This window comes from Herbidospora sp. RD11066 (assembly GCF_054661255.1).
The window spans coordinates 175,826-231,972 of record NZ_BAAGDO010000010.1; the positions used below are offsets into that span (position 1 = coordinate 175,826).

53 protein-coding genes and 1 riboswitch (2 of these 54 running past the window's edge) are annotated in these 56,147 nt (G+C 70.3%); of the genes, 33 read left to right on the forward strand and 20 right to left on the reverse strand.

The window, feature by feature from the left end:
- The 4 genes from ACYQ78_RS32165 to ACYQ78_RS32180 form a co-directional block, all read right to left on the reverse strand.
- A protein-coding gene (locus tag ACYQ78_RS32165; RefSeq protein ID WP_459804711.1) for a lipopolysaccharide biosynthesis protein crosses the window boundary here: on the reverse strand, window positions 1–2,358 show its 5' portion. The gene continues 1,410 nt to the left of window position 1, outside the view; only the first 2,358 of its 3,768 coding nucleotides appear in the window; its start codon is at window positions 2,356–2,358; its stop codon lies off the left edge, out of view.
- A gap of 99 nt (window positions 2,359–2,457) precedes the next feature.
- Window positions 2,458–3,183, reverse strand: a complete 726-nt coding sequence (locus tag ACYQ78_RS32170) for a glycosyltransferase family 2 protein (RefSeq protein ID WP_459804712.1) — start codon at window positions 3,181–3,183, stop codon at window positions 2,458–2,460.
- A gap of 447 nt (window positions 3,184–3,630) precedes the next feature.
- Window positions 3,631–4,425 carry a peptidoglycan recognition protein family protein gene (locus ACYQ78_RS32175; protein ID WP_459804713.1) on the reverse strand — a complete coding sequence of 265 codons (795 nt, stop codon included), beginning with the start codon at window positions 4,423–4,425 and terminating at the stop codon, window positions 3,631–3,633.
- Between the two features lie 94 nt (window positions 4,426–4,519).
- Window positions 4,520–4,993, reverse strand: coding sequence for a peptide deformylase (locus ACYQ78_RS32180; protein ID WP_459804714.1), 474 nt, complete (start codon window positions 4,991–4,993; stop codon window positions 4,520–4,522).
- A gap of 216 nt (window positions 4,994–5,209) precedes the next feature.
- Here ACYQ78_RS32180 and ACYQ78_RS32185 point away from each other — a divergent pair, with 216 nt between their 5' ends.
- The 6 genes from ACYQ78_RS32185 (at window position 5,210) to ACYQ78_RS32210 (ending at window position 11,957) form a co-directional block, all read left to right on the forward strand.
- On the forward strand, window positions 5,210–6,535 hold the full coding sequence (locus ACYQ78_RS32185; RefSeq protein WP_459804715.1) for an MFS transporter: 1,326 nt from the start codon (window positions 5,210–5,212) through the stop codon (window positions 6,533–6,535).
- 233 nt (window positions 6,536–6,768) lie between these two features.
- A complete protein-coding gene (locus tag ACYQ78_RS32190; protein WP_459804716.1) occupies window positions 6,769–7,272 on the forward strand; it encodes an FAD-dependent oxidoreductase in 504 nt (167 codons plus the stop codon).
- Window positions 7,269–9,683, forward strand: a complete 2,415-nt coding sequence (gene nirB / locus ACYQ78_RS32195) for a nitrite reductase large subunit NirB (RefSeq protein ID WP_459804717.1) — start codon at window positions 7,269–7,271, stop codon at window positions 9,681–9,683. The genes ACYQ78_RS32190 and nirB overlap by 4 nt, the downstream gene beginning before the upstream one ends.
- Complete coding sequence (gene nirD / locus ACYQ78_RS32200) at window positions 9,680–10,003, forward strand: nitrite reductase small subunit NirD (RefSeq protein WP_459804718.1); 324 nt, start codon at window positions 9,680–9,682, stop codon at window positions 10,001–10,003. Before nirB ends, nirD begins: the two co-directional genes overlap by 4 nt.
- Window positions 10,000–11,184 carry a uroporphyrinogen-III synthase gene (locus ACYQ78_RS32205; protein WP_459804719.1) on the forward strand — a complete coding sequence of 395 codons (1,185 nt, stop codon included), beginning with the start codon at window positions 10,000–10,002 and terminating at the stop codon, window positions 11,182–11,184. The genes nirD and ACYQ78_RS32205 overlap by 4 nt, the downstream gene beginning before the upstream one ends.
- A gap of 8 nt (window positions 11,185–11,192) precedes the next feature.
- A complete protein-coding gene (locus ACYQ78_RS32210; protein WP_459804720.1) occupies window positions 11,193–11,957 on the forward strand; it encodes a sirohydrochlorin chelatase in 765 nt (254 codons plus the stop codon).
- On the opposite strand, the gene ACYQ78_RS32215 is transcribed toward ACYQ78_RS32210, so the two are convergent.
- From ACYQ78_RS32215 to ACYQ78_RS32235, 5 genes are all read right to left on the reverse strand, one after another.
- Window positions 11,870–12,379: a hypothetical protein gene (locus ACYQ78_RS32215; protein WP_459804721.1), complete on the reverse strand. Its 510-nt coding sequence runs from the start codon at window positions 12,377–12,379 to the stop codon at window positions 11,870–11,872. The genes ACYQ78_RS32210 and ACYQ78_RS32215 overlap by 88 nt on opposite strands.
- 192 nt (window positions 12,380–12,571) lie before the next feature.
- Window positions 12,572–13,507: a CPBP family intramembrane glutamic endopeptidase gene (locus ACYQ78_RS32220; protein ID WP_459804722.1), complete on the reverse strand. Its 936-nt coding sequence runs from the start codon at window positions 13,505–13,507 to the stop codon at window positions 12,572–12,574.
- 102 nt (window positions 13,508–13,609) lie between these two features.
- Window positions 13,610–14,215, reverse strand: coding sequence for a response regulator transcription factor (locus ACYQ78_RS32225; protein ID WP_459804723.1), 606 nt, complete (start codon window positions 14,213–14,215; stop codon window positions 13,610–13,612).
- Window positions 14,216–14,291: 76 nt separating this feature from the next.
- Window positions 14,292–15,437, reverse strand: coding sequence for a sensor histidine kinase (locus ACYQ78_RS32230; RefSeq protein WP_459804724.1), 1,146 nt, complete (start codon window positions 15,435–15,437; stop codon window positions 14,292–14,294).
- Window positions 15,438–15,442: 5 nt separating this feature from the next.
- Window positions 15,443–16,300: a PAC2 family protein gene (locus ACYQ78_RS32235; RefSeq protein WP_459804725.1), complete on the reverse strand. Its 858-nt coding sequence runs from the start codon at window positions 16,298–16,300 to the stop codon at window positions 15,443–15,445.
- Between the two features lie 118 nt (window positions 16,301–16,418).
- On the opposite strand from ACYQ78_RS32235, the gene ACYQ78_RS32240 reads away from it, so the two are divergent.
- The gene (locus tag ACYQ78_RS32240; RefSeq protein ID WP_459804726.1) at window positions 16,419–17,069 is read left to right on the forward strand and encodes an HAD family hydrolase; all 651 of its coding nucleotides are present in this window, start codon (window positions 16,419–16,421) and stop codon (window positions 17,067–17,069) included.
- Between the two features lie 6 nt (window positions 17,070–17,075).
- Here ACYQ78_RS32240 and ACYQ78_RS32245 read toward each other — a convergent pair whose 3' ends face one another.
- On the reverse strand, window positions 17,076–18,182 hold the full coding sequence (locus tag ACYQ78_RS32245) for a helix-turn-helix transcriptional regulator (RefSeq protein WP_459804727.1): 1,107 nt from the start codon (window positions 18,180–18,182) through the stop codon (window positions 17,076–17,078).
- Between the two features lie 169 nt (window positions 18,183–18,351).
- Between ACYQ78_RS32245 and ACYQ78_RS32250 the strand changes: the two genes are divergently transcribed.
- From ACYQ78_RS32250 to ACYQ78_RS32275, 6 genes are all read left to right on the forward strand, one after another.
- Window positions 18,352–18,849, forward strand: coding sequence for a cellulose synthase (locus ACYQ78_RS32250; RefSeq protein WP_459804728.1), 498 nt, complete (start codon window positions 18,352–18,354; stop codon window positions 18,847–18,849).
- Between the two features lie 297 nt (window positions 18,850–19,146).
- Window positions 19,147–20,148, forward strand: coding sequence for an ABC transporter permease (locus ACYQ78_RS32255; protein ID WP_459804729.1), 1,002 nt, complete (start codon window positions 19,147–19,149; stop codon window positions 20,146–20,148).
- Between the two features lie 46 nt (window positions 20,149–20,194).
- Complete coding sequence (locus tag ACYQ78_RS32260; RefSeq protein WP_459804730.1) at window positions 20,195–21,958, forward strand: ABC transporter substrate-binding protein; 1,764 nt, start codon at window positions 20,195–20,197, stop codon at window positions 21,956–21,958.
- Between the two features lie 66 nt (window positions 21,959–22,024).
- The gene (locus ACYQ78_RS32265) at window positions 22,025–23,038 is read left to right on the forward strand and encodes an ABC transporter permease (RefSeq protein WP_459804731.1); all 1,014 of its coding nucleotides are present in this window, start codon (window positions 22,025–22,027) and stop codon (window positions 23,036–23,038) included.
- Window positions 23,035–24,057: an ABC transporter ATP-binding protein gene (locus ACYQ78_RS32270; RefSeq protein WP_459804732.1), complete on the forward strand. Its 1,023-nt coding sequence runs from the start codon at window positions 23,035–23,037 to the stop codon at window positions 24,055–24,057. The genes ACYQ78_RS32265 and ACYQ78_RS32270 overlap by 4 nt, the downstream gene beginning before the upstream one ends.
- Entirely contained in the window at window positions 24,057–25,070 is a 1,014-nt protein-coding gene (locus ACYQ78_RS32275) for an ABC transporter ATP-binding protein (protein WP_459804733.1), read from the forward strand. The genes ACYQ78_RS32270 and ACYQ78_RS32275 overlap by 1 nt, the downstream gene beginning before the upstream one ends.
- 3 nt (window positions 25,071–25,073) lie before the next feature.
- Here the strand turns inward: ACYQ78_RS32275 and ACYQ78_RS32280 are convergent, their stop codons facing one another.
- Window positions 25,074–25,748 (reverse strand): hypothetical protein, encoded by a 675-nt coding sequence (locus ACYQ78_RS32280; RefSeq protein WP_459804734.1) that lies wholly within the window; start codon window positions 25,746–25,748, stop codon window positions 25,074–25,076.
- 158 nt (window positions 25,749–25,906) lie between these two features.
- Here ACYQ78_RS32280 and ACYQ78_RS32285 point away from each other — a divergent pair, with 158 nt between their 5' ends.
- The 3 genes from ACYQ78_RS32285 to ACYQ78_RS32295 are packed head-to-tail and all read left to right on the forward strand — an operon-like array spanning window position 25,907 to window position 28,870.
- Window positions 25,907–26,761 carry an SCO3242 family prenyltransferase gene (locus ACYQ78_RS32285; protein WP_459804735.1) on the forward strand — a complete coding sequence of 285 codons (855 nt, stop codon included), beginning with the start codon at window positions 25,907–25,909 and terminating at the stop codon, window positions 26,759–26,761.
- The gene (locus ACYQ78_RS32290; protein WP_459804736.1) at window positions 26,758–27,567 is read left to right on the forward strand and encodes a sugar phosphate isomerase/epimerase family protein; all 810 of its coding nucleotides are present in this window, start codon (window positions 26,758–26,760) and stop codon (window positions 27,565–27,567) included. The genes ACYQ78_RS32285 and ACYQ78_RS32290 overlap by 4 nt, the downstream gene beginning before the upstream one ends.
- A 4-nt stretch (window positions 27,568–27,571) precedes the next feature.
- On the forward strand, window positions 27,572–28,870 hold the full coding sequence (locus tag ACYQ78_RS32295) for an alkaline phosphatase family protein (RefSeq protein WP_459804737.1): 1,299 nt from the start codon (window positions 27,572–27,574) through the stop codon (window positions 28,868–28,870).
- Between the two features lie 18 nt (window positions 28,871–28,888).
- Here ACYQ78_RS32295 and ACYQ78_RS32300 read toward each other — a convergent pair whose 3' ends face one another.
- The 3 genes from ACYQ78_RS32300 to ACYQ78_RS32310 form a co-directional block, all read right to left on the reverse strand.
- Window positions 28,889–29,572, reverse strand: coding sequence for a response regulator (locus ACYQ78_RS32300; RefSeq protein ID WP_066368353.1), 684 nt, complete (start codon window positions 29,570–29,572; stop codon window positions 28,889–28,891).
- Window positions 29,573–30,757 (reverse strand): sensor histidine kinase, encoded by a 1,185-nt coding sequence (locus ACYQ78_RS32305; RefSeq protein ID WP_459804738.1) that lies wholly within the window; start codon window positions 30,755–30,757, stop codon window positions 29,573–29,575.
- A 63-nt stretch (window positions 30,758–30,820) separates the two neighbouring features.
- Window positions 30,821–31,687 (reverse strand): RecB family exonuclease, encoded by an 867-nt coding sequence (locus ACYQ78_RS32310; protein ID WP_459804739.1) that lies wholly within the window; start codon window positions 31,685–31,687, stop codon window positions 30,821–30,823.
- 86 nt (window positions 31,688–31,773) lie between these two features.
- Here ACYQ78_RS32310 and ACYQ78_RS32315 point away from each other — a divergent pair, with 86 nt between their 5' ends.
- On the forward strand, window positions 31,774–32,892 hold the full coding sequence (locus tag ACYQ78_RS32315; RefSeq protein WP_459804740.1) for a site-2 protease family protein: 1,119 nt from the start codon (window positions 31,774–31,776) through the stop codon (window positions 32,890–32,892).
- Window positions 32,893–32,991: 99 nt separating this feature from the next.
- Window positions 32,992–34,362: an FHA domain-containing protein gene (locus tag ACYQ78_RS32320; RefSeq protein ID WP_459804741.1), complete on the forward strand. Its 1,371-nt coding sequence runs from the start codon at window positions 32,992–32,994 to the stop codon at window positions 34,360–34,362.
- 47 nt (window positions 34,363–34,409) lie between these two features.
- On the opposite strand, the gene ACYQ78_RS32325 is transcribed toward ACYQ78_RS32320, so the two are convergent.
- Window positions 34,410–34,994: a TetR/AcrR family transcriptional regulator gene (locus tag ACYQ78_RS32325; protein WP_459804742.1), complete on the reverse strand. Its 585-nt coding sequence runs from the start codon at window positions 34,992–34,994 to the stop codon at window positions 34,410–34,412.
- A 39-nt stretch (window positions 34,995–35,033) separates the two neighbouring features.
- Between ACYQ78_RS32325 and ACYQ78_RS32330 the strand changes: the two genes are divergently transcribed.
- Together ACYQ78_RS32330 and ACYQ78_RS32335 are read left to right on the forward strand one after the other, a co-directional pair.
- Window positions 35,034–35,942: a carbohydrate kinase family protein gene (locus ACYQ78_RS32330; RefSeq protein ID WP_459804743.1), complete on the forward strand. Its 909-nt coding sequence runs from the start codon at window positions 35,034–35,036 to the stop codon at window positions 35,940–35,942.
- Window positions 35,943–35,955: 13 nt separating this feature from the next.
- The gene (locus tag ACYQ78_RS32335; protein ID WP_459804744.1) at window positions 35,956–37,179 is read left to right on the forward strand and encodes an aminotransferase class III-fold pyridoxal phosphate-dependent enzyme; all 1,224 of its coding nucleotides are present in this window, start codon (window positions 35,956–35,958) and stop codon (window positions 37,177–37,179) included.
- On the opposite strand, the gene ACYQ78_RS32340 is transcribed toward ACYQ78_RS32335, so the two are convergent.
- Window positions 37,166–38,263, reverse strand: coding sequence for a GNAT family N-acetyltransferase (locus tag ACYQ78_RS32340; RefSeq protein WP_459804745.1), 1,098 nt, complete (start codon window positions 38,261–38,263; stop codon window positions 37,166–37,168). The genes ACYQ78_RS32335 and ACYQ78_RS32340 overlap by 14 nt on opposite strands.
- 61 nt (window positions 38,264–38,324) lie before the next feature.
- Here ACYQ78_RS32340 and ACYQ78_RS32345 point away from each other — a divergent pair, with 61 nt between their 5' ends.
- From ACYQ78_RS32345 to cobM, 13 genes are all read left to right on the forward strand, one after another.
- Window positions 38,325–39,185, forward strand: coding sequence for a tRNA (adenine-N1)-methyltransferase (locus tag ACYQ78_RS32345; RefSeq protein ID WP_459804746.1), 861 nt, complete (start codon window positions 38,325–38,327; stop codon window positions 39,183–39,185).
- A gap of 210 nt (window positions 39,186–39,395) precedes the next feature.
- Window positions 39,396–41,159: a proteasome ATPase gene (gene arc / locus ACYQ78_RS32350; RefSeq protein WP_459804747.1), complete on the forward strand. Its 1,764-nt coding sequence runs from the start codon at window positions 39,396–39,398 to the stop codon at window positions 41,157–41,159.
- A gap of 921 nt (window positions 41,160–42,080) precedes the next feature.
- Window positions 42,081–43,397: an acyltransferase family protein gene (locus ACYQ78_RS32355; RefSeq protein WP_459804748.1), complete on the forward strand. Its 1,317-nt coding sequence runs from the start codon at window positions 42,081–42,083 to the stop codon at window positions 43,395–43,397.
- Window positions 43,398–43,472: 75 nt separating this feature from the next.
- Entirely contained in the window at window positions 43,473–44,990 is a 1,518-nt protein-coding gene (gene dop / locus ACYQ78_RS32360) for a depupylase/deamidase Dop (protein ID WP_459804749.1), read from the forward strand.
- Window positions 44,991–45,157: 167 nt separating this feature from the next.
- Window positions 45,158–45,301: riboswitch (adenosylcobalamin (AdoCbl) riboswitch) on the forward strand.
- Between the two features lie 5 nt (window positions 45,302–45,306).
- Window positions 45,307–45,498: a CbtB domain-containing protein gene (locus ACYQ78_RS32365; protein ID WP_066368377.1), complete on the forward strand. Its 192-nt coding sequence runs from the start codon at window positions 45,307–45,309 to the stop codon at window positions 45,496–45,498.
- On the forward strand, window positions 45,498–46,178 hold the full coding sequence (locus ACYQ78_RS32370) for a CbtA family protein (RefSeq protein WP_459804750.1): 681 nt from the start codon (window positions 45,498–45,500) through the stop codon (window positions 46,176–46,178). Before ACYQ78_RS32365 ends, ACYQ78_RS32370 begins: the two co-directional genes overlap by 1 nt.
- Before the next feature lie 118 nt (window positions 46,179–46,296).
- Window positions 46,297–46,812, forward strand: coding sequence for a histidine phosphatase family protein (locus ACYQ78_RS32375; RefSeq protein WP_459804751.1), 516 nt, complete (start codon window positions 46,297–46,299; stop codon window positions 46,810–46,812).
- Window positions 46,813–46,838: 26 nt separating this feature from the next.
- A complete protein-coding gene (locus ACYQ78_RS32380; protein ID WP_459804825.1) occupies window positions 46,839–48,818 on the forward strand; it encodes a VWA domain-containing protein in 1,980 nt (659 codons plus the stop codon).
- A 1-nt stretch (window position 48,819) separates the two neighbouring features.
- The gene (cobO, locus tag ACYQ78_RS32385; protein ID WP_459804752.1) at window positions 48,820–49,410 is read left to right on the forward strand and encodes a cob(I)yrinic acid a,c-diamide adenosyltransferase; all 591 of its coding nucleotides are present in this window, start codon (window positions 48,820–48,822) and stop codon (window positions 49,408–49,410) included.
- Complete coding sequence (locus ACYQ78_RS32390; RefSeq protein WP_459804753.1) at window positions 49,404–50,837, forward strand: cobyrinate a,c-diamide synthase; 1,434 nt, start codon at window positions 49,404–49,406, stop codon at window positions 50,835–50,837. Before cobO ends, ACYQ78_RS32390 begins: the two co-directional genes overlap by 7 nt.
- Window positions 50,834–51,202, forward strand: a complete 369-nt coding sequence (locus tag ACYQ78_RS32395; RefSeq protein WP_459804754.1) for a PPOX class F420-dependent oxidoreductase — start codon at window positions 50,834–50,836, stop codon at window positions 51,200–51,202. Before ACYQ78_RS32390 ends, ACYQ78_RS32395 begins: the two co-directional genes overlap by 4 nt.
- Window positions 51,195–52,361, forward strand: coding sequence for a precorrin-6y C5,15-methyltransferase (decarboxylating) subunit CbiE (gene cbiE, locus ACYQ78_RS32400; RefSeq protein ID WP_459804755.1), 1,167 nt, complete (start codon window positions 51,195–51,197; stop codon window positions 52,359–52,361). Before ACYQ78_RS32395 ends, cbiE begins: the two co-directional genes overlap by 8 nt.
- Complete coding sequence (gene cobM / locus ACYQ78_RS32405; RefSeq protein WP_459804756.1) at window positions 52,358–53,095, forward strand: precorrin-4 C(11)-methyltransferase; 738 nt, start codon at window positions 52,358–52,360, stop codon at window positions 53,093–53,095. Before cbiE ends, cobM begins: the two co-directional genes overlap by 4 nt.
- A 6-nt stretch (window positions 53,096–53,101) precedes the next feature.
- On the opposite strand, the gene ACYQ78_RS32410 is transcribed toward cobM, so the two are convergent.
- The 4 genes in view from ACYQ78_RS32410 to ACYQ78_RS32425 are tightly spaced (each overlapping or abutting the next) and all read right to left on the reverse strand, a layout consistent with a single transcriptional unit that may run on beyond the window.
- On the reverse strand, window positions 53,102–53,824 hold the full coding sequence (locus ACYQ78_RS32410; protein WP_459804757.1) for a cobalt-precorrin-6A reductase: 723 nt from the start codon (window positions 53,822–53,824) through the stop codon (window positions 53,102–53,104).
- Entirely contained in the window at window positions 53,821–55,305 is a 1,485-nt protein-coding gene (locus ACYQ78_RS32415) for a precorrin-2 C(20)-methyltransferase (RefSeq protein WP_459804758.1), read from the reverse strand. The genes ACYQ78_RS32410 and ACYQ78_RS32415 overlap by 4 nt, the downstream gene beginning before the upstream one ends.
- Window positions 55,305–55,925: a precorrin-8X methylmutase gene (locus tag ACYQ78_RS32420; RefSeq protein WP_459804826.1), complete on the reverse strand. Its 621-nt coding sequence runs from the start codon at window positions 55,923–55,925 to the stop codon at window positions 55,305–55,307. The genes ACYQ78_RS32415 and ACYQ78_RS32420 overlap by 1 nt, the downstream gene beginning before the upstream one ends.
- Window positions 55,919–56,147: the 3' end of a hypothetical protein gene (locus ACYQ78_RS32425; protein ID WP_459804759.1), read on the reverse strand. It continues 773 nt past the right edge of the window; the window shows 229 of its 1,002 coding nt (coding positions 774–1,002); its start codon lies off the right edge, out of view — the gene reads right to left on this strand; the stop codon is at window positions 55,919–55,921. Before ACYQ78_RS32425 ends, ACYQ78_RS32420 begins: the two co-directional genes overlap by 7 nt.

The following is a 56,147-nucleotide window of genomic DNA, read 5'->3' on the forward strand; positions in this document are numbered from 1 at the left end:
GTAGAGCAGGTAGGTCATGCCCTGCGGGGAGAAGTAGTCCTGCCCGACCCACTGAGAGACCACGAAGATCATCAGGGCCAGCCACTTGGCCCGCCGGTCGGCCTGGAGCCGCCTGACGATGACGATCAGCGGGATCAGGTAGGCGACGTTCGAGATCAGCGGCCACCAGTTCAGCAGCGCCGCCGCGTCCTCGACGCCCGCAGCCCTGATCATGAACGCCGAGAAGACCGAGAAGCCGGGCCAGTTGAAGCGGGCGTCCAGGGCGACCAGGGTCTCGCCGGTACGGGCGATGTAGTCGACGAAGCCGCCGATCGTCCAGGCGACCGGGAACCTCGGGAGGGGTTCGACCAGGACCGCCGCGCCGTGCAGGGCGAACATGACGGCGAGGATCTGGAACAGCAGCAGGATCGGGCGGTTGCGCTTCTGGGTGAGGGTGTCGAAGAAGCTCAGGATCAGCAGGGCGATGGCGAACAGCGCCACGGGGGGCATGACCGAGATCAGGCCGAGGCCGGTCATCGCGTAGAGATCCACGCCGACCAGGCCGGTGGGGCGGGCCTTCATCGCCAGCACGTACATGACCAGGGCCTGGACCGTGATCGCGGCGCCCAGCCATTCGCGGGGCTGGCGTAACAGCACGACCAGGCCGCGCAGGCGGTGGGTGCGCGGGGGCGGGGTGACCCTTTCCGGGACCACCACGAGTTCACCGGCGGGGGCGACGTCCCAGCCCGGCGCGACGATCCGAAACTCCTGCGTCTTGAGGCCGAATTCGGAGTCGCTCCAGTCGACGTGCTTTTCTTCTTTTTCCTCGCCGAGGTCTTCGGCGGGGTCTTCAACGGGGTCTTCGGCGGGTTTTTCCGCCGGCTCCGCCATTTCGTCGGGCCGCTCATTCTCGGCCTTTTCTTCAGGCGGTTCTGTACGTAATGGCGCGTCGTCTGGATCATCGACGATCGGGTCGGTGATTCTGGAAGTCATCAGCCGGCGTATTCCGCCGAAGGGGAGGGCTGTGGGTCTGATGGTGTCCACCGCTTCGGAATCGTCGGAGGTGTGTCCGGGTGCGGAATCGGTTTCGTCCCCCCGCGGACGGCACAGGCGGATCAATGCGGGCGCCACCGCGGCCGCCGTCACACTCTGCGTGACCACCAGGGCGATCCCGACGCCCTCGATGCCGTAGCGGGGCAGCAGCAGCCACGTCAGCCCGAGAGCCAGCGCGCACCGCGCCGCCTGGATGTAGAGCAGCGCGCGGCCCCGCCCCATCGCCCGCAGCGCGCCCAGGTAGAGCTCGACGAACGCCCGCGCCAGCGTGGCCAGCGCGATCAGCCGCAGCAGGGTGGTGCCGTTGTCGGCGAACTCGGCGCCGAAGACGCTCAGCACCAGCGGCGCGGCCAGCACCACCAGGGCGATCATCGGGATGAGCACGGTCAGGCTGCGGTGCAGCGCCCGCCGGGTGTGGCGGCCCAGTTTGGCCGGGTCGAAGGAGCCCTCGACGGTCAGGCTGGTCGCCATCGTGAACGCGAAGATCTCCAGCAGGCCGCCGACGGTGACCGCGATGCCGTAATAGGCGTAGGTCTGGTGGGAGACCTGGGTGGCGACCACGACCGGGACCAGGTAGATCGCGGCCAGCGTGAACACCGAGCCGAAGTAGTCGCCTCCCGCGAAGCGGGCGATCCGCTTCAGCGTCGGGGGAGCGCGGTGGGCGGTCTCGGCGACGTGGCGCGGGATGACCCGGACGAACAGCAGGTAGTTGACCGGGAGCACGGCCAGCGCGCACGGGATGATCCAGGCCAGGAACACCTGCCACGAGACGACGTCGCCGCGCGCCGCGACCAGGAACGCGCAGGCCGCGACGGCGGTGACCTTGACGAACCCGACGGCGACGTTCACCACCGGCACCCACGTCGAGCGCCGCAGCGCCGACAGCACCACCTCTTGCAGCGTGTAGACCGACCACACGATCACGACCAGCGCGAACACCCCGGCGGGCAGCCAGCCCCACAGGATGCGGAACCCGGGTTCGTCCTTGGTGACCACGATGAAGACCGCCGTGGCGACCAGCCCGAGGGCGCCGCCGAGCAGGTAGACCGCCGCGACGAACCGCCCCGTCGCCCGCCCCGTCTCCGGCACGAACCGGGTCAGCGCCCCCACGAACCCGAACGAGGTCAGCGCCGCCAGCATCCGCATCGCGTTGATGAGCGCCTGGCCCTCGCCCACGTCGGAGGCGGGGAAGAGCCGGGCCGCGATGACCCAGTAGCCGACGCCGAGCGCCGCCCCGATGCCCGCGTTGACGATCAGGGCGTAGGCGTTGCGCAGCAGCGGATCCTGGAGGTCGGCGGGCAGCCGACGGCGGAGCGTCTCGGTCACCGGTTCTCAGTCATCACAGATCAGATCAGGCGGAGCGTGCTTTGAAGGGGCAGGTCAGGCGTGCGAGCAGGTCGGGCGCCTCCGGGCCGGGGCGTTCTGTCAGGCGGCGCCTTGGTCGGCGGGCACCCCGGCTTCGTCTTTCACCTCGGCGGGGGCGGTGGGCAGGCGGGTGTCGCGTTCGCGGAGGATCGTCTTGAGGACGCGCCAGCCGTCGCGGACGGTGCGGAGGTTGCTGGTGCCGTGGATGCGGCCGCGTTCGTGGCTGGGCACCTCGTGCACCTTTAGTCCGGCCTTGGCGGCGCGGATGTTCATCAGCGTCTCGACCTCGAACCCGGCGCAGTCGGGCGCCAGCACGTCGAGGGTGCTGGCCCAGAAGGCGTTGTAGCCGTAGCAGAGGTCGGTGTAGCGGGTCCGGTAGATCAGGTTGACCAGGCCGGACAGCATCAGGTTGCCCAGGCGGCGGCCGAAGGTGATGTCGTCGCTGCCGCCGCCGTTGGTGAAGCGCGAGCCCTTGGCGTAGTCGGCCCCGGCGACCAGCGCCGCGACGAACCGGACGATCTCCCGCCCGTCGGTCGACCCGTCGGCGTCGATCATCACGATGATCTCGCCGGTGCAGGCGGCGAAACCGGCGGCCAGCGCGTCGCCCTTGCCCCGGCCCGGCTGGGTGACCACCCGCAGGCCCGGCCGGAGCCGGCGGGCCACCGCGACGGTGTCGTCGGTCGAGGCGCCGTCGACCAGCACGACCTCATGAACCCACCGGGGCAGCGTCGCGAAGACGTGGGGCAGGTTCTCGGCCTCGTTCATCGCGGGGACCACAACGCTCACCCGGGGAGCGATAGCCATTAAAGGGGTGATCGTAGTAAATGACCCTAAATGGGATATAGGACGAGAAATGCTGCTCTCGGGATTCATGGTGCGGGGATCCTCCGGGGCAAGGTGCGTGCTGCGTCGGTGCAAAGGGGGCACGATTGCCTTCGCGTGCTGCGAGGACGGGAAACGTACCAGGGGTGGGCCCGTCTCGTCGGCCTTGCGCCGTCCGGATACATCCGGGCCGGAACGCGGCCGAAACGAGGAGCGCTAAGACGCTACATGTCCTGATCTCGTGCCGGGTGGAGATCCCGCTGAAACACGCCAGGACGTACGGAAGATCTTCATTTGGCCCCCACCTCATGTCACCCGGAAGATCCCTCGCAGGACGTTATGCCCGGATGCGTCCATATCCCGGATAAATACATCTGAACAACTTCGATCACCACAGTCAACTGCCGAGACCTATTCGGGACGGTTTTCCGAAAGGTCCGAAATGCCGATTGCGGGACCGTGGTCGAACACGCGTTCAGGCCGCTCGGCGAACAGCACGCCCCGGCGCGGCAGGCTCTGCTGCTCCAGCTTCCAGGCGGCCGGGCTGAACCGGCGGCCGACCATCCGGTGCCACACCCGCTCGCGCAGTTCGGGCAGCAGGTCGTAGAGGTAGTCGCCGGGGCAGCGGGTGTTGTTCAGGTCGCGGTGGCCGACGATCGCCTCGTAGGGGTTGAGGTCGTACTGCGCGCACAGCCACGCCGTCAGTTTCACCAGGGAGCCGAGCAGGGCCAGGGTCGGGCTGGTGCGGGCGTAGGTGCCCTCGTTCTCGATGCCGAGCGAGGTGCGGTTGTGGTCGGCGGTGTGGGCGCCGACGGCGTGCATGCCGCGGGAGAGCGCCAGGAGGGTGCGGTTGCGGCCCTCCATGATGTGGCCGCCGCGGCTGATGGTGAACTGCTCGCCGATGTCGTCCCAGCGGTTGCGGCGCATGTGGTGCTTCTGGATCGCCCGGGAGAGGCGGTGGGCGTGCTCCAGGGTCTCGTCCATCGTGTTGGACGTCGCCGTGTGGTGGATCACGATGTGCTCGGGGGCGCGGCGCAGGATCGTCGCGGTCTCGTGCGGCTCGCGGGCCTCCCATTCGAGGCGTTCGTGGATGCGGGGCCGGATCGGGCCGACCCCGGCCGCCGCCCTCGACGGGGTCAGGAGAGGGACCGCGGCCCCGGCGAGCGAGAGGCCGAGCGTCAGGGCGTGGCGGCGGTCCAGGGGCATGCGTGCTCCTCCGAAGGGGCGGGAGGAGAGGATTCGGTTACACAGCGTGACAGGTAGGAGGAATACCTCATTAACGGCGGGCCCAAACCGGGCATCACACCTGAGCCAGGAACTTCTCCCTTTCTTCGGGCGCCAGCCGGTCGCTGAAGAGCATGCCGTCGAGATGGTCGGCCTCGTGCTGGAGCACCCGGGCGAGCATGCCGATGGCCCGGACCGTGACCGGCTTGCCGAACATGTCGCGGCCACGCGCGGTGACCGAGAAGGAGCGTTCCAGGGGCCACCAGATCCCGGCGGCCGACAGGCACGCCTCGTCGGCGACCACCTTCCGCTCCGAGCTCTCCAGGCGGGGGTTCACGAGGTGACCCGCCCGTCCGTCGAGGTCGAAGGCGAACACCCGCAGCGGCACACCGAGCTGCGGCGCGGCCAGACCGGCCCGGCCGGCGCCCGCGCGCAGCGTCAGCGTGAGCGCTTTGACCACCTCGCGCAGTTCCTTGTCGAAGGTGGTCACGTGTTGGGCTACGGTCCGTAGCGATGGATCGGTGAACGGGACGATCCGATGAGCAGTCATGCACGCTCCCCGCGGCGACGGCGACACCAAGTCGAAATGCCCTGCATGCACTGGGCCTAATCGCGGTTAAATCCGTGTTGCGCCGGTGCGTCGTATGAGTTGCTTGTTTCGTACGTGCGACGCACTTAACGGGCGCACCGTCACCGATCGTCAGTGTGCGTAACGGCGGCCTCCTAGTTTCCAGGCAACCCTGGAAACCGAGGAAGGACCCCCCTCATGGCACGCTGGATCGCTGACTGGCGCCCCGACGACCCCGACTTCTGGGCCACCACCGGGCGCCCGGTCGCCCGCCGCAACCTCCTCTACTCGATCTTCGCCGAGCACCTCGGGTTCACGCTCTGGACGGTGTGGAGCATCGTCGCGGTGCGGCTGGGCGACTACAAGTTCACCACCGACCAGCTCTTCTGGATCGTCGCGCTGCCGAACCTGGTCGGGTCGGCGCTGCGGTTGCCGTACACCTTCGGGCCCGCGAAGTTCGGCGGGCGCAACTTCACGGTGGTCAGCGCGCTGCTGCTGCTCGTCCCCGCGGGGCTGCTCGCGGTCGCCGTCAACGACCCGGCGACGCCCTATTGGATGTTCCTCGTCATCGCCGCCACGGCCGGGCTCGGCGGCGGCAACTTCGCCTCCAGCATGGCCAACATCACCTACTTCTACCCGCAGTCGCGGCAGGGCGCCGCGCTCGGGCTGAACGCGGCGGGCGGCAACATCGGGGTCTCCTCGGTGCAGCTCGTGATGCCGCTGGTCATCGGGGCGTTCGGGCTGGCGGCGGCCGGGCTGTTCTGGATCCCGTTCATCCTGGCGGCGGCGCTGGGCGCCTACTTCTTCATGGACAACCTGACCGTCGCGAAGGCCGAGCCGCGCGAGATGGCGAAGGCGGCAGGGAAGCCGCAGACCTGGATCATGTCGGTGCTCTACATCGGCACCTTCGGCTCGTTCATCGGCTACTCGACCGCGTTCCCGCTGCTCATCAACTCGCAGTTCCCCGAGCACTCCGGGCTGGTGACGTTCGCGTTCCTGGGCGCGCTGCTCGGCTCGCTCATCCGGCCGGTGGGCGGCTGGCTGTCCGACCGGCTCGGCGGGGCGTCGGTCACGCTGTGGAACTTCGCCGCGATGGCGGGCGCGGTCCTTCTCGTGTACGCGGGCCTCGCGGGCCACAACGTGGTGCTGTTCTTCGTGGCGTACCTGCTGCTCATCGGCACCGCCGGGGTGGGCAACGGGTCGACCTACCGGATGATCCCGGCGATCTTCCGGGCCAAGGCGATCGAGGGCCTGGAGCCCGGCACCCCCGCCTACGACGACGCCCTGGCGGCCGGACGCCGGGACGCGGCGGCGGCCATCGGCTTCATCTCCGCGGTCGGTGCTTTCGGCGGATTCTTCATCAATCGCGGATTCGGATCGTCCATCGGAGCGACCGGAGGAGCGGGGGCGGCAATTTCCGCTTTCGCCATTTTCTACGGCGTTTGTTTCGCTCTGACCTGGTTCTGCTACCTGCGGCGCCACGCCACTGGAACCACCCCGAGTCTTGCGGCCGCACGTGTTTAGGAAACGAACGGCAGTTTGTAGCACAGCGGTAACAGAAGGGACCCAGCGGTGAAACCCCCTGAAAGCACCATCGGACCCATGCCGTTCTCACTTTCCGCACCGGCGCCTGTGATGTCGCCGCTGCCCGAGGAGACGGCCACGCACTGCCCGCACCGCGCCCCGCGCGGCCGGGCCGTCGCTCCGCCCTCGGGGGTGCGGAGCGACCGGAGGACTCTCTCCGCCGGGGGTGGCGGATGAGGGGCATCGTCGTGGTGGGGACCGGCATGGCCGGATCCCGCCTGGTCAGCGAAGTACGCGCCCGCGACGGCAAGTCGCGGGTGACCGTGTTCGGAGCCGAGGAGGCGCCGCCGCACGACCCCTCCTGGTACGCCGGCCACAACGTCACCGCCCACTGGGGCGTCAAGGTCGTCTCGGTCGACCGGGAGACCCGGTGCGTGCTGACGGCCGACGGGCGGCGCACGCCTTACAGCGTCTTGGTGCTGGCCACCGGTGCGGCCATCGAGCTGGCCACCGACGCCGGTCTCCACGTCGAACACGGGATCGTCGTGGACGACGAGATGCGCACCGACGACCCGGCGATCTTCGCCGTCGGCGGGTGCGCCCAGCACGACGGCCAGGTCCACGACCTGCTCGCGTCCTGCCGGGAGCAGGCGGCCGTCGTGGCCGACCTGATCACCGGCACCGACCCACGAGCCCGCTACCGGGGATCGCGCGACCAGGAAGGGGCGGGCGCATGACTCGCGTTCTCATCATCGGCAACGGCCCGACCGCCCACCGGCTGGCCGCCACGCTTACCGACAAGGGCTTCGCCGGGACGGTCACGATCCTCGGCGAGGAGCCCCGGGGCGCCTACGACCGGGTGGCGCTGACGTCCTACCTGACGGAGGGCCGCGACCTCGCCTACCCCGAGATTCCGGGCGTCGAGGTCGTCAAGGGCACCAAGGTGATCTCGATCGACCGTGCGGCCAAGACGGTCAACGACACGATCCCCTACGACGTGCTGGTGCTGGCCACCGGCTCGGCGCCCTTCGTCCCGCCCGTGCCCGGACGCGACCTCGACGGCTGCCACGTCTACCGGACCATCGACGACCTCGACGCCATCAGGTCGTCGGCCGCCACGGCCACCACCGGTGTCGTCGTGGGCGGCGGCCTGCTCGGTCTGGAGGCGGCCGACGCGCTCCGCGGGCTGGGCCTGGAGACGCACATCGTCGAGATGAGCCCGTGGCTGATGCCCCGCCAGGTCGACGAAGGCGGCGGCGCCGTACTGAAGAGGCATGTGGAGGCCCTCGGCCTGACCGTCCACACGAGTTCGGGCGTGGCCGGCATCGAGGGGGAGACGCGGGTCACCGGCCTGCGCACCCCCGACGGTCTCATCGAGGCCCAGGTCGTGGTGTTCTCCGCCGGCATCCGCCCGCGCGACGAACTGGCCCGCGAGGCCGGTCTCGCCGTGGGGGAGCGCGGCGGCATCGTCGTCGACGACGGCATGCGGACCAGCGACCCCGCGATCTACGCCGTCGGCGAGTGCGCCCTGCACGAGGGCCAGGTCTACGGCCTGGTCGCGCCGTGCATGACGATGGCCGAGACGGCCGCCGACCGCATCATGGGCGGCACGGCCGCGTTCACCGGCGCCGACCTGTCGACCAAGCTGAAGCTGCTCGGGGTCGAGGTCGCCCAGTTCGGGGCGATGGCGGGCGCGCTCGACGTCACCTACCTCGACCCGGTCGCCGGGGTCTACAAGAAGCTCTTCGTCAGCGACGACGCCACGACCCTGCTCGGCGGCATCTGCGTCGGCGACGCCGCCCCCTACGCGACCCTTCGCCCGTTCGTCGGCGCCGCGCTCCCCGCCGCCCCCAGTGATCTGCTGTTCAGCCCGGTCGCCGTCGAGCTGCCGGGGGACGCGCCGGTCTGCTCGTGCAACGGCGTGACCAAGAACGACGTCACCACGGCCATCGCCGAGCAGGGCCTCACCGACGTCGCCGGGGTCAAGGCCTGCACCCGGGCGGGCACCACGTGCGGGAGCTGCCTGCCGCTGCTGAAGAAGATCCTCACCGAGACGGGCGTCGCCCAGAGCACCGGGCTGTGCGAGCACTTCACGTACAGCAGAGCGGAGCTGTTCGCGATCGTGCAGGTGCGCGGGATCACGACCTTCACGCAGCTCATCGACGAGCACGGCACCGGCCGGGGCTGCGACATCTGCAAGCCCGTGGTGGCCTCGATCCTCGCCTCGCTGCACAACGGTCACGTCCTGGAAGGAGAACAGGCCGCCCTCCAGGACACCAACGACCATTTCCTAGCTAACCTACAAAAAAATGGGACATACTCGATCGTGCCCCGGATTCCGGGGGGCGAGATCACTCCTGAGAAACTGATCGTGATCGGCGAAGTGGCACGGGACTTCGGCCTGTACACCAAGATCACTGGAGGCCAGCGCATCGACCTTTTCGGCGCCCGCGTCGAAGAGCTGCCCCGCATCTGGCGGCGGCTGGTCGACGCCGGGTTCGAGTCGGGCCACGCCTACGGCAAGGCCCTGCGCACGGTGAAGTCGTGCGTCGGCTCCACGTGGTGCCGCTACGGCGTCCAGGACGCCGTGACCCTCGCCATCGACCTGGAGCTCCGCTACCGGGGCCTGCGGTCGCCGCACAAGCTCAAGTCGGCGGTCAGCGGCTGCGCCCGCGAGTGCGCCGAGGCCCGGTCGAAGGACTTCGGGATCATCGCCACCGAGAAGGGCTGGAACCTCTACGTCGGCGGCAACGGCGGCTTCACCCCCCGCCACGCCGACCTGCTGGTCCAGGACGTCGACACCGCCACCCTGATCCGCACGATCGACCGGTTCCTGATGTTCTACGTCCGCACCGCCGACCGCCTCCAGCGCACCGCGGCCTGGTTGCAGGAGCTCGACGGCGGCCTCGACCGGCTCCGCGAGATCCTCGTCGACGACGCTCTGGGGATCTGCGCCGACCTCGACGCCCAGATGACCGCCCACGTCGCCACCTACGCCGACGAGTGGCGCGCCACCCTCGACGACCCGGTGAAGCTGCGCCGCTTCGTCAGCTTCGTGAACGCGCCCGGCACGCCCGACCCGTCGATCAGCTTCACCACCGAGCGCGACCAGATCAAGCCCGAGATCCTGCAGGTGACGAGCCGATGACCTGGACGCCCGTATGCCCCCTTCCCGACCTCCTGCCCGAGCGCGGCGCCTGCGCCCTGGTCTCCGGCGAGCAGGTCGCCGTCTTCCGAGCCCACGACGGGTCCCTGTACGCCATCGGCAACCAGGATCCCTTCAGCGGTGCCTACGTCCTGTCCCGGGGGATCGTGGGCACCAGGAACGGGGAGCCGACCGTGGCCTCCCCGATGCACAAACAGGTGTTCTCGCTCACCAGCGGGGTCTGCCTGGACGATCCCGGGACTGTGATTCCGACCTATCTGATTCGCGTCACCATGGGGATGGTTGAGGTGAGCGTCAAATGACCGCACTGCTCGAAGAGGCGCAACTGGCCGCACTGGCCGAGGGGCTGTCTCCGGAAACCGCGCCCGACGCGCTGGCCGGTTTCACCATCGGTGTCACCGCCACGCGCCGCCGTGAGGAGTTCTCCGCGCTGCTCGAACGCCGGGGCGCGCGCGTGGTGAGGGCGCCCGCGATCCGGCTCGTGCCGCTGAGCGAGGACGCCGACCTGCTGGCGGCCACCCGCGAGTGCCTGGCGTCCCCGGTCGACGACGTGGTGGTCACCACCGGCGTCGGGTTCCGGGGCTGGATCGCGGCGGCCGAGGGCTGGGGGCTGGCCGGTCACCTGACCGCGCGGCTGGCCGACGCCCGGCTGCTGACCCGGGGGCCCAAGGCGCGCGGCGCCGTCCGGGCCGCCGGGCTGACCGACCACTGGACGCCCGCGACCGAGTCGTGCGAGGAGGTCCTGCGGCACCTGCTGTCCCAGGACCTGCGCGGCCGCCGCATCGCGATCCAGCTGCACGGCGAGCCGCTCGACGGCTTCGTCGCCGACCTGCGCGCCGCCGGGGCCGAGGTCGTCGAGGTGCCGGTCTACCAGTGGCTGCCCTACCGCGACACCTCGCCGCTGCGCCGCCTGGTCAGCCAGGTCGCCTCCGGCGCGATCGACGCGGTGGCGTTCACCAGCGCCCCGGCGGTGCAGGCCATGCTCAACGCGGCCCGCGCCGACGGGCTGGAGGAGGCGCTGCTGGCGGCCTTCCGCGGGCCGGTGGTGGCGGCCTGCGTCGGGCCGGTCACGGCGCAGCCGCTGGTCGCCCGGGGTGTGCCGGTGATCCAGCCCGACCGGTCGCGGCTCGGTTCGCTGGCCCGCACGCTGGCCCGGCACCTGCCGGAGAAGAGCGTCACCCGGCTCACCGCCGGTGGCCACGAGCTGGAGATCAGGGGTCACGCCGTGGTCGTCGACGGCGACCTCAAGCCGCTGCCCCCGGCGCCGATGGCCGTGCTGAAGCGGCTGGCCGACCGGCCCGGGCACGTCGTGGCCCGCGGCGACCTGCGGATGGTGCTGCCCGGCGGCCCCTCCCGCGACTCGGCCGAGCACGCCGTCGAGATGGCCATCACCCGGCTGCGCCGGGCGCTCGGTCCGGGCGGCATCGTCGAGACGGTCGTCAAACGCGGCTACCGGCTCGCCTGCGAGCGGGACGACGTGTGAAGTCGGGTGTGACGACCCTCGTCATGGCGGCCCACGGCGCGCGCAGCGCCGAGTGGGACGCCGTCCTCGCCGGTCTGGCCGCCCGGGTGCGACGGCTCAGGCCGGGGGTTGCGGCCCGGCTCGCCTTCCTGGAGCTGAGCGACCCGCCGCTGGAGCGGGTGCTCTCCGAGGTGGCGGGCCCCGTCGTCGTGGTGCCGCTGCTGCTGGCGGGCGGCTACCACGTCCACATCGACCTGCCCGAGGTGATCGCGCGGGTGCGTCCCGACGCGCTCGTCGCGGGCCCGCTGGGCCCGCACCCGCTGCTCACCTCGGTGCTGGTCCGGCGCCTGTCCGCCGCCGGGCTCCGCTCCGGCGACGCGGTGATCCTGGGCGCCGCCGGCTCGTCCGACGGGGCCGCCCTCGCCGCCGTGCGCGCGGCCGCCCGGCTTCTCTCCGTACGACTTTCGCGCCCCGTCACCGCCGCGTTCGCGTCGTGCGGCGAACCGGGGATCGCCGAGGCGCTCGACCGGGTGCGGAGAGGCCCGGCGCCCCGGGCGGTGGTGGCCTCCTACCTGCTGGCCCCCGGCCTGTTCCACACCCGCCTGGCCGACAGCGGCGCCGACGTCGTCAGCGCCCCGCTGGGCGTCGACGACGACCTGGCGAACCTGGTCTGGCACCGCTTCGACGAGGCACTGCAGACGGCGGGTCAGGGCTCCAAGCGGAGTTCCCGCACGATGGCGTCGGCGGCCTCCGGCCGGGAGGGTTCGGAGTCGGCGCCGGTGAAGATCTCGTAGTAGGCGTGCCGGAAGCAGCCGGCCAGCAGCAGCCGGGCGCTGGACTCGGGGTGCACGTCGGCCCTGACCCGCCCGAGCTCCTGCTCGGCGGCCAGATACGCCGCCAGCGGCATGACCTCGCCCTCGGGCCCGAGCTCCGACTCGCGCATCGCCTGCCGGAACCGGACCGTCAGCGCGGGCGACACGAACGCCGGCAGCGCGGAGGCCTGGATCTCCGTGTAGTAGTGGATCCCGGCCAGGGCGACCGGGCGGAGGTTCCCGGCCACGTCGCCGTACCCCGGGCGCAGCTCGTTGAGCAGCCGGAGCCAGCCGGGCAATCGGTCCTGCAGGAGGGCGAGGAAGGTCTCCACGGCCTGAGCCGGGGTGGTGCCCCGGATCTGAGGGGTGGCCGTGCCCACCGGTTCGGGAGTACCGGTTTTCATCCGCATCGCCATGTCGAGAACACGCCGACGGGTCTCCTGGGAAGAGTGGTGCGGGGGTGGTGCCGGAGTTACCATTTTCGCCCTTGTGTGCGCAGTCCACAGAAGACGCTTGTGAGGAAGGAAGCGCTAATTATTACCTCATATCATCGCTGAAGTGGGCAGAAACTGAGCATTCGGTTTCTGTCGGATGAATCATCGCGGTGTCAAGGCCGGACCGGAACGCCGCGTCCCCAGCCAGATGACCACGGTGATCGCCACCAGCAGGACGCAGGGGATCAGGAAGATCGTCGATCCGGCCCCCGCCGACCGGTCGGACCCCGCGAGCGGGTCGGCGCTCGTGGCCAGGATGAAGAGGTACACCAGCGCGTTGTTGGCGCCGTGGATGACGGCCGAGGTCTCCAGCCCGCCGGTCCGCCACGTCATCAGCCCGAACGTGACGCCGAGCGTCAGGTAGTAGACGTTCAGCCACGGGTCGGTCGACATGTGGATCGCCGCGAACAGCACACTCGACACGCCGAGCCCGAGGGCCATCGCCGTGCGCGGCCCCCGCCCCCAGCTCGCCGCCACCCGGAACGCCAGCCCCCGGTAGCCGTACTCCTCACCCGCCGACTGCAGCGGCGACAGCACCACCGTGACCGCGAACACGCCGACGGCGTCGGAGAACGACCAGCTCCCTTTCGTGTACGGGGACAGCGAGTAGAACACCGTCATGTAGACCAGCCAGACGGGTACGAGCGTCAGCGCCGCCCGCCCGAACACCGCCGGCCGGAACACCGACAGCACCGAACTGAGCGACGCGCCCCTGACGCCGTACAGCCAGCGCTGGATGAGCATGCTCCACGGGATCAGCAGCGCGATCGAGAGCGTGTTGGCGCCGTGGTAGACCGCCGTGAAGTCGGTCCCGCCCGAGATCGGGTTGCTCCGCCCCATCGACTCGTCGATCATCGCCGCGACCGAGGTGATGATCCCACCGAACGCGAACAGCCCGAAGATCAGCAGGAAGAGCGCGAGAAGACCCCGCCCGACCCGCCGCTTCTCCCCGGCGAGCACCAGGTGATAGGGCACCCCACCCGGCATGCGCCGTCTCTGGGGGGCGTCGTGATAGATCGCAGAAGAACTGGATTGCATGCCTTTCAGCCTGGTCCCGGCCTTGTGACTCGGGCAGTGCCGTCGTTCACGAGATCCCCGGCGATCCGCACACGGAGGGCATGACATTTGCCATGAAGCGCGTCAGATCCAGCCGCGTTCGGCGGCGATCTTGACGGCTTCGTGCCGGTTGGCGGCGCCGAGCTTGGCGATGGCGGCGGTGAGGTAGTTCCGCACGGTCCCGCGGGAGAGCGAGACCCGCTGCGCGATCTCCTCGATCGGGGCGCCGTCGCGGGCGAGGGCGAGCACGTCGGTCTCGCGCGGGGTGAGCGGGGAGTCGCCCGCGCTGATCGCCTCGGCGGCGAGTTCGGGGTCGACGTGGCGCCCGCCCGCCGCCACCTTCCTGACCGCGTCGGCGAGGCTCCGCGCCGACGTGGTCTTCGGCAGGAACCCGCGCACCCCCGCCGAGAGCGCCGACTTCAGGTAGCCGGGCCGCCCGTGGGAGGTCACGATGACGCAGGCGCAGCCGGGCAGCACGGCCCCGAGCCGCCGGGCCACCTCGATCCCGTCGAGACCGGGCATCTGCAGGTCGAGCAGCGCCACGTCCGGCTCGACGAGGAGCGCCGTCGCGATCGCCTCGTCGCCCGACGCCGCCTGCCCCACGACCTCGAAGTCGTCGTTGAGATCGAGCAACCCGGCGACGGCGTCACGGATGAGATGCTCGTCGTCGGCCACCAGAATGCGGATCACGCCGGGCCCCTCTCGGTGATCGTCGCTCGAGAATGAACCGGTGCCCGGCGCCCCCAGCGGCGTACCGGAAGGGAGGTCACCCCCCGCCTCCGGCCGGGACCGTCGCCTCCAGGGTGAACCAGGGTCCGTCGCGATGGGTGGCGACGCGCCCGCCGAGGGCGCCGACGCGCTCCGACATCGCCCGCAGACCCGTGCCGGGGTCGGTGGATTCCGGGGCGGCTCCGTCGTTGGCGATCGTGAGGCGGACCTCGCCGTCGATGGTCGCGGTGGTGAGGGTGACGCGGGTCGCGGCCGAGTGGCGCAGGACGTTGGTGACGCCCTCGCGGACGACCCACGCCAGCGCCTCCGCGCACTCCTCGGGCACCGGGTCGCCGCCGACCACGCAGCGGATGCCGGCCGAGCCGAGCAGGGCACGCGCGCCCGCGACCTCGTCGTCCCAGCTCGCCCGGAGCTCGCCCCGCACCACCCGGCGGACCTCACCTCCGGCCTCCCCGGCCAGCCGCCGGACCCCGGCGAGCTCGTCGGCCGCCCGGCCGGCGTCACCCCGGCGGACCAGCTCCGCCGCGAGTTCGCTCTTGACCGCGATGGCCGCGAGGGTGCGGCCGAACACGTCGTGGAGGTCGCGCGAGATGCGCAGCCGTTCGGTCGCCAGCGCCAGGGCGGCCCGGTCGACGTGGGCCCGCTGCAACTCGCGCAGCACCTGGAGGAGCCACACGCTCGACCAGCACGCCCACAGCGTGACGCTCACCACCACCGCCCCGACCAGCAGCAACGGAAGATCGGTGACCGCCGCCAGCGGCACGGCCAGGACGACGACGGCCGCGTTCAGGTAGAAGGTCCGCCGGGCGTCGAGCGCGGGCACGAAGCTCGCCGCCACCGACCCGACCGCCGTCGCGATCGTCACGCCCGTCAGCGGCACCGGAAGCAGGAACGCCGAGGCGACCAGCGCCACCAGCACGAGCCCCCAGCCGACCAGGCCGGGAACGGGAAGCCGCCCGGCGGTGCCGTCGAGGACGCCGAAACTCCGCCTGCTGACGAGGATGTTCCCGATGACCAGGGCGAACGTGAGCACGACGACCGCGAGGAACCCGAGCCGGTGCAGCCGGCCGGTGCCGGCGAATCCGCCGAGGAGGGTGGCGAGCGGGGTCGACACGGCGACATAGGTGGACCAGCGGACGTAGATCTCGAACCGCCGCGCGCTGACCGCGGGCCAGTCAGCCATCAACCTCAGCCCGAGTCGGTGCCCCGGTCGCGGCGCCGCAGGTAACGCTCGAACTCGGCCGCGATCGCGTCGCCGCTCGCCTCGGGGAGGTCGGCCGCGTCTTTGCGCTCCTCCAGCTCCTTGACGTATTCGGCGACCTCGGAATCCTGAGCCGCGAGTTCGTCGACGCCGGTCTCCCAGGCGCGGGCCTCTTCGGGCAGGTCGCCGTAGGGCATGGGGATGTCGAGGAGGTCTTCGACCCGGCGCAGCAGGGCCAGGGTCGCCTTCGGGTTGGGCGGCTGGGCGACGTAGTGGGGGACCGAGGCCCACAGCGAGATGGTCTGCATGCCCGAGAGGCCGAGGGTGTGCTGGAGCACGCCGATGATGCCGGTCGGGCCCTCGTATTTGGTGAGGTCGAGGTTGAGAACCCGGGCCAGGCCGGGGTCGCTGACCGAGCCCACGATGGGCACCGGCCGGGTGTGGGGGGAGTCGTTCAGCAGGGCGCCCAGGAGGAGGGCCAGCTCGATGCCGAGTTCGTGGCAGAGCCCGACGATCTCCTGGCAGAAGGTGCGCCAGCGCATGTTGGGCTCGATGCCGCGCAGCAGGACGACGTCACGCTTGGCGCCCGGGGGACGGGCCACCAGCAGGCGGGTGGTCGGCCAGGTGATCGACCGGGTCATGCCCTCGCCCAGCTCCACGATCGGCCGGGTGACCTGGAAGTCGTAATAGTCTTCCGGGTCGAGCTCCACCAGGGGCGTGGCCTTCCACTCGGCCTCCAGGTGAGCGAGCACCGCGCTCGACGCCTCACCCGCATCGTTCCAGCCTTCGAACGCGGCGATCAGCACCGGGTCGACGAGCTCAGGGAGCCCTTCGAGCTCGATCAAGCCGCCTCCTCACATAGTCGTGGGGCCAGCCTAGTTGCAGTGCGCCCCCGAGCGTTATCCATGGCCACCGATAAGCTGAGGGCCGACACCCCGACTGCTCCCCGAGGCCGGAACTCCAATGTCTGAAACACTGCACGCCGTTCTCTTCGACATGGACGGCCTGCTGGTCGACACCGAAAAAGTGTGGGGCCTCGTCGAGGCCGAGGTCGTCGAACGCCTCGGCGGCCAGTGGGGCCCCGAACACCAGGAACGCATGGTCGGCGGCTCGTGGGACACCACCGTCGCCTACATGATCGCCCTGACCGGCTCCGACGTCGCCCCCGGCGTGGTGGGCGGCTGGCTCCTCGACGGCATGCTGACCCGGCTGGAGTCGGGGGTCGAGCCGCTGCCCGGCGCCCTCGAACTCCTCGCCGAGCTCAAGGCCGCGGGCGTGCGCACCGCGCTGGTAACGGCGTCGCTGAAGCCCATGGCCGACGCCGTGCTCGCCTCGATCGGCCGCCACCACTTCGACGCGATCGTCACCGCCGACGACGTCACCCGCACCAAACCCGACCCCGAGCCCTACCAGTTGGCACTGCGCCTCCTCGGCGCCGATCCGCGGTACACCGTGGTGTGTGAGGACTCGCCGAACGGCGTGGCCGCCGCCACCGCCGCCGGTTGCTACGTGATCGCGGTCCCCAACCTGCTCCCGATCCCGGCGGCCCCCCGCCGCACGGTCGTCGAGTCACTCCTCGACGTCGACCTCCCCTTCATCCACACCCTCATCTAGACGTGTCTAAGCGGCCAGCAACGGTGCCAGGTCGGCGCGGTTGTTGACCCCGAGCTTGGTGTAGACCCGGCACAGGTGGTTGGCGACCGTACGCGGCGACAGCACCAGCCAGTCGGCGATCTCGCGGTTGGTCAGGTTCCAGGAGGCCAGCCGGGCGACCTCGGCCTCCCGGGCGCTCAGCCCCTCGACGGGCGGGGCGCCGCCGCCGAGCAGCGCGAGCCCGTCGCGGACGCCCAGCGTGGTGGCCCGGTCGCGCACCACCTGGGCGTGGAGAGGGCAGGCCAGCCGCACGCGCGGGGGAGAGGTGTCGCGCGGCACGGTGATCAGGCCCCGGCGCTCCAGCAGGGTGACGGCCGCCTGGTCGGCCAGGCCCAGTAAGACGTCCAGGTCGACCGGCTCGGCCAGCGCGACCAGTTCGACGGCGGTGGTCTCGGCCGGGGTCAGCCCGGCCAGTTCGGCCTCCAGGAGCTGGCGCAGCCGGGGCGGCGGGGTCAGCTCGCCGTCCCAGCGCCAGACGCCGTCGGCGCGGGTCATCACGGTGCCGGGCAGGAGTTCGGTGATCAGGCGGGGGTTGCCGCCGGTGGCGTGGTGGAGACGGCGTACGGTCGCGATCTCGGCGGGCGCGCCCAGGGCGGCGGCCAGCAGGTGGCCGGTCTCGCGGACGGTGAGCGGCGCCAGGTCGATCCGGGTCAGGCCGCCGTCGCGCCACAGGGCGGCGATCGCCTCCGGCAGCGGGGCGCCCGCCCTGGCCGTGATGATCGGCGTGGTGCCGTGGTGCTCGGCCAGGTGCGCGACCAGCGCGGCCGAGCTGGGGTCGAGCAGGTGGGCGTCGTCGACGGCTAGCACCGGCGCGACCGGCCCGAGGGCGCCGGCCGCCCAGACCACCGGGTTGACCGGGGTGCAGGCGGGTTCGGGCAGCAGGTGGGCGAAGGCCCCGAACGGCACGTCCGCCGCGCGGGCACGTACAAGGAAGAAGGAGTAGGGCGCCAGCGTCTCGGTGAGCAGGCGGGTGCGGCCCGACCCGGCCGGGCCGGTCACCAGCACCCCGCCCCCGTCGCGGGCCGCCGCCCTGATCTGGTCACGTTCGGTCGTACGCCCCATGAAAGGCCACATGCCTCCGACGGTAGGAACCTCGCGGCCTGGGCGGATCCGAGTGAACCCCACGCCTCCCCAGGGCTAACCCGGGGTAGTGCCTAGGGGTCACGCCCTCCTCAGGGAGGAGCACGCGCCGGAGACCCGCGTGACAGGATGGAAATGAGGCCGACAACTCCAGGGGGCAGGCATGACCTTTGAAGACATCGCGTGGCTGCCGCTGTGCGCGGGGCTGACCGCCGTCGGTGTGGCGTTCGCGTTCCTCGCGTTCCGGCGCCGGGGGGCGGCGGCGGGGCTGCGGGCCACCGCGTGGGCGCTGCTGCCGCTGGCCGCCTATCTGACCAACGCGCTGAAGACCATCTGGAACATCGTGTCCTCGGTCGTGGGCTTCGTGACCGGGCTGGTGCTCTCGCCGACCGTCTGGGCGGGGGTTGCGCTGGCGGGGCTGTCCGTGATCTTGTTCCTCGTGTCGGGGGTGATGCGGGGCCGTACCCTCCGGATCGGGCGCAGGGCCCGGAACGGGAAGAAGGAGTCCGCGCCCGCGCCCGCGGCGGCCACGACGACCGCGCCCGGCAGGCCGGCCGACGTCACCAAGCCGATGGCCCGCCCGGCGCCGCAGCCCGTCGAGTCCAAGAACGATGATTTCTCGGACATCGAAGACATCTTGAAGAAGCGCGGCATCAGCTGAGCCCGACTCGGGAAATCTCGCATAGCGAGACCTAAGTTACCCGCCAGTGCAATGTCACAGTTCCGCGACAGAACCGAAACGGGACTCCGACATATTCTTCAAGATCAACACGAATGAGTTTCGCGTGAATCACAGTTGGGCCACATAGCGCCTACTGGGTCTTGTTTACGCAGATCAGCACATAGATTCTGCCGACGAGACCCGCTCACCGTGTGGGTCTAGATCCACATGGGAGCGCTCCGGACGTGTCGTGCTCCCGTCGGCACAACGTCGTCTGGAACCCAGGGGGCCCAACGCATGACCGCACCACTTGACGTCTCCGGTGGCGAGCTGAAAGCCACCCCGGAGGCCGTTGCCGAGGGAGCGGGCGCGAAGGCGATCCAGGGGCGGTCCCTCGGACAGATCGCCTGGATGCGCCTCAAGCGTGACAAGGTTGCCCTCACCGGTGCCGGTGTCATCATCTTCCTGATCCTCGTCGCCGTCTTCGCGCCGTTGATCGTCGGCTGGTTCGGCCACCCGCCGAACCAGTTCAACCAGGACATGATCGACACGATGACGATGACGCCCAAGGGCGGCAGCGGCATCAGCTGGGACTACCTGTTCGGGGTCGAGCCCCTCAACGGCCGCGACCTCTTCAGCCGGGTCGTGTACGGCGCCCGCATCTCTCTGCTCATCGCGTTCTTCGCGACGCTGCTGTCGGTGCTCATCGGCACCACCATGGGCATCATCGCCGGATACTTCGGCGGCTGGGTCGACACGATCATCAGCCGGCTCATGGACGTCTTCCTCGCCTTCCCGGTCCTGGTCTTCGCCATGGCCCTGGTGGGCGTGCTCGGCCAGTTCGAGACGCAGCTCAAGGTGCAGGGGGACACCCTCCGCATCCTGCTGCTGATCTTCGTCATCGGCTTCTTCAACTGGGGCTACATCGGCCGCATCATCCGGGGCCAGACCCTGTCGCTGCGCGAGCGCGAGTTCGTCGACGCGGCGCGGAGCCTGGGCGCACGGGGGCCGTACATCCTGTTCAGGGAGATCCTGCCGAACCTGATCGCGCCGATCCTGATCTACGCGACGCTGCTGATCCCGACCAACGTGCTGTTCGAGGCCGCGCTGTCGTTCCTCGGCGTCGGCATCCAGCCGCCCACCGCGACCTGGGGCGGCATGCTCGCGGCGGCCACGAAGTACTACACCGTGCCGCACTTCATGTTCTTCCCCGGCATGGCGATCTTCATCACCGTGCTCGCCTTCAACCTCTTCGGCGACGGCCTGCGCGACGCACTCGACCCGAGGTCGGGTCGCTGAGCTTTTATCCCTGTTCCCCCGGCTCCTACCAACAAGGGGTTTACGAATGAAGAAGAAAGCACTGGTCGTCTCGGCCGCCGGTGCCGTTCTCGCCTTGGCCCTGTCGGCCTGTGGCGGCGGCGGTACCGAAACGCCGGCCGCCGAGGGCGGCGGCACGTCCGCACCGGCCGCGGCCGGAGCGGCGGGCTTCAACGCCGGCCTCGAGAACGTGACCAACCCTTCCGACAAGAAGGGCGGCACGCTCAAGATGGCCGTCACCGAGGACTGGGACTCGGTGGACCCCGGTGACACCTACTACGGCATGTCGTGGAACCTGCTGCGCATCTACGGACGCCCGCTGGTGACCTACAACCCCGCTCCGGGTGCCAAGGGCCGCGAGCTCGTGCCCGACCTGGCCGAGAGCCTCGGTCAGGCGAGTGACGACGCCAAGACCTGGACCTACAAGCTCCGCGCCGGGCTGAAGTTCGAGGACGGCACCGCGATCACGTCCAAGGACGTGAAGTACGCCGTTCTCCGCCAGCTCGACAAGGAGACGTTCGTCAACGGTCCGACCTACTTCAACGACTGGCTGGACCTGCCGAAGGACTTCAAGTCGGTCTACACGACCCCCGACGTCAACACCGACTCGGCGATCGAGACCCCCGACGACCAGACGATCGTCTTCCACCTGAACAAGCCGTACGCCGGTTTCGACAACTTCGCCGCGCTCCCGGCCACCGTGCCGGTCCCGCAGGCCAAGGACACCGGCATCAAGTACCGCGACCACGTGATCGCGTCCGGTCCCTACAAGTTCGAGACCGTCGAGGCCGGCAAGCAGTACACGCTGGTCCGCAACGACCAGTGGGACCAGGCGACCGACCCGGTCCGCAAGGCGCTCCCGGACAAGTACGAGATCTCCCTGGGCGTCGAGGGCAACGACCTCGACAACCGGATCATCGCCGGCGACCTGCACGTCGACATCGCGGGCACCGGTGTGCAGCCGGCCGCCGTCGGCACGGTCACGACCGACCCGGCGCTGAAGGAGCGCGCGGACAACCCGGTCGCGGCGCGTACCTGGTACATCTCGATCCTCGGTGACGTCCCGCCGCTCGACAACATCGAGTGCCGCAAGGCCGTCATCTACGCCGCCGACCGCACCGGTCTCCAGAACGCCTACGGCGGCCAGTTCGCCGGCGACGTCGCCACCTCGCTGATGCCCCCGAGCATCGGCGGCTGGAAGAAGCTCGACCTCTTCCCGACCGCGTCGGGCGACGAGGCCAAGGCCAAGGAGGCGCTGGCCGCCTGCGGTCAGCCCAACGGCTTCGAGACCACGATGACCTTCCGCTCCGACCGTCCCAAGGAGGTCGCGGCCGGCGAGTCGATGCAGCAGGCGCTCGCCAAGGTCGGCATCAAGCTGACCCTGAAGGGCTTCCCGACCTCGGAGTACTACACCGCTTACGCCGGTAAGCCCGAGTACACCAAGGCCAACGGCATCGGCCTGGCCACCAACGGCTGGGGCGCCGACTGGAACGACGGCTTCGGCTTCCTGTCGCAGATCATCGACAGCCGCACGATCCGCGCGGCCGGCAACTACAACCTCTCGGTCAAGGACCCCGCGGTCGACGCGCTCGTCGACAAGGCGTTCGCCGAGCAGGACACCGCCGCCCGTGACGCCATCTGGGGCGAGGCGGACCAGAAGGTCATGGAGGGCGCCTACGTCCTCCCGGCCGTCTACGCCAAGGGTCTGCTCATCCGGGGCAAGGGCGTGACGAACCAGTTCGTCACCGGTGCCTTCGACATGTACGACTACCTGGCGCTCGGCGTCGAGTAATCCGGCCTAGTTCGGCAGGCAGGGGGCCGGTCCGGCCGGACCGGCCCCCTTTGCCGAGGGGGGACAGTGGTCACCTATATCATCAGGCGCCTGATCGGCGCTCTGGCCATGCTGTTCATCGTCAGCGCGGTCACTTTCTCGATCTTCTTCGTGGTGCCCCGCCTGGCGGGCGTCACGGCCGACGACATCGCCAACCGCTACGTCGGCCGCGCGGCCACCGCCGAGACCGTGGTCGCCGTCGCGGAGAAGCTCGGGCTGCACGACCCCGTCGTGGTCCAGTACGGCCGGTGGGTGAAGGGCATCTTCGTCGGGGCCGACTACGACTACGGCAAGGGTGTCGAGTTCTGTCCCGCCCCCTGCTTCGGCTACTCGTTCGTCACCAAGCAACCGGTCTGGCCCGACCTGATGGACCGGCTACCCGTGACGCTCTCCCTGGCGGCGGGCGCCTCGGTCATCTGGCTGGTGATCGGCGTCTCGGTCGGCGTGCTGTCGGCGCTGCGCAGAGGCTCGGTCTTCGACCGGGGAGCGATGATCATCGCCTTGGCGGGCGTCTCGCTGCCCCCGTTCTTCACCGGTCTGGTGGCGCTGTCGATCCTGTCGTACAGCTGGGGCATCACCGCGCCGGGCGGCGCCTACGTACCGTTGACGGAGGATCCCGTCCAGTGGGCCTACAGCCTGATCCTGCCGTGGCTCACCCTGGCGTTCCTGAACGCGGCGGCCTACGCCCGCCTCACCCGTGCCGGCATGCTCGACACCCTGGGTGAGGACTACATACGTACTGCCAGAGCCAAGGGCCTGCGGGAACGGGTGGTCATCGGCAAGCACGGCCTGCGGGCCGCGCTGACCCCGATCGTCACGATCTTCGGTCTCGACGTCGGCATCCTGGTCGGCGGCGCCATCCTGACGGAGAACGCCTTCTCCCTCCAGGGCCTCGGCAAGTACGCCACCACCGCCATCGCCGCCCAGGACCTGCCCAAGATCATGGGCTTCACCATGCTGGCCGCGTTCTTCATCGTCGTGGCCAACCTCATCGTCGACCTGTTGTACGCGGTCGTGGACCCGAGGGTGCGGCTGTCATGACCTTTCTCCAGCTCAAGGATCTGAAGATCCACTTCCCGACCGACGACGGCCTGGTCAAGTCGGTCGACGGCCTGTCGTTCGACCTCGAACGCGGCAAGACGCTCGGCATCGTGGGCGAGTCGGGGTCCGGCAAGAGCGTCACCTCGCTCGGCATCCTCGGCCTGCACAAGGGCGGCCGGGCGAAGATCTCGGGAGAGGTCTGGCTCGACGGCGAGGAGCTCGTCTCGGCCAGCGCCGAGCACGTGCGGACGCTGCGCGGCAAGAAGATGGCGATGATCTTCCAGGACCCGCTGTCGGCGATGCACCCCTACTACACCGTGGGCGACCAGATCATCGAGGCGTACCGGATCCACAACGCCGTCTCGAAGAAGGTCGCCAAGAAGCACGCGATCGACATGCTCGGCCGGGTCGGCATCCCGCAGCCCGACCGCCGCGTCGACAGCTACCCGCACGAGTTCTCGGGCGGCATGCGCCAGCGCGCGATGATCGCCATGGCCCTGTCGTGCGACCCCGAGCTGCTGATCGCCGACGAGCCGACCACCGCGCTCGACGTGACCGTGCAGGCCCAGATCCTCGACCTGATGCGCGACCTCCAGCGCGACTTCAACGCCGCGCTGATCATCATCACCCACGACCTGGGTGTGGTCGCCGAACTGTCCGACGACATCCTCGTCATGTACGGCGGCAAGTGCATCGAGTACGGCTCCGCCGACGACATCTTCGAGCGGCCGGAGCACCCGTACACCTGGGGTCTACTGGGGTCCATGCCCCGCCTCGACCGCGAGGTGACCGAGCGGCTGCTGCCGATCAAGGGCTCCCCGCCCTCGCTCATCAACGTGCCGTCCGGCTGCGCCTTCCACCCCCGCTGCGCCTTCGAGCCGCGCAACGAGGGCAAGGGCCGCACGCTGGTGCCCGACCTGGTCGAGACCGAGGGGGGCCACCTGGTGCGCTGCCACCTCCCCCGCGAGGAGCGGCGGGCCATCTGGGCCACCGAGATCAAGCCGAAGCTGGAGTCCTGATGACCGAGACCATCCTGTCCGTCCAGGGGCTGGAGAAGCACTTCCCGGTCACCAAGGGCCTGTTCAAGACCCAGGTGGGCGCCGTCAAGGCGGTCGACGGCATCAGCTTCGACGTCCGCAAGGGCGAGACGCTGGGCCTGGTCGGCGAGTCGGGCTGTGGCAAGACCACCACCGGGCGGCTGATCACCCGGCTGATCGAGCCGACCGGCGGGCAGATCAGCTTCGAGGGTCACGACATCACGCACATGAAGCAGGGCAAGCTGCGCCCGCTGCGCCGTGACATGCAGATGATCTTCCAGGACCCCTACAGCTCGCTGAACCCCCGGCACACCGTCGGGGCCATCGTCGGGGCGCCGTTCCGGATCCAGGGCATCCAGACCGAGCAGGGGACGAAGAAGGCCGTCCAGGAGATCCTGGAACTGGTCGGCCTCAACCCCGAGCACTACAACCGCTACCCCCACGAGTTCTCCGGCGGCCAGCGGCAGCGCATCGGCATCGCCCGCACGCTCGCCCTGAAGCCCAAGCTGATCATCGCCGACGAGCCGGTGTCGGCCCTCGACGTGTCGATCCAGGCCCAGGTCGTCAACCTGCTGGAAGACCTGCAGAACGAGCTCGACCTGACCTACGTGGTGATCGCCCACGACCTGTCGGTCGTGCGGCACATCTCCGACCGGGTCGCGGTCATGTACCTCGGCAAGATCGTCGAGATCAGCGACCGCGTCGGCCTGTACGCCTCGCCGATGCACCCCTACACCAACGCCCTGCTGTCGGCCGTGCCGATCCCCGACACCCGCAAGCGCGAGGGCCGCGAGCGCATCCGCCTCACCGGTGACGTGCCCTCCCCGCTCAACCCGCCCCCGGCGTGCCGCTTCCACACGCGCTGCTGGAAGGCCCAGGAGATCTGCAAGACCACCGAGCCGCCCCTGGCGGAACTGGCCCCCGGCCACGCCGTGGCCTGCCACTTCCCGGAGAACGCCCCGGCGAAGACGGAGACCCCGGCCACGGTGGCCTGAGCCTCAGTGCCCCCGGTCCGCCTTCGCGGGCCGGGGGGCGTCGTCGTTCCACCTCGGGATGACGCGCGGGCGCGGCGGGGCCGGATTCTGCGGCGGCATCGTCCGCACGAGCGGCACGCCGTTCAGGTCCTCCAGGAGCCTCCGGTGGACGGATGACGTGGTCATCCGGATGACGCGCCCGTCGGGCATGCGGATGGTCACCACCGCCTGACCGTGTTCGCGATGGCGGTGACCGGGGGTGTCCACCCGGATGGAGGCGCCCTCACGGGCGAGTTCGTGGTCGCTTCCGCGCAGGGTGTACGCCAGGCGTTCCTGGTTGACGTTGACGACCGCGCCGACCCAGCCCGTCTCCGTCTCGATCTTCGCGTCGACGCCCCTGAAGCCGTCGGGCCGGCCGTGCAACGGCGTGAACAGCCGCCAGGTGAGACGGCTCAGCACCCGCCGGATGGCCCACCCGATGTTGGCCCGGATCCCGATGAGGATGCCCACGGGATAGAAGAGCACCCACACCACGGGCGTGAGGACGACGAACAGGATCCTTTCCGTGACCCCGAGAACCCTCCCCACGACCCCGAGGGTCCGGCCGGTCCGCGTCCGGCGCTCGTCGTCGTCGAGGCCCTCGCCGAGGAGCCACTTCCCGATGATCCGCCCTGGAGTGAGGTTCTTCTTCTCGGCCATCGGCCCTCCCGTTCCCCGTTGTTCAGACGACGAGCGGTGATCGAACCGAGTTCCCTATGTGCGCATATATCCCTAGAAGCAGGTCAAGGACTCGCTTCCGGATGAAAAGTCTGGAAACATCCGATCGTCTAGCTTGGGTAAGTGATCGGAAGCCGTAAATGAGTCGAATCGGGTTGAAGGCGGCACTCGAACTGGTGCGTGCCCCCGCCACCCTCTCCGTCCCCGGCGACACCATGGCGGGCGCCTCGCTCGCCGGGCGCAGGGGGACCCCCGCGCTGGCGGTGGCCTCGGTGCTGCTCTACTGGGCCGGGATGGCGCTGAACGACTGGGCCGACCGGGACATCGACGCGATCGAGCGGCCCGAACGGCCGATCCCCTCGGGGCGGATCTCGGCGAACCAGGCCCTCGGCATCGCCGCCGGGCTCACCGGCGCCGGGATCGCCGTGGCCGCGGCTGCGGGCGGCAAGAAGGGCCTGGCCATCGCGAGCTTGCTGGGGGCGGCGGTGTGGGCGTACGACATGGGACTGAAGCACACCCCGGCCGGTCCCGCCTCGATGGCGGCCTGCCGCACGCTCGACGTGATGCTCGGCGCCGGCAAGGCCACCCCGATGGCCTTCGCCGTCGGCGCGCACACCTACGGCATCAGCATCCTCGGCCGCGCCGAGGTGTCCGGGGCGAGCCCGGCCACGGTCAGGGGCGCGCTGGCCTGTACGGCCGCCGCCACCGGCCTGGCGGCCGTCTCGGTCGCCCAGGGCGCGGGTTCGGCCACCGACAAGGCCGCGGCGGCCGCCCTCATCGCGGGCTACGCCGCCAGTGGCGGCCGGGCGACGCTGGCGCTGCGCGGCAAGCCCGACCCCGAGCAGGTGCGGCAGGCGGTGCGCGCCTCGATCATGGGCTTCGTGCCGCTTCAGGCGGCGGCGGTGGCGGGCGGCGGCAAGACCCGCAGCGCGATCGGCCTGGTGACCGCGCTCCCGGTCGGCCGCTGGCTCTCGTCCAAGATGTCGACCGCATGAACTTCGGTTACTGCTCCAACGGGTTCCGCGACCACTCCCTGGACGACGCGCTCACCGTGCTCGCCGACCTGGGCTACATGGGAGTGGCGCTCACCCTCGACCACGGCCACCTGGGTGCCGACCCGACCTTCGACGAGGTCAGCAAGGTCGCGACCAAACTGGGCCGCCTCGGCATGAACGTGGTCGTCGAGACGGGCGGGCGTTACACCCTCGACCCGTTCCGCAAGCACTACCCGACCTTCCTGCACGAGGATGCCGCCCCGCGGCTCGCCTACACCAAGAGGGCCATCGAGGTCGCGGCCGACCTGGGCGCCCCGGTCGTCCACTTCTGGAGCGGCATCCGCCCGGCCGAGGTCCCCGAGGACCTCGCGTGGGACCGGCTGACGGCCCACTGCGAAACCCTGCTGGCCAGTGCCGAGGAGCACGACGTGGTGCTCGGGTTCGAACCCGAGCCCGGCATGCTCGTCGACGACCTGGCCGCCTACGAACGGCTGCGCAAGCGGCTGGGGGAGCCCGACCGGTTCGGGCTGACCCTCGACATCGGGCACTGTCAGTGCCTGGAGCCCTGGCCGGTCGCCGAGTGCGTCCGGCGGGCGTCGCCCTACCTGGTACACGTCCAGATCGAGGACATGCGGCGCGGTGTCCACGAACACCTGGAGTTCGGCGACGGAGAGATCGAGTTCGGGCCCGTTCTGGCGGAGCTGGCCGAATTCGACGGGATGATCGCGGTCGAGCTGGCCCGGCACAGCCATGCCGCCCCGGCGGTCGCCCAGAGGTCCATCGATTTCCTCAGAGGATTGCGATAAAACCATGCTCGTTATCAACGTGGTCGGGCTCACCCCGCGGCTGCTCGCCCACATGCCCAACGTGTCGAAGCTGGGCAACGCCGCCGCCCTGACGCCGGTGCTGCCCGCGGTGACCTGCTCGGTCCAGGCCTCCATCGTGACCGGCGCGATGCCCCGTGACCACGGCATCGTCGGCAACGGCTGGTACTTCCGCGACCTCGGCGAGGTCTTCCTGTGGCGCCAGCACAACGCCCTCATCCAGGGCGAGCAGATCTGGGACGTCACCCGCGACCTGAAGACCGCCAACATCTGCTGGTGGTACGCCATGGGCACCAACTCCGACTTCGTCGTGACGCCCCGCCCGATCTACCACGCCGACGGCGCCAAGTCGCCCGACGCCTACGTCCGCCCGCCGGAGTGGCACGACAGGCTCACCGGCTCGCTGGGTGAGTTCCCCCTGTTCACCTACTGGGGCCCGAACGCCGGCATCACCTCGTCGAACTGGATCGTGGGCGCCACCCGGAAGATCATCAACGAGGAGAAGCCCGACCTCACGATGGTCTACATCCCGCACCTCGACTACGACCTCCAGCGCTTCGGCCCCGACTCCCAGCAGGCGATCGACGCCGCCAAGGCCGTCGACCAGGCCCTGGTCCCGCTGCTCGACCAGAACCCGGTCATCCTGTCGGAGTACGGCATCACTAAGGCGTCCAAGGCCGTCGACATCAACCGCGCCCTGCGGCGCGAGGGCCTCCTGGAGGTCTACACCCAGGTCGGCATGGAGTATCTCGACCCGTGGACCAGCCGCGCCTTCGCGGTCTCCGACCACCAGATCTCGCACGTGTACGTGAAGGACTCCGCCGACATCCCGCGCGTCCGCGACCTGATCGCGGGCCTCGACGGCGTCGACGAGGTCCTCGACCAGGCCGGCAAGGAGAAGTACGGCCTCGACCACGAACGCGCCGGGGAACTGGTCGCCGTGGCCGAGCCGGACGCGTGGTTCACCTACTACTACTGGCTCGACGACGACCGCGCCCCCGACTTCGCGAAGCTGGTCGAGATCCACCGCAAGCCCGGCTACGACCCCGCCGAGCTCTTCATGACCAGCAAGGCCATCGCCGCCAAGGCCCTCCTGCGCAAGAAGATGGGCTTCCGGTACGAGATGTCCGTCGTCCCCCTCGACCCCCACCAGGTGTCGGGCAGCCACGGCCGCCTCCCGGACTCCCCGGAGGACGGCCCGGTCCTGATCGGCCCGTGGGACGGCGACAGCTACCACGCGACCGACGTGAAGGACCTCCTGCTGAAGGAACTCCGCCGGAGCTGAGCCCGCAGGGCGGTCGTGCTAGGGATGCGCGCCGGGCGTGATGAGCCCGGTCTCGTAGGCCAGCACGACCGCCTGCACCCGGTCGCGCAGGCCCAGTTTGGTCAGCACGTTGCCCACGTGGGTCTTCACCGTCGTCTCGCTGACCACCAGCTCGCGGGCGATCTCGGCGTTGGACAGCCCCTTGGCGATCAGCTTGAGGACCTCGAGCTCCCGCTCGGTCAGCCGGGCCAGCCGGGTCGGGGACGCCTGCTGGTGGGCCGACGGCAACCGGCTGGCGAACTTGTCGAGCAGCCGCCGCGTCACGCTCGGCGCCACGATCGCGTCTCCGGCCGCCACCACGCGGATCGCCTGGAGCAGCTCGACCGGCGGCACGTCCTTCAGCAGGAACCCGCTCGCGCCCGCCCGCAGCGCCTCCACGATGTATTCGTCGAGGTCGAACGTGGTCAGCACCAGCACCCGGGGCACATGGGCCGACGCCGGGGCGTCGCGGACGATGCGGCGGGTGGCCTCGATGCCGTCCATGCCGGGCATCCGGATGTCCATCAGCACGACGTCGGGCAGCAGCGCGCGCGACTGGTCCATCGCGGTCGAGCCGTCACCGGCCTCGCCGACGACGGTCACATCGGTCTCGGCCTCCAGGATGAACCTGAACCCCGTGCGCAGCAGCGGCTGGTCGTCGACCAACAGCACCCTGATCGGCATTTATCTGTCCTTGAGGGGAAAGCGGGCCCGGACCTCGAATCCGCCCCCCGGTCGCGGGCCGATCCGCAGAACTCCACCATAGAGGGCAACTCGCTCCTTGATGCCCACGAGCCCGTGCCCCTTGCTGCCGTTCTCCCTTTTCAGGACCAGCCCGCGCCCGTCGTCTTCGACGTGGACCATCAGCTCGCCGGCCTCGTGGCGGACCGTCACCCACGCCCGAGCGGCGGGCCCGGCGTGCCGCAGGCTGTTGGTCAGCGCCTCCTGCACCAGCCGGTAGGCGGCCAGGTCGACGCCGGGGGGCAGCTGCCGCGCCTCGCCCTCCAGCCAGAGCTGGGTGGTCAGCCCCGCCTCGCGCATCTGGTCGACGAGGCCGGGCAGGTCGTGCATGCCGGGCTGCGGCCCGCGCTCGGCGGGGCCGTCGGTGCGCAGCACGCCGACGATGCTGCGCATCTCGGCCATCGCGGTGCGGCCCATCTCCTCGATGGAGACCAGCGCGTCGCGCGCCACCTGCGGGTCCTTCTCCAGCATCGTCCGGGCGGCGGCGGCCTGGACGGTCATCACCGAGACGTGGTGGGCGACGACGTCGTGGAGCTCCCTGGCGATCCGCGACCGCTCCTCGGCGCGGGCCGCCCGGGTGTCGGCCTCGCGGGCGCGCTCCAGCCGGTCGGCCCGGTCGACGAGTTCCCCCAGATAGGCCCGTCTCAGCCGGGTCGTGCGCCCGGTCACCCACACCAGCGCCGTGACGACCACGATGATGGCGTGGTCGGTCCAGACGAGCTGCGGATTGCCCGGCAGCGCCCCGGCCAGATAGCCGGTCATGACCAGCACCGCCGCCAGCACGCTGAGCGCCAGCCCCCGCTGGGTGGCGACCGTGTAGAGCAGGATCATCGCCGCCAGGTCGGCCAGCCCGGCGCTGTAGTCGAGCACGTTGAGCACCACGACCGGCACCGTCGTCGCCGCCAGCACCAGGAACGGCCATCGGCGGCGCAGCGCGAGCGGCGCCGTACAGGAAACGATCAGTACGAGGCTGAACGGATCGGCGGGCCGCTGCGGGAAGGCCGACAGCCCCTCCCACTCGACGGCGGCGTGCGGCCCCACGGACAGGGCGAAGAGCAGCGAGAACGCGGTCATCACGACCGCGAGCACTGAGTCGCTGATCAGCTGCCGGCGGGGGGAGGTGCGCACGCAACAAATTTAGGCCGCCTCCGGCGCGCAGACCTCATCCCTAGGAACGAGCCGCCCGGGGCCTCAGAGCTCGTCGGTCGCCGCCCGGGCGGCCGGCAGCCGCCGGGTCGGGCGGGGCCGCTGCTCGGGGACGGGCGGGGGAGTGCCGCCGAACTCGGGGCACAGGGCCTGGTGGTCGCACCAGCCGCACAGGCGCGACGGGCGGTGGTGCCACTCGCGCGTGGTCAGCGACCGCTCGATCGCCTGCCACAGCGCCTCGACCTTGCGCTCGGTCGCGCGCAGGTCGGCCTCGTCGGGGGCGTAGCGCAGCACCTCGCCGCCGCCGCCCAGGTAGACGAGCTGGAGCAGCCGGGGGATCTCGCCGCGCTGGCGCCACAGCACCAGGGCGTAGAACTTCATCTGGAACAGCGCCTTGGCCTCGAACTGCGGACCGGGCGCGGCGCCCGTCTTGTAGTCGACCACCCGGATCTCGCCGGTGGGCGCCACGTCGAGCCGGTCGACGTAGCCGCGCAGCATGAGCCCGCTGTCGAGCACCGCCTCGACATAGAGCTCGCGCTCGGCCGGTTCGAGCACTGTCGGGTCTTCGAGGGTGAAGTAGCGGTCGACCATGCCGCGCGCCTGCTCCAGCCACTCGTCGCGCTCGGTGTCGGCCTCGAACAGGCCCTGGTAGGCGGGCTCCTCCTCCAGCAGCCGGCGCCACTGCGGTTCGAGCAGGTCGCGGGCGGCCGTGGCGGTGCGGGCGCCGGGCGGCAGGTCGTAGAGGCGTTCGAGCACGGCGTGGACGAGCGTGCCCCGCACCGCCGCCGGAGAGGGCTTCTCGGGAAGCTGGTCGATCACCCTGAACCGGTAGAGCAGCGGGCAGGTCATGAAGTCACCGGCACGGGAGGGGGACAGCGCGCCGATGACGGCGCGCTCCTCGGTCAGGGTCATGCCCAGACCTTAGGCCATGCCTCCGACACTTCTCCGGGCAGATCGCGCGCGTAGGATCCATGCCAAGGAAGGGGAACCAGACCACTATGAGCACACCGTCTCCGGGGCTGCGGATGGGACGCCCGTTCGGGATCCCGGTTTACGTGTCTCCGACGTGGCTGATCGTCGCCGCGTTCATCACGTTCATCTACGAACCGCAGGTAGCCGCCCAGCTCCCGCAGTTCTCGCAGTTCGTCCACTATTCGATCGCCCTGCTTTTCGCGGTGCTGCTCTACATATCGGTTCTGCTCCACGAACTGGCCCACTGCGTCGTCGCCAAGGCCTTCGGGCTGCCGGTGAAACAGATCACCCTCTATCTCCTGGGCGGGGTCTCGGAGATCGAGAAGGAGCCCGACACCCCCGGCAAGGAGTTCCTGGTCTCGTTCGTCGGGCCGGTCGCCTCGCTGGGCCTGGCGGGCGTCTTCCTGGGTCTCAAGCAGGTCGTCGAGCCCAACACGATCCCCTGGGTGCTCCTCGACATCCTCGTGTGGTCGAACCTGATCGTCGGCCTGTTCAACCTGCTGCCCGGCCTGCCGCTCGACGGCGGCCGCATGCTCAGGGCCGGTGTGTGGAAGATCACCCGCAACTCCAACTCCGGCACCGTGGCCGCGGGCTGGGTCGGGCGCGGCCTGGCGGTCGTCCTGGTGCTGTCCCTGTTCGTGCTGCCCCTCATGGCCGGTCAGGAGCCCGATTTCACCTCGATCCTCTGGTCGATGATCCTGGCCTCCTTCATCTGGATGGGCGCCTCGCAGTCGCTCCGCGTCGCCAAGGTCCGCTCCAAGCTGCCCCAGGTGCGCGCCCGCGCGCTGGCCCGCAGGGCGCTCCCGGTCACCTCCGACGTCCCGCTGGCCGAGGCGCTCAGGAGGGCACGTGAGAGCGGTGCGGGGGCGCTGGTGATCGTCGATCACGAAGGCCGCCCGACGGCGATCGTGAACGAGGCCGCGGTCAACGCCACCCCCGAGCCGCGCCGTCCCTGGATCAACGTCGGGTCGCTGTCGCGCACCCTCGAACCGGCGCTCGTCCTGGGCGCCGACCTGGAGGGAGAGTCCTTGATCGACGCCATGCGCGACAACCCGGCGGGCGAATATCTGCTCGTCGAAAGGGGCGGCGAAATCTACGGCGTGCTCGCCACAGCCGACGTCAATCGGGTGTTCACCGGCGTCTGACCAGATCGGGAGCGATTACCCCCACTCGTCATCTGGCGCGCGCACCACTAATGTTCTGGTCAAACGATCAGAAGATAGGTTTGGCCGGAGGAGAGTTCTGTGACGGAGCAGGGCGCGGGGGTGGTCCGTCCGCTTCCGGGTGACGGGGTGGTCGCTCACCTGAACGGGCTGGCGCTGGTGTGCGGGCCGGGCTCGGCGCAGGTGGAGGAGTTGCTCGACGCGGTGCGGGAGACCGCCGAGACCGGAGGCGACGGACGCACGCTCGTCCGTAAGGTCGCCAAGGTTCTGGCGCGCTCCATGGACGACGAGCCGCCCGCGATCGCGGTCGCCGGTCCCTCGGGCGGCGGTGTGGCGGTGCTGGTGTCGGGCACGGCCTCGGCCCACCTGTTCGGCACCCCCGACGGCGACTTCGTGCTCTCCGGCCAAGACGCGCTCACGTGGAACGATCGCCTGGTGGCAGGCCCGGTCGGCCGGGTCGAACTGCGGCTTCCGGGCTCGGGCCCCTCCAGCCCCTACTCGCGCCTCGACGGCGGCGTGGTGGCGGGCGGCGGCGCCGAGATCGACTACACGGCGACCGGTCACACGGTCCACCGGCAGGTGCCGATCCAGCAGCCCTCCCCGCAGCCGCAGCAGCAGGGTCACGGTCATCCCTACGCCTCGCAGCCCTCGGGCCCGCAGCAGCCGATGATCCCCCACCAGCCGCCGCCCCCGACGCCGTACAACCAGCCGTCCTACGACCCGCAGCCCCACGACTACCCGCCGCCCTACGAGCAGCACCAGCCGGTGCAGCCCCCGCCGCCGCCCGGCCCCGGCCCGTTCGGCCCGCCGCCCGGCCTGCCGATGGGGCCGCCTCCGACGATCATGGATCCGCCGCAGCCCGTCCACGAGGAGCGGCGCCACGACAGCGGCCACTTCGAGCCGCAGCCGCAGCCCGAGCCCCCGGTCGAAGACGCGAGCGACTCCACCCAGATGGACGCCGCCCCCGAGCGCCTCGGCCCCATGGTCCACGGCGTCGACTGCAAGAACGACCACTTCAACGACCCGCGCGCGCCCTACTGCGCGGTCTGCGGCGTGCCGCTGTCGACCCGTGACCTCGTGCCCTACAAGGGCCCGCGCCCCGCGCTCGGCGTCCTGTTGCTCGACGACGGCATGGCGCTGACCCTCGACAGCGACTACATCCTCGGCCGCGACCCCGAGCGCGCCCCCGAGGTCCAGTCGGGCGACGCCCACCCGGCCAGGGTGACCAGCCCCGACGGCTCGGTCTCCCGCCGCCACCTGCGCGTCACCCTGGAGAACTGGGACGTCAACCTGATCGACCTCGGCTCGGTCAACGGCACCCAGATCCAGCCGCCGGGCGACCCCAACTTCTACGACATCCCCCCGAACGAGTCGGTCACGATCATGCCCGGCACCACCGTCCGGGTCGGGGTCTCGCGCACGATGCGCTTCGAGCCCCACCGCAACGCCTGACGCCCGCACCCCGGCTCACGGTCCCCACCGCGAGCCGGGCCCGTCTCTCAGGGCAGCCGGAGCCGGTCGAGCTCCGCGATCATGATCTCCTCTGTCCGCGACGCCCGGTCGGGGTAGAGCAGGCGGTGCAGGCTCAGGCCGTCCACCAGAGCCAGGAGTCTCTCGGCGGTGTCGTCGAGGCCCTCATCCGCGATCTCGCCCGAGTCGGCGGCGCTCTGGAGCAGGCTGCGGACCAGCAGATGCAGATCGCCCGCCTCCTCCCGCTGCACCCGCAACAACGCCGGTGAGGTCAGGCTGCGGGCCCAGAAGCCGATCTCCAGGCTCGTCTCCCGCTCCCGTTCCTCCTCAAGTGGCAGGTTGTCCAGGAGGAGTTCGCGCAGCGCCGTCAGCCCGGTCAGGCCCGTCAGTTTCTCGGCCAGGCGCTCGGTGATCCTCCGGTGGCTCGACTGGAGCGCCGACAGCAGGATCTCGTCCTTGTCGGCGAAGTAGTGGGTCAGGACGCCGTTCGAGTAGCCGGCCTCCTTGGCGATCGCCCGGGTGGTCGCGGCCTCGATACCCCCGCGCAGGATGATGCGGCGGGCGGCCGCCACGACCTCTTCCCTGCGTTCGTCATGGTTCACGATCTTCGGCATGTTGACATTTTAGTCGGGCGCCCGTCTATCATCCAGGCCATGTCGGTAGTCACACTCGGCGTCCACATCGTGGACGTGCTCGCCCGGCCCGTCGAGTCGATCCCGGCCGGCCAGGACACCCATCTGGTCGAGCAGGTGCGCATCACCGCGGCCGGGGCCGCCGCCGGGACCGCCGTCGTCCTGGCGAGGCTGGGGGTCCCGGTCGTCTCGCTGGGCGCGATCGGCGGCGACGAACTGGGCGACTTCCTGCTCATGGTCATGAACCGCCACGGCGTCGACGTGTCGAAGATCACCCGCAGGCCGGGGGAGCAGACCGCCGCCTCGATCCTGCCCATCCGGCCCGACGGCGGGCGGCCCTCGTTCCACGTCCCCGGCGCCAACCTGGGCCTGTCCCTCGCCGACGTCGACGTCGACGCGATCAGGCGGGCGAAGGTCGTCCACCTCGGCGGCATGGACGCCACCTGGGGCCTCCACGACCCCGCCTTCCACACGCTCCTGGACGAGATCCGCGCCGCCGGCACCCAGGTCACCCTCGACCTGCTGTCGAACATGGCCGATCTGATGCCGGCCGCGAAGACCTTCCTGCCCCACGTCGACCACTTCCTGCCCAACGAGGAGCAGGCCCTCCTGATGACCGGCGCCGCCACGGTCGAGGAGGCCGCGCTCCAGCTCCTCGCCGAGGGTCCACGCACCGTGGTCGTCACACTGGGCGCCGAGGGCAGCCTGATCGCCACGTCCGAGGGCCTCACGAAGGTGCCCGCCGAGGACGTGCCGGTCGTCGACACGACCGGATGTGGTGACGCCTACTGCGCGGGCTTCGCCGCCGGGCTGCTCACCGGGCGGTCGGTGCTCGAATCGGCCCATCTCGGCACCGCCGTCGCCGCCCGCGTGGCGGGGGGCCTCGGCTCCGACGCGAACCTGGACGGCGCCGCCGCCCTCCTGGCCTGAGAGGAAGTTCCCCATGTCCCTGGACGCCGATCTGCGCGCCCGCGCCGCCAAGGTCATCCCCGGCGGCATGTACGGCCACCTCAACGCCGCCCTCCACGGCGACACCTACCCCCAGTTCTTCGTCCGCGCCGAGGGCGCCCGCCAGTGGGACGCCGACGGCCGGGAGTACCTCGACCTCATGTGCTCCTGGGGCCCCATGATCGTCGGCCACCGCAACCCCCGCGTCGAGGAGGCGGCGGCGAAGCTCCAGGCGCAGGGCGACTGCCTCAACGGCCCCGGGCCGATCATGGTCGAGCTGGCCGAGCTGCTCGTCGACCTCATCCCGGCCGCCGAGTGGGCCATGTTCTCCAAGAACGGCACCGACGCCACCACCCAGGCCCTCATGGTCGCCCGCGCCGCCACGGGCCGCACGAAGGTCCTGATCGCCCACGGCGCCTATCACGGCGCCGACCCGTGGTGCACTCCGGGCCTTTCGGGCGTCACGCCCAACCAGCGGGCGGACACGGTCGAGTTCACGTACAACAGCCTGGAGGACGCCGAACGCGCCGCCGCCGAGGCGGGCGACGACGTCGCGGCGATCCTGGTGACCCCGTTCAAGCACGACTCGTTCGAGGACCAGGAGCTCGCCGAGGCCGGTTTCGCGCGCGGGATCCGGGCGCTGGCCGACCGTCTGGGGGCCGCCCTGGTGATCGACGAGGTCCGCGCCGGGTTCCGGCTCGACCTCCGGGGCACCTGGGAGTCGTTCGGGGTACGACCCGACCTGTCGGCCTGGTCCAAGGCGATGGGCAACGGGCATCCGATCGCCGCCGTCACCGGGGTCGACTCCCTCAAGAACGCAGCTCAGACCCTCTATTCGACCGGTTCGTTCTGGTTCTCCTCGGCCGCGATGGGCGCTGCGAAGGCCACGATCGAGCTCCTCCGGGAGTCCGACGGACCGGCGCTCATCGAACGCGCGGGGTCGAGGCTGCGTACCGGACTGTATGAGCAGGCCAAGAGCCACGGCATCACGATCAACCAGACGGGCCCGGTGCAGATCCCGTGGCTCTCGTTCGAAGGCGACGCGACGCTCGAGCAGGGCGTCTTCTGGGCGGGCGCCTGCCTGGCCGAGGGGGTCTACGTCCACCCTTGGCACAACTGGTTCCTGTCGACCGCCCACACCGACGCCGAGATCGACCGGGCCCTGGCGGGCACCGACGCCGCGTTCGCCGCGACCACCCGGCGGTTCAGCGGAGCCTGAGCCATTCGACGTTGTCGGTCCAGGTCCCGTCGGGACCGGGCAGATACTCCTTCTGGGTCCCGCCCCGGGTGAACCCGGCCCTCTCCAGCACCGCCTGGGAGGCCAGGTTCCCCGGGTTGGTCCCGGAGATCAGCCGCCGCAGGGACGCCTCGGTGAACGCCCACCCGGCCAGCAGCTCGACCGCCCGGGTCACCAGCCCCCGGCCCCGGAAGTCGCTGTGCAGGCTGTAGCCGACCATGGCCTCCCGCATCGGCGGCGTCAGGTGCGAGAGCTGGATGTCACCGGCGAACGCGCCGGTCGCGGCGTCGCGGATGGCCATCTCGGCCTGGATGCCGACCAGCCAGCGGTAACCGGCGCCCTTGCACCGGTAGAGGGTCTCCTCGAACGGCGGCGCCTCCGGCGGCACCCGGTACCGCACGACGTCGGGCAGCGAGGCCACCGCCTGGTACGCCGGTGCGTCGTCGGCCGTCAGCATGGTGAGCGTGACGACGCCGTCGGTGAGGCCGCCCGGGGGCAGGAACGGCAGGAAGGGCCTGATCGGCTCGCCGGGGTCGCCCGGCAGCCGGCCGAACAGCGCCATGTCGGCCCGGCCGCCACCGGGCAGCGGCCCGGCGCCGCGGCGCATCCCCTCGTGGCGGAACCCGGCGGCCAGCGCGACCTTCTGCGAGGCCACGTTCTCCATCTCGGCGACCAGGTGCACCCGGGGAGCGCCGTGCTCGAAGGCCCACGCGGTCAGCGCGCGCAGCGCCGCCGTGGCGACGCCCTTCTCGCGGGCCCACGGGGCCACCCAATAGCCCACCTCGACGTTGCCGAACCGGTCGGGCACGTGCAGCCCGATCACGCCGTTCAGCTCATCGGTCTCCGAGTCGGCCACGACGAACTCGGCGCCGCCCGCCCCCCACCGGGCCTCGGTGATGTCCGTCAGCCACGCACGGGCGTCTTCCTCGGTGTACGGGCTCGGGAGGGTCGTGATGAAACGCTGCGTCAGCGGGTCGGAGCAGGCGCGCACGACGGCCGGGACGTCGGCCTCGGTGGAGGCCCTCAGGGTGACGGGCCCGGCTGAGATGGATTCGCGGGGGAACATGGCCCATTGCTACCAGTCGTCCGAGTCGGGGGACAAACGTTTTGCCATTAGCCTTGCCGCCATGGGTTTTCGCAGGCACGGCCCGTTCCAGGCCGGAGATCAGGTTCAGCTCACCGATCCGAAGAACAAGCGTCACACCCTGACGCTCAAGGAGGACGGCGTCTTCCACAGCCACAAGGGGTGGATCGCGCATTCCGACCTGATCGGGCAACCTGAGGGCTCCGTGGTGCGGTCGTCGGGCGGGATTCTTTACCTGGCGTTCCGTCACCTGCTGTCCGACTACACCCTTTCGATGCCCCGCGGCGCGGCCGTGATCTACCCGAAGGACTCCGCGCAGATCGTCGCGATGGCCGACATCTTCCCGGGCGCCAAGGTCGTGGAGGCCGGCGTCGGCTCGGGCGCGCTGTCGTGCTTCCTGCTGCGCGCCGTCGGCGCCGAGGGCACTTTGACCTCCTACGAGCGCCGGGCCGACTTCGCCGAGGTCGCGACCAAGAACGTGACGAAGTTCTTCGGCGAGGAGATGAAGCAGTGGCGCCTGGTCGTCGGTGACTTCAACGAGGCCCTCGACGAGACCGACGTCGACCGGATCATCCTCGACATGCTCGCCCCCTGGGAGTGCGTCGACGCCGCGAGCAAGGCTCTCACCCCCGGCGGCGTGATCTGCTGTTACGTGGCCACGACCACCCAGTTGTCAAGAACCGTCGAGACACTTCGCGATCACGGGAGTTTCACGGAGCCCAAGGCGTGGGAGACCCTCATTCGCGACTGGCATGTCGAAGGTCTCGCCGTCCGTCCCGATCACCGCATGGTCGGGCACACCGGCTTCCTCGTCACCGCCCGCCGCATGGCGGACGGCGTCACGCCGCCGCCGAGGCGCCGCCGCCCGGCAAAGGGGGCGTATGGGGAGGGTACGGAAGACTAGTGACGATTTAGCGGCAAACAGGCAAACAAGCGTGACAGTGGGAACAAACACCGTGTTCCATGTGCTCACGCAGATAAACCCTCCGAAAAGGCATCAACTACCAAACACTCCACGTAACTAGACGAACACCAGTGGGCTACGTTTTTCAAGGCCGTCAGATTGGTAGGGACTTGAGTAGTCTTTCCTCTACTGGGAAGGAGGTGACGGGGCGTGGCAGCTCGCGATGACGCAGAGGCTCGGGCCGCGCAGCGCGAACGGGAGGTCGCCGACCTCACAACACAGGTCTCCTTCCTTCAGGAGGAGATCACCGCGTTGCGCCGCAAGCTTGCGGAATCCCCCCGCCAAGCGCGGGTGCTGGAGGAGCGTCTTCACGACGTTCAAGCTCAGGTGGTCGCCCTCACAGGCCAGAACGAACGGCTCGTGGCCACCCTCAAGGAGGCCAGGGACCAAATAGTCGCCCTCAAGGAGGAGGTCGACCGGCTGGCGCAACCGCCATCCGGTTTCGGCGTCTTCCTCGAGGCCAGAGAAGACAGCACGATCGAGGTGTTCACCGGCGGGCGCAAGCTACGGGTGAACGTCAGCCCCGCCGTCGACGTCGACTCGCTGAAGCGTGGCCAGGAGGTCATGCTCAACGAGGCGCTGAACGTGGTCGAAGCCCTCGGCTTCGAAGACGTGGGCGAGATCGTCATGCTGAAGGAGCTGCTCGAAGACGGGCAGCGCGCGCTCGTGATATCGCACGCCGACGAAGAGCGCGTGGTCAAGCTCGCCGAGTCGCTGCTCAACCAGCCGATAAGGTCGGGCGACTCTCTCCTGCTCGAACCACGTTCGGGTTACGTCTACGAGCGCATTCCCAAGTCGGAGGTCGAGGAGCTCGTCCTCGAAGAGGTGCCCGACATCTCTTACGACGAGATCGGCGGCCTGCGCGGGCAGATCGAGCAGATCCGGGACGCCATCGAGCTTCCCTACCTGCACGCCGACCTGTTCCGGGAGCACAAGCTCCGCCCGCCGAAGGGTGTGCTGCTCTACGGCCCGCCCGGTTGCGGCAAGACGCTCATCGCCAAGGCCGTCGCCAACTCCCTGGCCAAGCAGGTCGCGGAGAAGACCGGCCAGTCCGGCAAGAGCTTCTTCCTCAACATCAAGGGCCCGGAGCTCCTGAACAAATACGTCGGTGAGACCGAGCGGCACATCCGCCTGGTCTTCCAGCGGGCGCGTGAGAAGGCGTCCGAGGGCACCCCGGTGATCGTGTTCTTCGACGAGATGGACTCGATCTTCCGCACCCGCGGATCCGGTGTGTCGTCCGACGTCGAGAACACCATCGTCCCTCAGCTGCTGTCGGAGATCGACGGCGTCGAGGGCCTGGAGAACGTCATCGTCATCGGCGCCTCCAACCGCGAAGACATGATCGACCCGGCGATCCTGCGGCCAGGCCGCCTCGACGTGAAGATCAAGATCGAGCGGCCGGACGCCGAAGCGGCGAAGGACATCTTCTCCAAGTACCTGATCTCGGAACTCCCACTGCATCCCGACGACCTCGCCGAGCACGGCAGCAGCCGTGAGTCGACGATCTCCGAGATGATCCAGCGGGTCGTCGAGCGCATGTACAACGAGATCGAGGAGAACCGCTTCCTCGAGGTGACCTACGCCAACGGCGACAAGGAAGTCCTCTACTTCAAGGACTTCAACTCGGGCGCGATGATCCAGAACATCGTCGACCGGGGCAAGAAGATGGCGATCAAGCAGTTCCTGGAGACGGGCCAGAAGGGCCTGCGCATCCAGCATCTGATGGCCGCCTGCGTCGACGAGTTCCGGGAGAACGAAGACCTCCCGAACACCACCAACCCCGACGACTGGGCCCGCATCTCCGGCAAGAAGGGCGAGCGGATCGTCTACATCCGCACCCTCGTGCAGGGCAAGCAGGGCACCGAGGCCGGCCGGTCGATAGACACGGTCGCGAACACGGGACAGTACCTGTAGGGATTTACGCAAAACGGCACGTCTCCCACTTTGGGGGACGTGCCGTTTTTGTTTGTCACGTCTTGCTTGTGGTGTTGACGTTGTAGCGTTGCCGGCTGTGCGGTATTGGTGCGGATTTAAATGTGGCGGGCTGACGTGACGCGGGGGACGTGGAACGGAGAGCAGCCCTGGCCGTCCGACCCGGGGGATGCACGAGTGTGGCCCAAGGGCCCCGAGGCGCCACAGGACGCCCGCGTGTGGCCCGAGGGACCCCCGACGGCGCCGGGAGCGCCTCAGGCGTGGCCGGGCACACCACAGGCGAACCAGGAGACACCACGATCCGACCCGCCCCCAGCGCCCGACTTCCCCGCCTGGCCGGGCGGCCCGCCCCTCGCTTCCGCGAGCGCCCCGGGCCCTTCCGATGCGCGGACCTGGCCGGGAGAGCCGGAGGCCGCTGCCCCGGAGATCGCTGCCCCCGACGCTCGTGCGTGGCCGGGTGGACCGCCCCTCGCCCAAGGGCAGGGCGCGTCGCCTCTTGTGCAGGGGCAGAGCGGACCGCCTCTTGTGCAGGGGCAGGGCGGACCGCCTCTTGGCCAGGGGCCGGGTGTGCCGTCGGGGCCCGCGGATGTGCGAGCCTGGCCGGGCGCACCTGAGGCGGCCGCTCCGGATGCGCCCGCCTGGCCTGAGGCGGCTGTAGCTCCGGTTCCGAGGACGGTGACGCCCACTTCCGACGCCCGGGTGTGGCCTGTCGGCCCCCAGGCGACGCCGGGGGCGTCTCAGAGCTGGCCGGGCGTTCCGCAGGCGAACCCGGAGGCGGCTCGTGCTGACGGGACCTCGGGGGCGGATGTCCATGCATGGCCGGTTGGTGCGTCCGGGCCGACGGATGTTCGTGCCTGGCCCGGTGGTGCCGGGGATATACACGCCTGGCCGGGAGCTTCGGCCGTGCCGGTGGAGGGCGCGCCCGCCGTTGACGTGACGGCGGCGCGGCCCGGGCCCGGGACGTGGAACGGGGGCTCCGAGGCGCCGGTGACCGGGCAGTTCCTGGGGTTATCCCAGGATGTGGCGGCGCTGGAGAGAGAAGCGTCCGCCGGGCGTGGTGGGCGGAGGCGGGGTGGGGTGGCCACGGCGCCGCCCCCGCCCGTGGCGGAGGCCGATCCGCGGACCGGGCTCGCGCCGCCGGTGCGGCGGCCTCGGCTGGTCGAGCTCGATCTGCTGCGGTTCATCGCGGCGTTCGCCGTCATGGCGTTCCACTACATGGCCGCGTCGCGGTCGCTCTGGGACGCCCAGCCGGTCGAGCTGTTCGCGCCGGTCAAGTACCTCACGACGCTCGGCATCCTCGGGGTCGAGCTGTTCTTCCTCATCAGCGGGTTCGTCATCCTGATGAGCGCCTGGGGCCACAGCCTGCGGCGGTTCGCGGTGTCACGGTTCGCGCGGCTCTATCCCGCCTACTGGTTCACCGTGATCGCCTTGTACGTGCTCTATACGTACACGAGCACGGAGGCCTTCAAGCCCAATCTGGACACCACCGGGTACGTGATCAATCTCACGATGCTGCAGGAGGCGTTCGGCGTCATTCCCGCCGGGGGGGTGTTCTGGTCCCTTTGGGTGGAGCTGAAGTTCTACTTCCTGATCTCGATCATCGTGATCATGGGGGTCAACCTGCGGCGGGCCATGGCGTTCATGTGGGTGTGGCTGGCCGCGGCGATCTTCGCCGAGTGGCTGCAGCACTGGCTGGTCACCGAGATCTTCATGCCGCGGCAGGCGCCCTACTTCATCGCCGGCATGGCCTTCTACCTGATCCACCGCGAGGGCTCGACCGTCACTCGCTGGGGGTTCGTCCTGGTGAGCTACTCCTGTTCCGTGTACGTCGCCCTGGAGCGGATGCAGAGCCGGATCGACGCCGTGGGGAGCAAGAACTTCCCGGCGCCCGACCCGGCGGTCATCGCCTGGATCACGGTCATCTACCTGCTCATGGCGGCGGTGGCCCTGGGGTGGCTGCGGTGGGTCCGCTGGCGGGCGCTGACCACGGTGGGGGCGCTCACCTACCCCCTCTACCTGGTACATCAGAACGTCTCGGCGGTACTTATCCCGGAATTCCGGGAATCTATAAACCCGTGGCTACTCGTCGGGGGCACGATGCTGGCATCGATTCTGCTGTCGTATGCTGTATACCGGCTTGTTGATCGCCCAGGTCAGCGGTTGCTACGCCGTCTGATGGGCAGGAGCCCTGTGGAACAACGCCAGGCATCGGTGCCGTAACTGTCTGGTGGCCGGGCATAGTGAAGGGGCTAGGCTCGGGATATAAACGGCGGAACGACAGGCCATGGGGTGCGCATGACAGTCCGGCGGGTGATGGGCATCGAGACCGAGTACGGCATCAGTGTGCCCGGTCAACCAGGTGCTAACGCGATGGTGACCTCGTCGCAGGTCGTCAACGCGTACCTGGCGGCCTCGGCCGCGCGCGCCCGCCGAGCCCGGTGGGACTTCGAGGAGGAGAACCCGCTCCGCGACGCCCGGGGTTTCGACCTCGCCCGTGAGGTCGCCGACTCCAGCCAGCTCACCGACGAAGACCTCGGCCTGGCCAACGTCATCCTCACCAACGGCGCCCGGCTCTACGTCGACCACGCCCACCCCGAATACTCCACGCCCGAGTGCACCAACCCCCGGGCCGCGGTCATCTGGGACAAGGCGGGCGAGCGGGTCATGCACGACGCGGCGGTCCGCGCCTCGGGCATGCCGGGCAACGCGCCCATCCAGCTCTACAAGAACAACACCGACTCCAAGGGCGCCAGCTACGGCTGCCACGAGAACTACCTGATGCGCCGGGCGACCCCGTTCGCCGACATCGTGCGCCACCTGACCCCGTTCTTCGTCTCGCGCCAGGTCTTCGCCGGCGCGGGCAAGGTCGGCATCGGGCAGGACTCGCGCGGCGACGGCTACCAGATCTCCCAGCGCGCCGACTTCTTCGAGGTCGAGGTGGGCCTCGAGACGACGCTCAAGCGGCCGATCATCAACACCCGCGACGAGCCCCACGCCGACCCGGAGAAATACCGCCGGCTCCACGTGATCATCGGCGACGCGAACATGTCGGAGATCTCGACCTACCTGAAGCTCGGCACGACCTCGCTGGTCCTGGCGATGATCGAAGACGGCTTCCTCACGGTCGACCTGTCGGTCGAGTCGCCGGTCGCGGCGCTGCGGGCCATCTCCCACGACCCCTCCCTCAAGCACATCATCACGCTGCGGTCGGGTCGGAAGATGACCGGGATCCAGCTCCAGATGGAATACCTGGAGCAGGCCCGCAAATACGTCGAAGACCGCTACGGCTCCAACGCCGACGAGATGACCAAAGACGTGCTCAACCGGTGGGAGTCGGTGCTCACCCGCCTCGCCGAAGATCCGATGCAGCTCTCCCGGGAGCTCGACTGGGTGGCCAAGCTGGAGCTCCTCGAGGGCTACCGCACCCGCGACAAGCTGCCCTGGTCCCACCCCCGGCTCCAGCTCGTCGACCTGCAATACGCCGACATCCGGCCGGAGCGCGGGCTCTACAACCGTCTGGTCGAGCGGGGCCGCATGCAGCGCCTGGTCACCGAAGACGACGTGGAGCGTGCTATCGAGACGCCGCCCACCGACACGCGCGCCTACTTCCGGGGGCGCTGTCTTCGGCAGTACAGCGAGTCGGTCGCGGCCGCCTCGTGGGACTCGGTCATATTCGACATCCCGGGGCGCGAGTCGCTGCAGCGGGTTCCGACGCTGGAGCCGCTCCGGGGGACAAAGGCCCATGTGGGCGACCTGCTCGACCGGTGCCGCACGGCGGCCGAACTGGTCCAGGCACTGACCGGCGACTCCTGATCCGAGACGCGTTCACCAGAGCCCGTGGTCATTCCGGCCACGGGCTCTGGTGTGTTCGGCGGTCCCGAGAAAGAGGTGAGGCGCGCCTCGGGGCCACTGTTTTCTGATCTACGTTGTAAAGTGGCCGGGATCGTGTCATCTTGACGGGTTTCGGTAGATCGGGGTACGTTCGCCGGGAATTGTGGCGGCGTGTGGGAAACCGGTGAGAGTCCGGTGCGGTCGCGCCACTGTGATCCATCAGCCGATGGAAAGTCAGGTCACCACCCGCCACGTTGATCTACGACAGGGACGCGCAATCCCGGAGGAGGATCGTGGCGTGAGCCAGATTTCCAGCTCCCCATCCATTCCCGTACGCAACCTGCTGCCCTGGTCGGCGGCGGTGCCGGTGCTTCTGATCGTCGCCTACCTGGTGACGATGGACTCGGCGGGGCTGCTCGCCTCAAGCGGTGACTTCCTGCATGAGCTCATGCACGACGGCCGTCACCTGCTCGGCGTTCCCTGCCACTGATGATCAAGGACTTCTTCCTCCGGGGCCTCGGCGCCGGAGCCGTCGCCGGGCTGCTCGCGGGACTCTTCGGGTTCCTCGTCGGGGAGCCCTTCATCGACCAGGCCATCGCGATCGAGGAGGCCGCCGCAGGGGCGGGTCACTCGCACGCCGACGAACTGGTCAGCCGGGGCGGGCAGGCCTTCGGGCTCTTCCTCGCCACCACCCTCTACGGCCTGGTCATCGGCGGGCTGTTCGCGCTCGCCTACGCCTTCGTCAAGGGCCGCTTCGGGCCCGCCAACGAGCAGTCGCTCGCCGTCACGCTGGCCGCCGGGGGGTTCCTGTCGGTCGTGCTCGTGCCGTTCCTCAAGTATCCGGGCAACCCGCCCGCTGTCGGCGACCCGGAGACGATCGGGCAGCGCACCGTCCTCTATCTGGTGATGCTGGTCATCGGGCTGCTGGCGCTCGGGGCGGGGGCGGTGATCCACCGGCATTACGGGTGGGTCGCGGCCGTCCCGGCGTTCCTGGTGATCGTCGGGGTCGCCTACGCGGTGCTGCCGGCCATCCAGGAGGTGCCGCAGGAGTTCCCGGCGGTGCTGCTGTGGAACTTCCGGGTGTCGTCGCTGGGCATGCAGGCGGTGCTCTGGGGCGTGCTCGGCTCGGTGTTCGCCCTGCTGTCCGCCCGGCGGCCGGTGCGGGTCTGACCCGGACCGGGCGCGCGGTGGAGGCGGTCTCGTCTCAAGGGCCGGTGCGGGGCCTGCGATCGGTGTCAGGCCCGACGCCGAGATCGCAGGTCGGCCACGGCCGGCGGCGAGGTGTGTCGTGAAGGCGGTGCGGGTGACGCTGAGGGCGCACCCGCTTACCGTCGGCCAGCGGGAAGGCGCGTTCCCGTTGGCCGACGAGCCGCTGGAGGGCGACCGGCCCGCGCTGGCGCGGCCGCATTCGACCCGAGTCCTGCGAGGGCCCGAAGCTCGATGTGATCTTCTCCCCGGGGCCGAGGTGACGCCCGAGCTGCGGGATCTCGACATGGGGAGCTGGCGCGGGCGGAGGCTGGCCGGGATCGATCCCGTCGAGCTCGCCCAGTGGATCCACGATCTCCATGCCGTGCCTCACGGCGGGGAGTCGGTGGCCGCGCTGATCGAGCGGGTGCGCGAGTGGCTCGGCGGGCTCGACGGCGGGCCGGTGCTCGCGCTCACCCATCCCGCCGTCGTGCGGGCCGCCGTCGTGGTGGCCACGGGGGCGGACTATCGGCGCCTCGACGTGCCCCCGCTGGGGAGTGCGCTGCTCACCGGGGTGGGTGGCCGGTGGAATCTGCGGTTGAAAGGAACTCTGGAGTGACCTATCCGTTCAGCGCCGTTGTCGGGATGGACGACCTCAAACTGGCGCTCATCCTCAACGCCGTGTCGCCACGGGTGGGGGGTGTGCTGGTCCGCGGGGAGAAGGGCACGGCGAAGTCCACGATCGTGCGGGCGCTCGCCGAACTGCTCCCTTCTGTGGATGTGGTGCCGGGGTGCCGGTTCGCCTGCGACCCCGTGGCGCCGTACCGGGAGTGCCCTGACGGACCCCACGACGGCGGGAGCGAGACGCGCAGGGCCCGGCTCGTCGAACTGCCGGTCGGCGCGTCGGAGGATCGGCTCGCCGGGTCGCTCGATCTGGAGAAGGCGCTCGCGCACGGGGTCGCGGCGTTCGAGCCCGGGCTGCTGGCCGCCGCGCATCGCGGGGTGCTCTACGTCGACGAGGTCAACCTCCTGCACGACCACCTGGTCGACCTGCTGCTCGACGCCGCCGCGCTCGGGACCTGCTACGTCGAGCGTGAGGGGGTGTCGGTCCGACATGCCGCGCGGTTCCTGCTCGCCGGGACGATGAACCCCGAAGAGGGGGAGCTGCGACCCCAGCTGCTCGACCGGTTCGGGCTGACCGTCGAGGTCCGCGCCTCGCGCGACCCCGGCGAGCGGGCCGAGGTGATCCGGCGGCGGATGGCCTACGAGCGCGACCCCGAGACGTTCGCGGCCGACTGGGATGCCCGGGAGGTCGAACTCGCCGCGCGGATCGCGGAGGCGCGGAAGCGGGTGGAGTCGGTACGTCTCCCCGATGCCGCTCTCAAGCAGATCGCCACGGTCTGCGCGGGTTTCGAGGTCGACGGGATGCGCGCCGACCTGGTCACCGCGCATGCGGCGGTCGCCCACGCGGCCTGGGCCGGGCGCGACAAGGTCACCACCCGTGATGTACGTGAGGCCGCCCGCCTCGCCCTGCCGCACCGCCGGCGGAGAGACCCCTTCGACGCGCCGGGCCTGGACGAGAACAAACTGGACGAACTCCTCAATCAGCTCCCGGACGACCCCGAGGACCCGGAGGACCCGACTCCGCCTGACGGCTCGGACGGCGACCAGAATCAGGCCGATCAGGATTTTTCTGATCAGGGCCAGACCGATCGGGATCAGGCTGATCAGAATCGGGCCGATCGGAGTCAGGCCGATCCGAGTGGGCTCGGCGAAGATCGCCAAGCCTCTGACGCGAACCATCGTGAAGGCACTCAGGCCGACGCGAACACCGCCGACTCCCCGGCCGGTCAAGGCGAGGTCACCGAGTCGTTCCAAGTCCCCGGTGCCCCCTACAAGGCGCGCCTCTTCTCTGTTCCCGGTGTCGGTGGCGGCGCTCCCGGACGCCGGTCCCGAGGCCGCTCATCCCGAGGCCGGACCGTGGGTTCGCGCGCCCCGAAGGCCAAGGTCACCCAGGTCCACCTCACCGCCACCATCCGCGCCGCCGCTCTCAGGGGCTGGCGCCGGGGCGGGGTCACCTCGGCAGACCTGAGGGAGGCCATCCGCGAAGGCCGGGAGGGCAATCTCGTCCTGTTCGTCGTCGACGCCAGCGGGTCCATGGGTGCCCGCAAGCGCATGGGTGAGGTCAAGGCCGCCGTCCTGAGCCTCCTCCTCGACGCCTACCAGCGCCGTGACAAGATCGGCATGATCACCTTCCGGGGCGACTCCGCCGAACTCGTCCTCCCGCCGACCTCCTCGGTCGAGGCCGGCGCCGCCAGGATGCGCCTGCTCAAAACGGGAGGCCGCACCCCGATCGCCGCCGGGCTGATCAAGGCCGCCGAGGTCCTGGGCGTGGAACGCCTGCGGGACCCCGCGCGGCGCCCGCTCATCGTCGTCGTCACCGACGGCCGCGCCACCTCGGGCGACGCCGACCGCGCCGCCACCCTGCTCAGGGACACGGCCTGTGTGGTCGTCGACTGCGAGTCCGGGCCGGTCCGCTTGGGGCTGGCGGGGAAGCTGGCGTTCCGTCTTGGGGCGCCGGTCGTCGGGCTGTCCGATGTCGCCCACGTCATGAAAGCCGCGTGAGATGCCGCAAGGTCAACCGGAGAACGTCCCGAACGACGGCCTCACCACCCGCCAGCGCCGCACCCGGCCGCTGGTCATCGTGCACACCGGCCCCGGCAAGGGCAAGTCGACGGCCGCCTTCGGCCTGGCGCTGCGCGCCTGGAACCAGGGATGGCCGATCGGAGTCTTCCAGTTCGTCAAGTCGGCCAAATGGCGCGTCGGCGAGGAGTCGGCGCTGAAGGCTCTCGGCGAGATCGGGCCGCCGGTCGTCTGGCACAAGATGGGCGACGGCTGGTCGTGGATCCGCAAGAGCGACGACGACCACGCGGAGAACGCTCGTGAGGGCTGGGCGCAGATCAAAAGGGATCTGGCCGCGGAAACGTACAAGATGCTGGTCTTGGACGAATTCACGTACCCCATCAAATGGGGTTGGATCCCCGTCGAAGACGTCATCGAGACCCTGCGGAACCGCCCCGGAACCCAGCATGTCGTCATCACCGGACGGGACGCCCACCCCGACCTGATGGAGTTCGCCGACCTGGTCACCGAGATGACCAAGATCCGCCATCCGATGGACGCCGGGCAGAAGGGCCAGAGGGGCATCGAATGGTAGCCCGGCTGGTCATCGCGGCGCCGTCGTCGGGAGCGGGCAAGACCACGATCGCGACCGGCCTGATGGCCGCCCTGGTCAAAGCGGGCCTGACGGTCTCCCCGCACAAAGCAGGCCCCGACTACATCGACCCCGGCTACCACGCCCTGGCGACCGGCCGCCCCGGCCGCAACCTCGATCCCTTCCTCACCAGCGAAGACCTAGTCGCGCCCCTGTTCTTACACGGCGCCAGGGACGCCGACATCGCGATCGTCGAGGGCGTCATGGGCCTGTTCGACGGCCTCCCCGACGGTTATGCCTCCACCGCGCACGTCGCCCGGCTGATCGACGCCCCCGTGGTCCTGGTCGTCGACACCACCGGCCAGGGGCAGTCGGTCGCCGCCCTGGTCCATGGCTTCGCCGGGTTCGACACGCGGGTGCGGATCGGCGGCGTCATCCTCAACAGGGTCGGCTCCGACCGCCACGAGGAGGTCTGCCGCGCGGCTCTGGAGCACAGCGGCGTGCCGGTGCTGGGCGTCATCAGAAGGACCCCCGGCATCGAGACCCCGTCACGCCACCTGGGCCTCATCCCGGTGGCCGAACGTCGCCGCGAGGCCATCGAGGCGGTGGCCCGCCTGGGCGACCTGGTGACGAGAAGCTGCGACCTGAAAGCCCTGGTCAGCCTGGCCCACACGGCTCCGGAACTGACAGATGATCCCTGGGATCCGCGGGAATTCGCGACCATCGGCGGCAGTCCGGCAGGCTCCCAACCTGGGGGCCCTCCCGGGCAGACCCCCGCTGAGGACTTCGGCTCGGCCGGTCGGCTCGCCGCTGGAGCTCTGGGGCCGGGTGGGCGGTTTTTCGATGGTTCATCCGGGAAAATCGTGGTGGCCGTCGCTGGTGGGCCCGCGTTCACCTTCGGGTACGCCGAGCAGGCCGAGCTGCTCGAAGCCGCCGGTGCCGAGGTCGTTCCCTTCGACCCCCTCCGCGACGAGCAACTCCCAGAGGGCACCAAAGGTCTGATCCTGCCCGGCGGGTTCCCGGAGATGCACGTCCACGAGCTGGCCGCCAACGAGCGGCTCAAGCGGGAGATCAGCGCCTTCGGCGGGCCGATCCTCGCCGAGTGCGGGGGCCTCCTCTATCTGGCCAGGGAGCTCGACGGCCACCCCATGGTCGGCCGGATCGATGCCAAATCCGAGATGTCGCCCAAGCTCACCCTCGGCTACCGGGACGCCGCCGTCACCCAGGACACCGTCATCGGCCGGGCCGGGGAGCGCGTCAGGGGGCACGAGTTCCACCGCACGGTCACCGAACTCCCCGGTGAGCGGGTCTACCGCTGGCGCGGCGGCGCCGACGGGTACGCTGCCGGGCGGATCCTGGCGTCCTACCTGCACCTCCACTGGGCGGGGACGCCGGAGGCAGCGACCCGTTTCGTCAAGGAGTGCGGATGAGCTTCGAGGAGTTCTGGACCGAGCGGCACCTGTGCACGCTCACGACCCTGCGGGCCGACGGCACCCCGCACGTCGTGCCCGTCGGGGTGACCCTCGACGGCGACGTCGCCCGGGTCATCACCTATTCGACCTCCCAGAAGGTCCGCAATGTCCGCAACGGCAGCGGCCGGGTGGCCGTGTGCCAGGTCGACGGCGCCCGCTGGTCGACGCTGGAGGGCGTGGCGACGGTGAACGACGACCCCGAGGCGGTCGCGCACGCCGTGCGGCTCTACACGGCCCGCTACCGCGAGCCGAAGCCCAACCCGCTGCGGGTCGTCATCGAGATCAAGATCACGCGAGAGCTGGGGAACGTGCGACGTGACTGACGTGGTCGTCGTCGGCATCGGCGCCGACGGCTGGCCGGGGCTGGGCGAGCGGGCCCGTGAGGCCATCGCCGGAGCCGAGGTGATCGCCGGTTCGCACCGCCAGCTGGCGCTGCTGCCCGACGTACCGGCCGAGATCGTGACCTGGCCCTCGCCGCTGCTGCCCGCCCTCCGCGAGCTCCTGACCAGGGATCGGCGCATCTGCGTGCTGGCCAGCGGCGACCCCATGCACCACGGCATCGGCGCCACCATCGCGAAGATCGTCCCGGACGTGCGGGTGATCCCGCATCCGTCGTCGGTGTCGCTGGCGTGCGCGCGGCTCGGCTGGCCGGTCGAGTCGGTGACCGTCGTCAGCATGGTCGGCCGCCCGCTCAGCGCCGTCTTCGCCCCCGGCCGCCGGTTCATCGTGCTCAGCGAGGGGAGCGGCTCTCCCGCCGCCGTGGCCGAGGCCCTCACCACGTGTGGGTACGACCAGAGCTCGATCACCGTCCTCGAACAGTTGGGCGGTCCGGGGGAGCGCGTCGGCCCGGTCCGCGACGACCACGACCCCCTCAACGTCGTGGCCGTCGAATGCGCTTCTGACGACCCGCTCCCGATCGTCCCCGGCCTGCCCGACGACGCCTACGACCACGACGGCCAGCTCACCAAACGCGAGATCCGAGCCGTCGTCCTGGCCTTCCTCCAGCCGAACGGCCTCCTCTGGGACGTCGGCGGCGGCGCCGGCAGCATCGCCATCGAGTGGATGCGCGCCGACCGGTCATGCCGCGCGGTGACCGTCGAACGCGACCCTGAAAGGGCTTCTCGCATCGTGGGGAACGCGGCGAGATTGGGCGTACCGACCCTGAAGGTCGTCGCCGGAACGGCCCCGCAGGCCCTCACCGGCCTCGAACCCCCCGACGCCGTGTTCATCGGCGGCGGCCTGACCAGGGAGGGCGTGCCGGAGACCTGCTGGCAGGCCCTTAAACCGGGCGGCCGCCTGGTCGCCACCGCCGTCACGGTCGAGTCGGAGGCGGTCCTGGCCCGCTGGCACAAGGAGCAGGGCGGCGACCTCACCCGCCTCTCGGTCAGCCGCGCCGCCCCCGTGGGCGGCTTCACCGGCTGGCGCCCCGCCATGCCCGTGACGATCTGGTCGACCCGCAAACCATCGAAGGATGTCGAGTGATCCGTTTCGTCGGAGCCGGCCCCGGCGCGGCCGACCTCATCACCGTGCGCGGGCAGCGGGTGATCGAGACGTCTCCGGTCTGCCTGTACGCCGGTTCGCTCGTCCCCGCCGAACTCCTGGCCCGCTGCCCCGAGGGGGCAAGGATCGTCGACACCGCCAACCTCAACCTCGACCAGATCCTCGGCGAGATGGTGGCGGCCCACGACCAGGGCCTCGACGTGGCCCGACTCCACTCGGGCGACCCGTCGGTCTTCAGCGCCATGGCCGAACAGATGCGCCGCCTCGACGCGGCCGGGGTGCCCTACGAGGTCGTCCCTGGCGTTCCCGCCTTCGCCGCGGCGGCGGCCTCCCTGAAGCGCGAACTGACGGTCCCCGGGGTGGCCCAGACGATCATCCTCACCCGCACTTCTGAACGCGCCACCCCCATGCCGCCCGGGGAGGACCTGACCACCCTGAGCCGCTCCCGGGCCACGATGGTGCTCCACCTGGCAGTCCAGCGCATCGAACCGGTGACCGAGGAACTCACGGCGACCTACGGGGCGGACTGCCCGGTGGCCGTGGTCGCCTACGCCTCCCGCGACGACGAAGTCATCATCAGAGGCACGCTGGGCGACATTTCGGACATAGTGCGGGCGGCGGGCGTGAAGCGAACAGCGGTCATCATCGTCGGCCAGGTCCTCACGGCGGCCCAGTTCCCCGACAGTCACCTGTATTCGGTCGCCCGCTCCCGCTGAAGCCCGCTACTCGTGGTCGTGCACCCAGTCGACCGCTTCGGACACCGTCGCCACATACGTGACCTCCGAGGGCACCGGTGGCCGTCGCACCATCACGACGGGAATCCCCAGCTCGCGCGCGGCCACCAGCTTGGCGCGGGTGAGTTCCCCGCCGCTGTCCTTGGTCACCAGGGTGTCGATCCGGTGTTCGCGCATCAGGGCCAGCTCCCCCTCGAGCGTGTACGGCCCCCGCGACAGAATGACCTCCATCGCCACCGGCTCCTCCGGCGGATCAACAGACCGCGCCAGGAACCACACCCCCGGAGTCCCGTCGAACAGCGCCAGGCTCCGCCGCCCGGTCGTCAGAAACACCCGCGTCCCCGGCAGCGACCGGGCGGCCTCCTCCAGGGAGGCGACCCACCGCCAGTCGTCCCCCGGCTCCTGGGTCCACCCCGGGCGCCGCAGCCCCAGCAGCGGGATCCCCGTCATCCCGCAGGCCTCCGCCGCCGCCTCGGACATCTGGGCCGCGAACGGATGCGTAGCGTCGATCACCACGTCGACCGGGTGCTCCCAGAGCCACCTCGCCAGCCCCAGCGACCCGCCGAACCCCCCGATCACGACGGCGCCCACGGGCAGGCGGGGCTCCCTGACCCGGCCGGCCAGGGAGGTCACGACCACGTGGTCGGGGTGCAGCCGGGCCGCCAGTTCGCGCGCCTCGGCCGTGCCCCCGAGGATGAAGACGCGTTTCATGCCGGGTAGCGCCGGGGCGTGAACACCACGCCGCCGGACACGCGGGTCGTCGAGGAGCCGATGATCAGCAGGCAGCGCATGTCCACCTCCGCCGGGTCGAGGTCGCCAAGGGTCGTCACCACGATCCTCTCCTGAGGGGTCCCCACCGCCCGGCCGATGACGACGGGCGTGGTCGCCGGACGGTGCTCCAGCATGAGGTCGCGCGCGACGCCCACCTGCCACGTCCGGGTCTTGGACGCCGGGTTGTAGATCGCGAGCACCAGGTCGGCGGCGGCCGCGGCGGAGATCCGCTTGGCGACGACGTCCCATGGCTTGAGCTGGTCCGACAACGAAATCACACAATAGTCGTGCCCCAGCGGAGCCCCGACCCGGGCTGCCACGGCGTGCGCGGCGGTCAGTCCGGGCACCACACGCACCGGCACCTGCGCGAACCTCTCCTGGGTGGCGGCTTCCAGCACGGCGGAGGCCATCGCGAAGACGCCGGGGTCACCCGACGACACCACGGCGACCCGCGATCCGGCCAGCGCGAGCGACAGCGCGTGCTCGGCGCGTTCGGCCTCGACGCGGTTGTCGGTGGCGTGCCGCTTCTGGCGCGGGTTCGGCGGCACCCGGTCGAGGTAGGGGCCGTAGCCGACGAGCTCGTCGGCGGTGGCCAAAGCGTCCTGGGCTTCGGGGGTCAGCCAGAAACGCCCCGCCGGACCGAGGCCGACGACGGCCACCTCGCCGGGGCCCTCGACCCGCGGGTGCTCGGGCAGCGGGAGCGGGGCGCCGACGGGGGAGGGGAGCAGCGCGAGGGAGAAGTAGGGGACCGACTCCGGGTCGACGTCGCGCAGGGGCGCGAGGCGCTGGGCGCCGGTGGTGGCGCGTTCGACGTACCAGGCCTCGTCGAGGCGGCCGGCCTCCTCCAGGGCGGCGCGGACCTTGGCGAACGTCCGGCCCAGCTTCATGATCGCGACCGGGCCCTCGCCGATGCGGGCCACCAGTTCCTCGGCGGGCAGCGTGCCGGGGAGCACGGTCAGCGTCTCGTCGCGTTCGACGAGCGGGCGGCCCAGCGCCGCCGCGGCGCCGCTGATCGAGGTCACGCCCGGGACCACCTCGGTCGGGTAGCTCGCCGCCAGGCGCTTGTGCATGTGCATGTACGACCCGTAGAACAGCGGATCGCCCTCGCACAGGACCACCACGTCGCGGCCCGCGTCGAGGTGGGCGGCGAGCCGGGCGGCGCAGTTCGCGTAGAACTCGTCGAGGGCGCCCTGGTAGCCGCCCGGGTGGTCGGTGGTCTCGGTCGTCACCGGGTAGACCAGGGCCTCCTCGATCTGGCCCTCGCGCAGGTAGGGGGCGGCGACCGAGCGGGCGATGCTGCGGCCGTGCCGGGCGCTGTGGTAGGCGATCACCCCGGCCTCGCCGAGCAGCCGGGCCGCCTTCACGGTCACCAGTTCGGGGTCGCCGGGGCCGAGGCCCACGCCGTAGAGCGTTCCGGTCATCATTCCTCGTCACTGGCGATGGCGTTGAGCGCCGCCGCCGTCATCGCGCTGCCGCCACGGCGACCGCGAACCACCAGAAACTCCAGGTCAGAGGCGGCCAGCGCGTCTTTCGACTCGGCCGCGCCGATGAACCCCACCGGGATCCCGATCACCGCCGCCGGTCGCGGCGCCCCCTCGGCGACCATCTCCAGCAGCCGGAACAGCGCCGTCGGCGCGTTCCCGACCGCCACCACCGCGCCGCCCATCCGCTCGCGCCACAGCTCCAGCGCCGCCGCGCTGCGGGTCGTCCCGAGCTCCGCCGCCAGCGCCGGAACGCGCGGGTCCGCGAGGGTGCACAGAACCTCGTTCTTGTACGGCAACCGCTTCCGCGTCACCCCCGCCGCGACCATGTTGGCGTCGCAGAGGATCGGCGCGCCCGCGTCCAGCGCCTTCCTGGCCGCCGCGACGACCCCGTCCGACCAGGCCATGTCGCCGGGCAGGTCGGTCATGCCGCAGGCGTGGATCATGCGGACCGCGACCCGCGCCACGTCGGGCGGCAGGGCCGACAGGTCGGCCTCGGCGCGGATGGTGGCGAAGGACTGGCGGTAGATCTCGGCGCCGTCCTTGATGTAGGTCACGATGCGCTCCGCTGGTAGCCGGACGGGGTGGCGATCAGGTCGGTGACCTCGCCCCTGGGCCGCCCGCACCTGCGCGCGCAGCCGGACCAGTGGACGGGCACGCCGATGGGCCGGGCGTCCGCCTGCACGTCGCTCAGCGACTTCGCGCAGCCGGGCGAGCCGGTGCAGGCGGTGACGTGGAGCCAGGGGCTGCCGGGGTCGGTGATCAGCCCCTCGGGCAGGCGG

Bases quoted from the DNA above. Each gene is read 5' to 3' on its own strand.
- ACYQ78_RS32175 (WP_459804713.1), bottom strand. From the start codon at position 4,425: ATGCCCCTGGACCGCCGCCACGCCCTGACGCTCGGCCTCTCGCTCGCC.
- ACYQ78_RS32180 (WP_459804714.1), bottom strand. From the start codon at position 4,993: ATGACTGCTCATCGGATCGTCCCGTTCACCGATCCATCGCTACGGACC.
- ACYQ78_RS32185 (WP_459804715.1), top strand. From the start codon at position 5,210: ATGGCACGCTGGATCGCTGACTGGCGCCCCGACGACCCCGACTTCTGG.
- ACYQ78_RS32190 (WP_459804716.1), top strand. From the start codon at position 6,769: ATGAGGGGCATCGTCGTGGTGGGGACCGGCATGGCCGGATCCCGCCTG.
- nirB (WP_459804717.1), top strand. From the start codon at position 7,269: ATGACTCGCGTTCTCATCATCGGCAACGGCCCGACCGCCCACCGGCTG.
- nirD (WP_459804718.1), top strand. From the start codon at position 9,680: ATGACCTGGACGCCCGTATGCCCCCTTCCCGACCTCCTGCCCGAGCGC.
- ACYQ78_RS32205 (WP_459804719.1), top strand. From the start codon at position 10,000: ATGACCGCACTGCTCGAAGAGGCGCAACTGGCCGCACTGGCCGAGGGG.
- ACYQ78_RS32215 (WP_459804721.1), bottom strand. From the start codon at position 12,379: ATGAAAACCGGTACTCCCGAACCGGTGGGCACGGCCACCCCTCAGATC.
- ACYQ78_RS32220 (WP_459804722.1), bottom strand. From the start codon at position 13,507: ATGCAATCCAGTTCTTCTGCGATCTATCACGACGCCCCCCAGAGACGG.
- ACYQ78_RS32230 (WP_459804724.1), bottom strand. From the start codon at position 15,437: ATGGCTGACTGGCCCGCGGTCAGCGCGCGGCGGTTCGAGATCTACGTC.
- ACYQ78_RS32240 (WP_459804726.1), top strand. From the start codon at position 16,419: ATGTCTGAAACACTGCACGCCGTTCTCTTCGACATGGACGGCCTGCTG.
- ACYQ78_RS32245 (WP_459804727.1), bottom strand. From the start codon at position 18,182: ATGTGGCCTTTCATGGGGCGTACGACCGAACGTGACCAGATCAGGGCG.
- ACYQ78_RS32250 (WP_459804728.1), top strand. From the start codon at position 18,352: ATGACCTTTGAAGACATCGCGTGGCTGCCGCTGTGCGCGGGGCTGACC.
- ACYQ78_RS32255 (WP_459804729.1), top strand. From the start codon at position 19,147: ATGACCGCACCACTTGACGTCTCCGGTGGCGAGCTGAAAGCCACCCCG.
- ACYQ78_RS32260 (WP_459804730.1), top strand. From the start codon at position 20,195: ATGAAGAAGAAAGCACTGGTCGTCTCGGCCGCCGGTGCCGTTCTCGCC.
- ACYQ78_RS32270 (WP_459804732.1), top strand. From the start codon at position 23,035: ATGACCTTTCTCCAGCTCAAGGATCTGAAGATCCACTTCCCGACCGAC.
- ACYQ78_RS32275 (WP_459804733.1), top strand. From the start codon at position 24,057: ATGACCGAGACCATCCTGTCCGTCCAGGGGCTGGAGAAGCACTTCCCG.
- ACYQ78_RS32280 (WP_459804734.1), bottom strand. From the start codon at position 25,748: ATGGCCGAGAAGAAGAACCTCACTCCAGGGCGGATCATCGGGAAGTGG.
- ACYQ78_RS32285 (WP_459804735.1), top strand. From the start codon at position 25,907: ATGAGTCGAATCGGGTTGAAGGCGGCACTCGAACTGGTGCGTGCCCCC.
- ACYQ78_RS32290 (WP_459804736.1), top strand. From the start codon at position 26,758: ATGAACTTCGGTTACTGCTCCAACGGGTTCCGCGACCACTCCCTGGAC.
- ACYQ78_RS32295 (WP_459804737.1), top strand. From the start codon at position 27,572: ATGCTCGTTATCAACGTGGTCGGGCTCACCCCGCGGCTGCTCGCCCAC.
- ACYQ78_RS32300 (WP_066368353.1), bottom strand. From the start codon at position 29,572: ATGCCGATCAGGGTGCTGTTGGTCGACGACCAGCCGCTGCTGCGCACG.
- ACYQ78_RS32310 (WP_459804739.1), bottom strand. From the start codon at position 31,687: ATGACCCTGACCGAGGAGCGCGCCGTCATCGGCGCGCTGTCCCCCTCC.
- ACYQ78_RS32315 (WP_459804740.1), top strand. From the start codon at position 31,774: ATGAGCACACCGTCTCCGGGGCTGCGGATGGGACGCCCGTTCGGGATC.
- ACYQ78_RS32325 (WP_459804742.1), bottom strand. From the start codon at position 34,994: ATGCCGAAGATCGTGAACCATGACGAACGCAGGGAAGAGGTCGTGGCG.
- ACYQ78_RS32330 (WP_459804743.1), top strand. From the start codon at position 35,034: ATGTCGGTAGTCACACTCGGCGTCCACATCGTGGACGTGCTCGCCCGG.
- ACYQ78_RS32335 (WP_459804744.1), top strand. From the start codon at position 35,956: ATGTCCCTGGACGCCGATCTGCGCGCCCGCGCCGCCAAGGTCATCCCC.
- ACYQ78_RS32340 (WP_459804745.1), bottom strand. From the start codon at position 38,263: ATGTTCCCCCGCGAATCCATCTCAGCCGGGCCCGTCACCCTGAGGGCC.
- ACYQ78_RS32345 (WP_459804746.1), top strand. From the start codon at position 38,325: ATGGGTTTTCGCAGGCACGGCCCGTTCCAGGCCGGAGATCAGGTTCAG.
- dop (WP_459804749.1), top strand. From the start codon at position 43,473: ATGACAGTCCGGCGGGTGATGGGCATCGAGACCGAGTACGGCATCAGT.
- ACYQ78_RS32370 (WP_459804750.1), top strand. From the start codon at position 45,498: ATGATCAAGGACTTCTTCCTCCGGGGCCTCGGCGCCGGAGCCGTCGCC.
- ACYQ78_RS32380 (WP_459804825.1), top strand. From the start codon at position 46,839: ATGGACGACCTCAAACTGGCGCTCATCCTCAACGCCGTGTCGCCACGG.
- cobO (WP_459804752.1), top strand. From the start codon at position 48,820: ATGCCGCAAGGTCAACCGGAGAACGTCCCGAACGACGGCCTCACCACC.
- ACYQ78_RS32390 (WP_459804753.1), top strand. From the start codon at position 49,404: ATGGTAGCCCGGCTGGTCATCGCGGCGCCGTCGTCGGGAGCGGGCAAG.
- ACYQ78_RS32395 (WP_459804754.1), top strand. From the start codon at position 50,834: ATGAGCTTCGAGGAGTTCTGGACCGAGCGGCACCTGTGCACGCTCACG.
- ACYQ78_RS32410 (WP_459804757.1), bottom strand. From the start codon at position 53,824: ATGAAACGCGTCTTCATCCTCGGGGGCACGGCCGAGGCGCGCGAACTG.
- ACYQ78_RS32415 (WP_459804758.1), bottom strand. From the start codon at position 55,305: ATGACCGGAACGCTCTACGGCGTGGGCCTCGGCCCCGGCGACCCCGAA.